This window comes from Methylobacterium sp. A54F, from assembly GCF_053346035.1.
Map to the genome: position 1 here is coordinate 543,646 of NZ_JBKFBF010000001.1, position 52,945 is coordinate 596,590.

The window sequence follows — 52,945 nt, forward strand, 5'->3', positions numbered from 1 at the left end:
CGATGCCGATCACCGTGGCGGCCGCGGGCGAAAGGCCGAACAGCACGCCCGCGCCCCCGAGGACCAGGGCGCAGACGAGGAGCTGGGCGGTGCCGAGGCCGAAGATGTCCCGCCGCATCGACACGAGCTGCGACAGGTGCAGCTCCAGCCCGACGATGAACAGCAGCAGCACCACCCCGATCTCGGCGACGCTCGTCGCCGTCTCCGGCTCGGCGATCAGCGAGAGGCCGAACGGACCGATCAGAACCCCGGCCACGAGGTAGCCGAGCACCGCGCTCTGCCCGGCGAGGCGGAAGATCGGGACTCCGATCACCGCCGCCGACAGGAACGTCAGGACCGGGGGCAGGAAGCTCGCGTGCTCGGCAGGGCTCGCCATCACGTGTCCGGGCTTGAGGGGACCGTCCGGCCGGGCCGGGACCCGCCGGAAACGGCCCCTCTTAGCCCAGGCGGACGCGCCCCGCCACGCGGGCCGCCTGCCGTTCGGTGCGCCGGGACACCAGGAGGTGCGAGGCATCGACCGCCGGATGGAGCGCGAGGGCGTCGCAGAGGTCCTGTCGGGCGAGGCCGATGTCGCGCAATTCCCGCTCCGACATGCGCGACAGGAGCCCAAGCACCCGCCGGTTGTCGGCGCGCCGCGCCAGGGCCTCGCCGGCCCGCGCCAGCAGCCGCAGCACCGTCCGCACCGGGCCCGCGCGCCCGCTCTCCCTCAGGTTTGCCGGTGTGATCGCGTCCATGCCTCGCCCCTGTTTCGATGAGGCCGCAGGATGCGAGGAAGACGCCGGGCCTGACAGGCACGGTGCAGTACGGTCTAACGGAAGTGTCCGGGACTGTAGGCGGTACGGTCCCGCCCCAATCAGGCGACGGCAGCCGACCCGTCTGGTGCAGCGTCATCCTCGAAATCCTCGATCACCGCGCCGCCGATCGATGTGACGAGCTTCGTCAGTTCCGGATCGACCTTCAGATGCGTCGCATGTCGGGCGCCGTACCAGAACAGGCTGACGTCGAAGGTCAGGTCCGCTCCCCTGATCAGAGACTGCAACGCCTTCGGCAGCGACGGAGCCCGGTCGGCTCTGTCGGGTCCACCGTTGACGAGGAGATGACGCACGAAGGCAACGTGCTGGCGGAGGTCACGGCTCTCGACCGCATCTTCCGTGTCCAGCATCCAGAGACTCGTCCTTCGCGTCAGTACGCGGGCATCCGACCCGGATCGATACGTCTCGCCCACCCGGTAAGAGCGGGTTGGCGCGATGCCGAGGAGAGCCGTGACGGTGGCGGGCTGGAGCAGGCTGCCGACGAACCGCACGGTCGCGAAGGTCCGGAGCGCCACCTGGTCAGATCTCATCATGGAGGTTCCCAATCCAGTAGCCGGATGCGTCGTAGACATGGCCGCGTTCCGTTATCGAAACACCATCGCTCGGTGACAAGCCGGCGGCGCGCTTGATCTTATGGAGAGCAGCACCGACGTCGTGAGCCGGGAGGCCGAGACTGCGACCGACTGCGCGCGATGTGCTGCGGGCTTCCCCTGAACTCCAGATCCGACGATCGGGTACGTCAGACTCGGGCATGACGCGGGTGCAAGATCCAGCTCGGCGCGGGGTGTCGAGATTAGGAAAATTCGTGTGCGCGAAGCTAGACCGTGCGGGACAGTCATGGGTTGAGGCCGCGGATCGCGGTCTTGGATCGCGGTCTTGGATCGTGTTCCTTTGGCCGTGTTCTCGGAGCGAGCAGTCCCGCTTTCTCCGTGATCGGGAGTCACCAAGCGGTGCAAATCTGCTATGCAGCGGCCCGGAGCAGGCGGGTTTCGGGCCGCCGGACTGTTGACAGGGGTGGCTCCGCCTCGCCACATCCCGGACCATGACCGCCGATCCGACGAATCCCTCCGCCCCGGTGACCGCCGGCAAGCCGCCCCTCGAGATCCTGCTCGCCGCGCCCCGCGGCTTCTGCGCCGGCGTCGTGCGCGCCATCGACGTGGTGGAGCGGGCCCTGGCGATCTACGGGCCGCCGGTCTACGTCCGCCACGAGATCGTCCACAACAAGTACGTGGTCGAGAGTCTGAAGCGGAAGGGCGCGGTGTTCGTGCGCGAGCTCGATGAGGTGCCGGACGGCAACGCCCCGGTGATCTTCTCCGCCCACGGCGTCGCCAAGACCGTGCCGGCCAACGCCGATCAGCGGGGCCTCACCACCATCGACGCCACCTGCCCGCTGGTGACCAAGGTCCACCGCGAGGCCGAGATCCACCACAAGCGCGGGCGCCACGTCCTCCTCGTCGGCCATTCGGGCCATCCGGAGGTGGTGGGCACCATGGGCCAGCTGCCCAAGGGCTCGATCACCCTCGTCGAGGACCTCGACCAGATCGCGGCCCTGACGCCGCAGGACCCGAACAACCTCGCCTGGGTGACGCAGACCACCCTCTCGGTGGACGACACCCGCCACATCGTCGAGGCGCTGAAGCGGAAGTTCCCGAACATCACCGGGCCGCACAAGGACGACATCTGCTACGCCACCACCAACCGGCAGGAATCGGTGAAGCAGATCGCGCCGCTCGTCGACGCGCTGATCGTCGTGGGCTCCTCGAACTCCTCGAACTCCCAGCGCCTGCGCGAGGTCGCCGAGCGGGTCGGCTGCCCGATCACCCGCCTGGTGCTGCGCGCCGAGGAGATCGACTGGCCGGCCTTCGAGGGCGTGCGCAAGCTCGGCCTGACCGCCGGCGCCTCCGCCCCCGAGGTGCTGGTGGAGGAGATCATCGACGCCTTCGCGGCCCGCTACGACGTCACCGTCGACACGGTCTCGACCGTGGTCGAGGACATGTCCTTCCCGCTGCCGCGCGAGCTGCGCAGCGAGGCCGCGGAGTAGGCGGCCATCCGGCCCAAGGCCCGGTTTCCCCTTTCGCGAAGACAGTCTAAAGGGGCGCCGTGCGGCGCCCCTCGCCGTTTTCCGGCAACCAACGAGCGCGCGACCCGTGGCCGTCTACACCGAGGTATCCGACGCGGCGCTCACCGCCTTCCTGAGCGCCTACGAGATCGGCACGCTGCTCTCCTACAAGGGCATCGCCGAGGGCGTCGAGAACACCAACTTCTTCCTGCACACCACGGCGGGCTCCTACATCCTGACGCTCTACGAGAAGCGGGTCCGGGAGGCGGACCTGCCGTTCTTCCTCAACCTGATGGAGCACCTGGCCGCCCGCGGCCTCGCCTGCCCGCAGCCGATCCGCAACCGCGGCGGCACGGCCCTCGGGCGCCTGTGCGACCGGCCGGCGGTGATCGTGAGCTTCCTGGAGGGCGTCTCGGTCAGGCAGCCGGGCGTCGACCATTGCGCGGCCCTGGGGCGCGCCCTCGCGCAGCTCCACGCGGCGGGTGCCGATTTCGGGATGCGGCGGGCGAACGCCCTCTCGGTCGGCGCCTGGCGCCCGCTCTTCGCGCAGGCCGAGGCTCAGGCGGACGGCGTCTCGGCGGGGCTCGCGGCGCGCACCCGTGAGGACCTCGCGGTGCTGGAGGCGGGCTGGCCCAGGGACCTGCCGGGGGGCGTCATCCACGCCGACCTCTTCACCGACAACGTGTTCTTCATCGGCGACGCGCTCTCCGGCCTGATCGACTTCTACTTCGCCTGCACGGACGCCTTCGCGTACGACCTCGCGATCTGCCTCAACGCCTGGTGCTTCGAGGCGGACGGCACCTATCACCGGGACATGGGGGCGGCTCTCATCGCGGGCTACGAGGCGGTGCGCCCGCTGACCGGGCCCGAGGTCGCGGCCCTGCCGATCCTCGCCCGCGGCGCGGCGCTCCGCTTCATGCTGACCCGCCTCGTCGACTGGCTGAACGTGCCGCCCGGCGCCCTGGTGCAGCCGAAGGACCCGCGCGAGTACGACCGGCGGCTCGCCTTCCACCGGGCGGCGCGCGACGCCGGGGATTACGGCCGGGGGCCATAAGCCCCCGGCGTGGGGGGCCATAAGCCCCCGGCGTGGGGGGCCATAAGCCCCCGGCGTGGGGGGCCATAAGCCCCCGGCGTGGGGGGCCATAAGCCCCCGGCGTGGGGTGCACTGAGCCCCCGCCGTCAGATCACCTTGAGAAGCGCCTCGGCCCCGGAGACCTCGGCCTTCGAGGGGGATTCCTCGACATTGAGCACCCGCACCACGCCGTCGTCGACGAGGGCGGCGTAGCGCTTCGAGCGCGTGCCGAGGCCGAAGCCCGTGCCGTCCATCTCCAGGCCGATCGCCTTGGCGAAATCGGCGTTGCCGTCGGCGAGGAACTCGATGCCCTCGGCGCCGCTGGCCTTGGCCCAGGCGTCGAGCACGAAGACGTCGTTGACGGAGGTGACCGCGATGGCATCGACCCCGCGGGCCAGGATCGCCTCGCGCTGGGCGACGAAGCCCGGGAGGTGGTTGCGGTGGCAGCTCGGCGTGAAGGCGCCGGGCACGCCGACGAGGACGACGCGGCGCCCCTTGAACACGTCGTCGGTGGTCCTGGCCTGCGGCCCCTCGGGGCCGTTCACCCGGAAGGTCGCCTGGGGCAGGTGGTCGCCAACCTGGATGGTCATCCGCTCTCTCCTCGCTCGGCGGGTCCCGGAGGCCCGCATCACCCCCTCAAGGTGGAGCCCTCTAGCGTGGCCGCAAGGTGATTGTCCAAGGCGAATGTCCTTCGCGAGGGGCCGGACGGGGCGCCGGACACGACGCTTTGTCCGCTGGACAACACTTGGGTTGCGCGTAGCATGGCCCGATGCAGAGCGAAGACGCCGGCGCCTATCCGTATCTCGACGGACAATTCCTGGTTGCGATGCCGGGCATGGCCGACCAGCGCTTCGCGCGCTCCGTGATCTACGTCTGCGCCCATTCGGCGGACGGCGCGATGGGCATCATCGTCAACAAGCCGGTCACCGACCTCTCGATGCCCGACCTCCTGGTGCAGCTCGACGTGGTGCCCCCCACCGACGCGATCCGCCTCCGCGAGCGGGTCGGCCACATGCCGGTGCTGATGGGCGGCCCCGTCGAGGGCAAGCGCGGCTTCGTGCTGCACACCGACGACTTCCACATCGACCAGTCGACCCTGATCATCGACGACGGCATCTGCCTCACCGCCACGGTGGAGATCCTGCGCGCCATCGCCACGGGCGACGGGCCGACCAGCGCGGTGCTGGCGCTCGGCTACGCGGGGTGGCAGGCCGGCCAGCTCGAGAGCGAGATCATGGCCAACGGCTGGCTCAACTGCCCGGCCGACCCGGACCTGATCTTCCACCCGACCCTCGAGACCAAGTACGAGCAGGCGCTGCGCCGCAACGGCATCGATCCGGCCATGCTCTCGGTGAGCGCCGGCCGGGCCTGAGGGCGATGATCCGCCCGATGCAGGACGGCGACGCCGCCGCGGTGATCGCCCTGTGGCACGCCGCGGGCGTGGCGCGGCCCTGGAACGACCCCGGGCGGGACCTCGCCTTCGCGCGCCGGGACGCGCACGCCGCCGTGCTGGTGGCCGAGGCGGACGGGCGGATCGTGGCGACCTGCATGGTCGGCGAGGACGGGCACCGGGGTTGGGTCTACTACCTCGCGGTCGATCCGGGCCGCCGGGGCGAGGGCCACGGCCGGGCCATGATGGCTGCCGCCGAGCGCTGGCTCGCCGAGCGGGGCGCCTGGAAGATGCAACTCCTCGTGCGCGCCGACAACGCGGCGGTCGTGGACTTCTACGAGCACCTCGGCTTCCGCGACACCCGCACCGTCTGCCTGCAGAAGGTGATCGGCGAGGCTTGAGCCCTACTCGGCGATCGGCGGCGGTGCGACCGTGTCGGGGTTCATGCCCTCGACGGCCGCGGGCTTGCGCCGGGCCGGGCGGGGCGCCGCGGCCGCGGTGGCCGGGCTCGCCGCGACGTTGACGCCGAGGCGGGTTGCCAGCGCCAGGGCCCGCGCCTCGGTGAAGCGCAGGTGGCAGAAGCCGTGTGCGCCCTCGCGCGCGTAGGTGCGGCAGGCCTGCTCGCGGTCCGACGAGAAGGCGGCCTGCTCGGTGACGATCGGCCGGACGTCCTCGCGCCGGGCGCGCTGGGTCATCACCTTGTAATTGTCCCGCACCGCCTTGTCGGCGACGCCGCGGGCGGTATCGAACTCGGCCGAGCGGGGAACCAGCGTGGCGGCGGCAGGCCCCCACAGGCCGCCCGGCGTGGTGGCGCAATCGGCCGCCGAGAAGGTGCAGGTCGGGTTCGCGCCGAGCGGGGTCGCCAGCACGGCCCCCTCCACCACATCGAAGCGGAGCGGGCACTCGGCACCGGCGGCCTCGTAGCGAGGGATGCCCTCGGGCCGGCCCTCGCTCGTCAGGCTGATCGGCGCGCCCCCGGCGAGCGGCACCGCGCAGGACTCGGTCGGCTGCGAGACCTTCGTGCCCGGCAGGGTGACCCGCGCCGTCATGGCGGCGCCGCTGCGCTCGAGCTTCAGGCTGCCGCCGAGGCCGTTGAGCTGCAGGTCCTGGCCGGTCACGCTCTCCTCGCCGGGCGCCTTCAGCACCACCGGCCGGGCCGGAGCCGGAGCGGCGGGCCGTGCCGCCTCGGTGCCCGGCTCGGCACCCTCCGGCGGCAGCGGCGTGCCGGGCAGGGGGGCGTTCGGCGGCGGCACGGCGCTCGGCACGTTGCGGGGCGGGGTCGGGGGCTTTGCCGCGCGGCCGATCCCGAAAAGCTCCTCGAAGAAGTTCTGCGCCTTCGCCTCACCGCAGGGGCCCGAGAGCGCCGCCGCGGCGAGCGGGATCAGGAGGAAGCGGGCTGGACGCATCGAGGCTTTCGGTAGCGCGAGGTCAGGTGCGACGCGGGCCGCGGCCTCCGGGCCCGGCAGGCGTGGGCTCGGCAATCGGGCGTGTCCGGAACAGGTTAACATGCCATCGATGGCGCGGGCGTGGCAGCGCGGCAACAATTTTGCCGGGCGGCCCACCCGGCCGGGACCCCGCCCCGGGTCGGATCCGCGTGGCGTCTCAGGGAGATAGTGGCACCCGCACGGGTCCGTGCGGCTTCGCCTTGCGAGCCCGCATCGACCTTCTTATATGCGGCGAAGCACGGGATGACGCACCGGGTTTCGGCCGTTCGCGGCCCCTGATCCGGCCGGTCCCGGACTCGCATTTCCTGTTCGCACCGCCATGGGCCGAGCTGCTTCGGGGCTCGGCGGTCTGCTTCATCACGAACACCTGAGGGATCCCACCATGGGTAAAGTCATCGGTATCGACCTGGGCACCACCAATTCCTGCGTGGCCGTCATGGAAGGCACGCAGCCCAAGGTCATCGAGAATGCGGAGGGCGCCCGCACCACCCCGTCCATCGTCGCCTTCACGGACGACGGGGAGCGCCTCGTCGGCCAGCCCGCCAAGCGGCAGGCCGTCACCAACCCTGAGCGCACCTTCTTCGCCATCAAGCGCCTCATCGGCCGCACCTACGACGACCCGATGACGCAGAAGGACAAGGGCCTCGTGCCCTACAAGATCGTCAAGGGCGACAACGGCGACGCCTGGGTCGAGGCCGACGGCAAGAAGTACTCGCCGTCCCAGATCTCGGCCTTCACCCTTCAGAAGATGAAGGAGACCGCCGAGTCGCATCTCGGCCAGCCGGTCACGCAGGCCGTGATCACGGTCCCGGCCTACTTCAACGACGCCCAGCGTCAGGCCACCAAGGACGCCGGCAAGATCGCCGGCCTCGAGGTGCTGCGCATCATCAACGAGCCGACCGCGGCGGCCCTCGCCTACGGCCTCGACAAGAAGAAGGCCGGCACCATCGCGGTCTACGACCTCGGCGGCGGCACCTTCGACGTCTCGATCCTCGAGATCGGCGACGGCGTCTTCGAGGTGAAGTCGACGAACGGCGACACGTTCCTGGGCGGTGAGGACTTCGACAACCGCGTGGTCGAGTACCTGACGGCGGAGTTCAAGCGCGAGCAGGGCATCGACCTGACGAAGGACAAGCTCGCCCTCCAGCGCCTCAAGGAGGCGGCCGAGAAGGCCAAGATCGAGCTGTCCTCGGCCACCCAGACCGAGATCAACCTGCCCTACATCACGGCCGACGCCACCGGCCCGAAGCACCTCGCGCTGAAGCTCAGCCGCGCCAAGTTCGAGAGCCTCGTGGACGACCTCGTGCAGCGCACGATGGAGCCCTGCCGCAAGGCGCTCAAGGATGCGGGCGTCTCGGCCTCCGAGGTGGACGAGGTGGTGCTGGTCGGCGGCATGACCCGCATGCCGAAGGTCCAGGAGGTCGTGAAGGCCTTCTTCGGGAAGGAGCCCCACAAGGGCGTCAACCCCGATGAGGTCGTGGCGATCGGCGCCGCCGTCCAGGCGGGCGTGCTCCAGGGCGACGTGAAGGACGTGCTCCTCCTCGACGTCACCCCGCTCTCCCTCGGCATCGAGACGCTGGGCGGCGTGTTCACCCGGCTCATCGACCGCAACACCACCATTCCGACGAAGAAGTCGCAGACTTTCTCGACGGCCGAGGACAACCAGAACGCGGTCACCATCCGGGTCTTCCAGGGTGAGCGCGAGATGGCGGCCGACAACAAGCTGCTCGGCCAGTTCGATCTCGTCGGCATCCCGCCGGCGCCCCGCGGCATGCCGCAGATCGAGGTGACCTTCGACATCGACGCCAACGGCATCGTCAACGTGACGGCCAAGGACAAGGCGACGAACAAGGAGCACCAGATCCGCATCCAGGCCTCGGGCGGCCTGTCCGACGCCGACATCGAGAAGATGGTCAAGGACGCCGAGGCCAACGCCGAGGCCGACAAGAAGCGCCGCGAACTCGTCGAGGTGAAGAACCAGGGCGAGAGCCTGATCCACGCCACCGAGAAGTCGGTTGCGGAGTACGGCGACAAGGTCTCGGCGGCCGACAAGGGCGGCATCGAGACGGCGATCACCGCGCTCAAGACCGCGCTCGAGGGCGAGGACGTCGAGACCATCAAGGCCCGCACCACGGACCTGATGCAGGCCTCGATGAAGCTCGGCGAGGCCATGTACGCCGCGAGCCAGGCGGCCGGTCCCGAGGGTGCCGCCGAGGCGGCCGCGGGCGCCGAGAAGAAGGACGACGTCATCGACGCCGACTTCCAGGAGGTCGACGAGAAGGACCAGAAGAAGCGGGCCTGATCGGGCCCGTACCCTATGCCGAAACGCGGGGCCGGAGCGATCCGGCCCCGCCTTTGCTTGGGCGGCCGGCCTCGCATCGGCGGAGCCGGCGCCCGGGCCGCCCAGGCGCGCAACGGCGGGGGCGCCCGGCCCAGGGGCGGATGTCCGGGATGAGGATTTTGACCAACCGGCACGGGTGCGTGATAGAGCCCCTGATCCGGATCGTTGCACGAATCGGCCGACCGCCCCGCCGCGCGCAGGCAGGGCGCACGTGAAGGACCCTCGAGGGCAGGTATGTCGAAGCGGGACTATTACGAGATCCTGGGGGTCGTGAAGACCGCCACGGACGGCGAGATGAAGACCGCCTTCCGCAAGCTCGCCATGACCTATCATCCGGACCGCAATCCCGGCGACAAGGAAGCCGAGATCAAGTTCAAGGAGATCAACGAGGCCTATCAGTGCCTCTCCGACGGCCAGAAGCGCGCCGCCTACGACCGCTTCGGCCACGCGGCCTTCAGCCAGGGCGCGGGCGGGGCCGGCCCCGGATTCGGCAACGAGTTCGGCGACTTCATGTCGGACATCTTCGACAACTTCTTCGGGGACGGCCGCGGCCAGACCCGCGGGCGCGGCGGCCAGCCGGGCCGCGAGCGCGGCGCGGACCTGCGCTACAACCTCGAGATCACCCTGGAGGAGGCGTTCGCGGGCAAGGCCGAGACCATCCGCATCCCGACCTCCGTCACCTGCGACGTCTGCGCGGGCTCGGGCGCCAAGGCCGGCTCGAAGCCCCGGACATGCCCGACCTGCGCGGGATACGGGCGCGTGCGGGCCGCTCAGGGCTTCTTCGCCATCGAGCGCACCTGCCCGAACTGCCACGGCCGCGGCGAGGTGATCGACGATCCCTGCCCGAACTGCGCCGGCGCCGGCCGGGTCAACCGCGAGCGCACCCTCTCGATCAACGTGCCGGCGGGCGTCGACGACGGCCTGCGCATCCGCCTCGCGGGCGAGGGCGAGAGCGGCCTGCGCGGAGGCCCGTCCGGCGACCTCTACGTCTTCCTCTCGATCAAGCCGCACGAGTTCTTCCAGCGGGACGGGGCGGACCTGTTCTGCCGCGTGCCGATCTCGATGGTGACGGCGGCGCTCGCCGGCGAGATCACCGTGCCGGTGATCGACGGCTCGCAGACGGAGGTGCGCATCCCCGCCGGCACCCAGACGGCCAAGCAGTTCCGCATCAAGGGCAAGGGCATGCCGGTGCTGCGCTCGCGCGAGGTGGGGGACCTCTACATCCAGGTCTTCGTCGAGACGCCCCAGAACCTCACCAAGCGCCAGCGCGAACTCCTTCAGGAGTTCGACCAGACCGCCTCGGACGAGAACCACCCGGAGAGCGCCGGCTTCTTCTCCAAGGTGCGTGACTTCTTCGACGGCTTCGGCGGCTCGGCGCGCCAGTGAGTTCGAGCCCCCGGATCCAATCGGGGCCTGTCCGGTTATGGAGAGGCCGGCTTTCCGTGGCCGCGCAGGCACGCCAAGGTGCTATGCGCGCGCCTCGCCTTGACTGTAAGAAGCCTTTCGTCGTCTAGCCTGCAAAGACGCCACCCCAGAACGAGGGACTACGGTCTTGCCGCCGTTACGCCGTTCCAGCGCGAAAGCCTTGGCCGCAACCGGGAACCTGCGGGCGCAGCGACGCGACGGGCTCGACGACGAGGCGCGCTTCCTGCGTTCCTGGTTCGAGCGGCCCCTCGTCACCGGCGCGGTCACGCCCTCGGGGCGGCTCCTCGCCCGCACCATGGCGGCCTTCGTCGACCCGGCCCTCGACGGCCCGGTCGTGGAACTCGGACCCGGCACCGGCCCGGTGACCGAGGCGCTGATCCGGCGCGGCGTCTCGGCCGAGCGACTGATCCTCGTGGAGTTCAACCCCGATTTCTGCGAGCTGCTGCGCCGCCGCTTTCCCGGCGTGACGGTGCTGCGGGGCGATGCCTACAACATCCGCGAGACGGTGGGCGCCCTGCTCGACCGGCCGGCTGCCGCGACCGTGTCGAGCCTGCCGCTGTTCACCAAGCCCCTGGAGCAGCGCCTCGATCTTCTCAACACCGCCCACGACCTGATGCATCCGGGCGCCCCCTTCGTGCAGTTCACCTACGCCGTGGTACCGCCGATCCCGGCCCGCTGCGCCGCGGGCAGCTACACGGCGAGCGGGTCCAACCGGGTCTGGCTCAACCTGCCGCCGGCCCGGGTCTGGGCCTACCGCCGGCCCTGAGCTGCGCGCCTCGCGCTTTTCGTTAATTTGCGTTGAATTCCTCGGGTCGATAGCCGGCGCTTCATCCGGCTGTCGCACGCCGCCGCAATACCGTTTCCGGATGTTTCCGGCCCGGATCCCCCGGCGCCCGATCCACCTCGCGAATCAGGGTTGCGGCGACCGGGAGCCCTCACGGGATCCGGAACGGGAGCGTGCGCCCGCATTAGGAAGCGCTCGATCCCATGGCCACCGCCGGTCCCGTCCGCAACGTCATCGTCATGATCGCCGACGGCGCGGGCTTTAACACGCTCGAAGCCACGCGCCTCTACCTCCAGGGCCTCGCCTCGGGCGACCCGCGCGCCGGCATCGCCGGCCGCTCGCTGGTGGCGGACGGCCCCGGTTTCACGGCGACCGCCCAGTCGGTCTACCCCCTCGACAACCGCACGACGCCGGTCCCGGGTGACCTCGGCCTCGCCCAGAACCCCGCTGTGGTCTACGACCCCGCTCGCAACTACGACTTCGCGCCGGCCGCCGGCACCGACCCGAACGGCCAGCCCCGGGCGTTTGCCGGCTACGAGTGGAACCGCAACACCTATCCGGACTCGGGCAACACCGCCTCGTCCATCGCCACCGGCGACAAGACCTACAACAACGCCATCGACGTCGACGGCAACGGCGCCGAGCTCTACTCGATCGCCGAGCTCGCCCACCAGCGGGGCCTCGCCACCGGCGTCGTCACCACCGTGCAGTTCTCCGACGCGACCCCCTCCGCCCTCGGCGGCGCCCACAACATCTCACGCGCCAACGCCAACCAGATCGCGCTGGAGATGTTCGCGACCGGGACCCTCGACGTGATCGGGGGGACCGGCAACCCGGACTACGACGACAACGGCCGCCTGCGCGCCACCGCCAACTACCAGTGGATCAGCCCGGAGCTGTGGGGCGCGCTGAAGAGCGACACCTTCCGCTCGCAGGACGGCCAGAGCTGGCAGCTCCTGCAGGACCGCGCGTCGATCCGGGCGGCCGGCACCGGCACGCCCACCACCGAGCGCCTCGCGATGATCACGCAGGCCTTCACGTCGAGCAACTTCAACCGCGACGGCGCGGCGGCGGCCAACGCCACCGAGGTGCCCTTCAGCGTGCCGCGCCTCGAGACCTCGCCGACGCTCTCCGAGCTGTCCCGCGCCGCGCTGAACCGCCTCGGCCAGGACCCGGACGGCATGTACCTGATGATCGAGGGCGGCGCCGTCGACCGTGCCATGCACGCGAACAACCGCGGCCGCATGATCGAGGAGTACATCGACTTCAACGACGCGGTGCGCACGGTGGTCGACTACATCAACGCCCCCGAGAGCGCCGCGACCTTCGACGACACGCTCCTCATCGTCACCGCCGACCACGACCACCTGTTCTTCGGGCCCGAGGGCGCCACCATCCCCTACCAGCCCGTTCAGCCGGACCGGAACGGCGATGGCGTGCCGGAGGGCCTGTTCTTCTCCACCAACCACTCGAACCAGGTGATCCCGCTCTTCGCCGCGGGCGCCGGCTCGGCGCAGCTCACCCAGCTCGCCGACCAGCGCGACAGCTTCGTCAACGCCCAGGGGCAGACGGTCGGCAGCGGCCGCGCCTTCACGGACGAGGCCGAGCTCGGCGACTACCTCCTGGCGCAGCTCCGCCTCGGCGTGACGCAGGTCTCCGAGGGCAACGACAACCTGATCGGCACCGACGCGGGCGATCGCCTCGACGGCCGCGGCGGCAACGACGTCATGGACGGGCGCGCCGGCAGCGACACGCTGGCCGGCGGCGGCGGCAACGACCTCATCGTCGGCGCGGCCGGGGCCGACCTGATCACCGGCAACCAGGGCACCGACGCCCTCTACGGCAACCAGGGGGCCGACACGCTGTTCGGCGGGCAGGGCGCCGACACCCTCTACGGCGGCCAGGACGGCGACTACCTCTCGGGCGATCTCGGCGCCGACCGCCTCTCGGGGGATCTCGGCAACGACACGCTGCTCGGCGGCGCCGACGCGGACCTCGCCTTCGGCGGCCTCGGCAACGACCTCCTGCTCGGCGACGACGGGGCCGACAGCCTGTTCGGCGGCCAGGGCGCCGACACGCTGCTGGGCGGCCAGGGCGACGACGTGCTGTCCGGCGACCGGGGCGACGATCTCCTGACCGGCGGCGCGGGCGCCGACCGCTACGTCTTCGCCGCCGGCTCCGGGGCCGACACGGTGACGGGCTTCAGCCAGGCCGAGGGCGACCGCCTCGCGCTGAACGGCCAGACCTACACCTTCGGCACGGCGGGGAGCGGCGACACCCGCCTCCTGCTCTCCGGCGGCGGCTCGGTGCTGCTGACGGGCGTGACGCAGGCGCAGGCGACCGCCGCCCTCGCCTGAACGACCCTCTCAGGGCGCGTTCATGCGCGGCTCTCTACCCCTGATCGGCAATCGACGCGGCCCGGCGGGCCGCGTCGAGATCAGTGAGGAGCCCGCATCATGTCCGCATCGATCGACCGTGGCCGTCCCTTCCGCGGCCGCATCCTGGCCGCCGCCTTCGCGCTCGCCGGCGGCCTCGCCCTGGCGGCGCCCGCCGCCCAGGCCGCTCCGTTCGCGCCCGGTCCCATCGCCGAGCCGGCGGCCGGCATCGAGCAGGTCCAGTACGGCTACGGCCGCCATCACCATCACCACCATGGCTTCGGCCATCACCGGGGCTGGGGCCATCGCCACCACGGCTGGGGACACCGGCACCATGGCTGGGGCCATCGCCATCACCATCGCGGCTGGGGCCACCGCCACCATCACCACCACGGCCGCTGGTAGGCGGCGCGCCGGCAAGTCAGTTCCCGGGCCGAGGCTCTTCCCTCCGGCCTGGGCCTACGCCACCCGCTCCAGCACCGCCGGCCGCGAGGCCGGCGGCCCACCCATCCGGTAGGCTGCGCGGAGCGCGGCCTCGGCCCGGTCCGCGGCGGCCTCGTCCGCGGCGTGGACCATCCCGATGAGCCCGCCCCCATCGCCCGGCCGGGCGAGCCGGCTGAAACCGACGCGCGGGTCGATGCCGTCCTGCGGCCGGCTGCGGCCGCCCCCGAGCCCGATCACCGCAAGGCCGACGTCCCGGGTCGCCACGGCCGCGACCGTGCCGGCGGCCTCGATCGGCCGCATCACCGGCGCCGCCGGCAGGTGCCGCCCGGGTCGCTCCACGAGGTCCCCCGGGCCACCGAGGGCCGCCGCCATCTCGCCGAAGATCTCCGCGGCGCGGCCCGAGGCCAGCGCCGCCTCGAGGCGCTCCGACCCCTCCGCCGCGCTCCCCGCCAGGCCGCCCAGCACCAGCATCTCGGTCCCGAGCGCCAGCGTGACCGCGTGGAAGCGCGGCTCGCGCACGCGCCCCGTCAGGTAGTCGATCGCGTAGGCGACCTCCACGGCGTTGCCCGCCGCCGAGGCGAGCGGCGCATCCATGTCGGTGACGAGCGCAACGGTCGGCAGGCCGGCCCCTTTCGCCACGCCGACGATGCTGTCTGCGAGCGCCCGGGCGGCGTCCGGCTCCGCCATGAAGGCGCCGGAGCCCGTCTTCACGTCCATGACGAGGCCGCCGAGGCCCGCCGCGAGCTTCTTCGAGAGGATCGAGGCGGTGATCAGGTCGAGGGATTCCACGGTGCCCGTCACGTCCCGGATGGCGTAGAGGCGCCGATCGGCCGGCGCGAGGTCGGCGGTCTGGCCGATGATGGCGCAGCCGGTCCGGGCCACCACGGACCGGAAGCGGGCGGCGTCCGGCGCCACGTCGTAGCCCGGGATGCTGGCGAGCTTGTCGAGGGTGCCTCCCGTATGCCCGAGGCCGCGCCCCGAGATCATCGGGACGAAGCCGCCGCAGGCCGCGATCATGGGCGCGAGGGGCAGGCTCACCGCGTCGCCGACGCCGCCCGTGGAGTGCTTGTCGAGGACGGGGCCCGGCAGGTCCCAGGCCAGCACGGTGCCCGAATGGGTCATCGCCCGCGTGAGCGCGACCCGCTCCGGCAGGCTCAAGCCCCGGAAGAACACCGCCATCGCGAAGGCGGCGGCCTGCCCCTCCGTGACGCGGCCGTCCGTGAGCCCGTCGACGAAGCCGGCGATGTCGCTGGCGGCGAGGCTGAGCCCGTCGCGCTTGTCGCGGATGATCTCCTGGGGAAGCCGCATCGCTCAGCTCCGCGCGGCCTGGAGCACCCCGTAGAGGCTGCTCGCCCCCAGACGGAAGGTGGCAGGCGTCGCCCAGCCCGCGCCCATGGCCCGGTCGGCGAGGTCGAGATAGGTGGCGGCGTCCGCGACCGTGCGCAGGCCCCCCGAGACCTTGAGGCCGCCGCGGCCGTGCGCGCGGATCGCGCCGAGCATCGCCTCGGCGGCCTCGGGCGTCGCCGAGACCGGGCTCTTGCCCGTGGACGTCTTGATGAAGTCGGCCCCCGCTCCCAGGGCCAGCCGGCTCGCCTCGCCGATGAGCGCGGGGTCCGCGAGCGTGCCGGATTCCAGGATCACCTTGAGGCAGGTCCTGGCGCACACGTCGCGCACCGCCTCGACCATCGCGAGGGCGAGCTTCGTCTCGCCCCGCATCAGGGCGCGGTAGGGGAGCACGAGGTCGATCTCGTGAGCCCCGTCCCGGATCGCCCCCGCCGTGTCCTCCGCGGCGCGGTCGACGTCCTCGCCGCCGGCCGGAAAGTTCACCACCGTCGCGATCCGGACGGAGGAGCCCTTGAGCGCCCGCGCGCCCTGGCTGACGAAGTGCGGCCAGACGCAGATCGCCGCGACGCCCCCGGTCCGGGCATCCCGGCAGAGGGCGTCGATGCGGCTCTCCGTGCACGCGTCACCGAGGTCGGTCAGGTCGAGGAGCGGCAGGGCGCGGGCGGCGATCGCGGCGGGGTCCGTCATGGCAAATCTCTCGGCATGTCCCTCGGCAAATCTCTCGGCATGTCCCTCGGCAAATCTCTCGGCAAATCTCTCGGCGTGTCCCTCGGCGTTTCGGTCGCCGTGCCGTCCGGGAGGGGCAGGCGGGCGAGGTAGGCGTGGGCGAGGCGGGCGAGATCCGCGGCGGCACGGGCCGCTACCGCCTTGGTCTCGGCATGGTGGGGCGCGCCGCCGCCGATCCCGGCCGCCTGGTTGGTCACCACCGAGACCGCGGCCACCGGCAGGCCGAAGAAGCGGGCGAGGATCACCTCGGGCACCGTCGACATGCCGACGAGGTCGGCGCCGAGGCGGCCGGCCATCCGGACCTCGGCCGGCGTCTCGAAGCTCGGGCCCGAGAACCAGGCATAGGTACCGGCGCGCAGGGTGACGCCGCACGCCTTCGCGGCCGCCGACAGGATGGCGCGCAGGCGCGGGTCGTAGGCGTCGACCATCGGCACGAAGCGGGCCTCGGCGGTCTCGCCGATCAGCGGGTTGAGCCCCGACAGGTTCAGGTGGTCCTCGATCATCACGAGGCTGCCGGGCCCGGCTTCCGGCATCAGCGAACCGGAGGCGTTGGTGAGGAGGAGGCTTCCGGCGCCGAGCGCCGCGGCGGTCCCGATCGCCGTGCGCATCACGGCGGCGTCCCCTCGCTCGTAGGCGTGCGCCCGGCCCTCGAAGACCAGCACGGGACGGCCGGCGAGGCGGCCCCGGTGCAGCGTGCCGCCATGCCCGCTGACGCCCGGCGCGGGCAGGCCGGGCACGGCCGCGTAGGGCAGCGAGACCCGCCCATCGAGAGCCTCCGCGACGAGGCCGAGGCCGGTGCCCGTGACGATGGCGCAAGCGTAGGGGCCGCCGAAGCCGGCCTCGTCGAGGATGCGGGCGGCCCGCGCGACCGCCGGATCGGCGCTGGTCTCAGGCATCGGCACCGAGGGTCTCCGGCCCGAAGGAGTGGGGGAGCAGCGCCTCCAGCGTGAAGCTGCGGCGCACGCCCGCGAGGTCCGCCACGTGGATCGGCGTTGCGCCGTCCGCGAACTCGCGGATGCGCTGCCGGCAGGCGCCGCAGGGCGTCACCAGCCCGCTGCCGTCCCCGATCACCAGGATCGCCCGGATGCGCCGCCCGCCTGCCGCCGCCATGGCGGCGATGGCCCCGGCCTCGGCGCAGGTCCCGACCGGATAGGCCGCGTTCTCGACGTTGCAGCCGGCATGGACCGCGCCCCGCTCGTCGACGAGCGCCGCGCCGACCCGGAAGCCCGAGTAGGGCGCGTGGGCGCGGGCGCGCGCGGCTTCAGCGGCCGCGAACAGGGCGTCGATGTCCGCGGGCGGGGAGGACGGATCCGGCATCCCCGATCATTGGCACCGCCCCAGCCGGCCTGTCGAGGCCCGGACCGGATGACGGAGCGCGAGGATGACAAGGAAGATGGGGCCTCCTATGACGCGGGAGATTTCGCGAGCCGGGAGAGCGGGATGCTGGGCCGATACGAGCGGGGGGCGAGCGGCGAGGCGGTCGTCGAGTACGGCGACGGCACCATGCGGGTGGTCAAGCCCGGCAGCTACGTGCGCTGCGCGGTGACGGGTGAGTCGATCCCCCTCGACGCGCTGCGCTACTGGAGCGCCGTGCGCCAGGAGGCCTACGCGAGTCCCGAAGCCGCCATGCAACGCCTGCGAGAAACGGGTAGGCCGTAGGGAACGGCCGCAGCGCAAATCCTCCGATTCCGGCCGAAATCGACGGTCGTGAATTGGAATCGCCAGCGATCGGATTTATATCTGGAGGCGAGGACCCGCGGGGGGCCAACCCGCGAGCCCTCTCGTTAGACGATCCTGGTTAGATCATCGCGAGATGGATGGCGAAGTGCCATCCATCTCGTGTTTTCGTCGCGGTGAACGTCACCACGATCGGAAACCCGATCACATCCCTCACCTCCTCCCGACCGCCTGCTCGATGATGGTGGCCGGCAAGCGCCACCATAAGTTCTGTTCGCCCCAGAACTCTCGCGCGGGAAGAGTATCGTCCAACCCGGCAAGTCTAGACCGTGGCCTTTGCTGTCGTCTAGGAATTCTTGCTTGGTGCGGAGGTCTGCCGAAACCTTTCGCGAACGCCACAGGCACCGAGCCTCCGCCATGACCCTGCACACCTGGTGGCTGTTCTTCACGGCGGTGTTCCTGCTCAGCGGGACGCCCGGTCCCAATATGCTGCACGTGATGACGCGCAGCGTGCGGTTCGGCCTGCGCCGCAGCGTGGCCGCGATGGCGGGGTGCCTGTCGGCGGTCCTGCTCGTCCTGGCGGCCTCCGCCATGGGCCTCGGCGCGGTGCTGACCGCCTCGCCCCTGCTGTTCGAGGTCATCCGCTACGTCGGCGTCGCCTACCTCGTCTATCTGGGCGTACAGGCCTGGCGGGGCGGCGACGGCCCGGTGGTGACCGATGCCGAGGGGCGCGGCGTGGCGCCTAACCTGTCGGTCCCGCGGCTCGTGCGCGACGGCTTCCTGATCGGCGTGAGCAACCCGAAGCTCCTGCTCTTCGCGGGCGCCTTCTTCCCGCAATTCATCGATCCGGGCCGGCCGCAGGGCCCGCAGCTCGCAATCCTCGTCGCCACCTTCGCGGGGGCGGAGCTGTTCTGGTACGGCGTCTACGCGCTGGGCGGCCGGCGTCTCGCCCGGTCCCTCGCCCGCCCCGGCCTGCGGCGGTGGTTCGACCGGGTGACGGGCGGTCTGTTCGTCGGCTTCGGCGCGGCGCTGCTCGGCTACCGCGCCTGAGGCTCAGGGGCGCAGGAGCGCCCGGAGCTGACCCGCGAACGCGTCCGGATCCGCGAACACCAGGCGCACCGCCAGCACCGCCACCCGAGCCCGCTCGGCGGGGCCGAGGCGCACCGCATCCTTCTCGGTGGTGACGAGGCTCGCACCGAGGCGCCCGGCCGCCTCCGCGAGCGCCGCGAGATCGGCGGGCCGGTAGGGATGGTGGTCCGGGAAGGTCCGCGTGCCCGCCAACTCGGCGCCGGCCTCGCGCAGGCTCGCGAAGAACTTCTCGGGACGCCCGATCCCCGCGAAGGCCAGGACGCGCCGGCCCGCGAGCGCAGCGCCCTCGGGCACGAGGCGGGCGCGGTGCACGGGCAGCCCCCGCGCGGCCGCCTGCGCGGCGACGGGCTCGCCGGGCTCGCCGTCGCCGACCAGCACGAGGCCGCCGACGTGGCGCCACTGCCGCGCGAGCGGCGCTCGCAGGGGGCCGGCCGGGACGGTGCGGCCGTTGCCGACCCCGAAGCCCGCATCGACCACCGCGAGGCTCAGGGTCTTGGCAAGGCTCGGGTTCTGCAGCCCGTCATCCATCACGATGAGGTCGGCGCCCGCCGCGACGCAGGCGCGGGCGCCGGCCGGCCGGTCGCGGGCGATGATCGCCGGGCCGTGGCGCGCGAGGAGCAGGGGCTCGTCGCCGACGTCGGCGGCCGCGTGGGCGGCAGGGTCCACCCGGACGGGGCCGGACAGCCGGCCGCCATAGCCCCGGCTCAGGAAGGCGGGCCGAGCGCCCATGTGTTCGAGGATCCGCGCCGCCGCGAGCGCGGTGGGCGTCTTGCCGGCGCCCCCGAGGGTGAAGTTGCCGAGGCAGAGCACCGGACAGGGAGCGGCGGCGCCCGCCCGGTCCATGCGGTCGGCGGCGAGCCGGCCGTAGGCCGCCCCGAGCGGCGCCAGCAGCCGCGCGGCGGGATGGTCCGGTGCCGCGGCCCAGAAGGCGGGCGGGCGCATCAGGAGGCGTGGAGCGCGGCGAGCTTCATCTGCGCGATGAAGGGGTCGAGCACCGCGAGCGTCCGCTCCACCGCGCCCTCGAAGGGGCGCAGCGCCCGCTGCCCGGCTGCCGCCATGGCCGCGATGCCGGCCGGGTCGGACAGCAATTCGCCGAGACTCGCAGCGAGTTCGGCGGCGTCTGCGACCGGACGCGCGCCGCCCTCGGCGTCGAGGGCCGCGTAGACCTGCGCGAAATTGTGCGTGTGCGGCCCGTGCAGCACCGCCGCCCCGAGGCGCACGGGCTCGATGGGGTTCTGCCCGCCATGCGGCACCAGGGATCCGCCCAGGAACACGAGGGGCGCGAGGCGGTAGAACAGGCCGAGCTCGCCGACCGTGTCGGCCACGTAGACATCGACCGCGGAGTGCGGACGCCCGCCCGCCGCGCGGCGGGCGCTGCGCAGGCCGGCCGCCGCGGCCGACTGCGCGGCCTCCTCGCCCCGGCGCGGGTGGCGGGGCGCCACGATCGTGAGGAGCCGCGGGATCCGGTCACGCAGGGCCGCGTGCGCCTGCGCCACCGCGGCGTCCTCCCCCGCATGGGTGCTCGCCGCCACCCAGACGGGGCGGTCGCCGATCATGTCGCCGAGGTAGGCGAGCTGCTGCCGGTCGGCCGGGGGCACGGCGGCATCGTACTTGAGGTTGCCGGCGACGCTGACCCGCGGCGCGCCGAGGCGGGCGAAGCGGCCCGCATCGTCGTTCGTCTGCGCGAGGCACACGGCGATGCGCGCGAGCAGCGCCTTCGCGGTGGCCGGCGAGCGCTCCCAGCCCTTGAAGGAGCGCTCGGACATGCGCCCGTTCACGAGGATCAGCGGGATCTCCCGCGCGTGCAGCGACAGGATGGTGTTCGGCCAGATCTCGGATTCGGCGACCAGCGCGAGGTCCGGCTGCCAATGGTCGAGGAAGCGCTCGACCCAGCGCGGGGCGTCGAGGGGCACGTACTGGTGCACGGCGCCGGCCGGGAGGCGCGTGCCGACGAGCTCCGCCGCGGTGCGGGTTCCCGTGGTGACGAGGACCGAGAAGCCCCGCGCGATCATGCCCTCCACGAGGCCGATCAGCGAGAGCGCCTCCCCGATGCTCGCCCCATGCATCCAGGCGAGCGAGCCCACCGGGCGGGCCCGGCCCGGCAGCCCGCGCCGCTCGGGCAGGCGCATCGGGTCCTCCTTGCCGCGGCGCGCCCGCCAGGCGAGGAGGCCCGCCACCGCGGGCTCGCCGAGGTAGAGCGCCCCCCGGTAGGCCCGAAGCGCCAGGGTGACGGGCGGCGTCCTCATGCGGGCTCCCCCGCGGGGGTCGGGGCTTGCGCGGCGCCGAACCAGGCGGCGCCCACCCGGTCGGGTCGGCCGACCAGGGTGTAGGCCCGGTCGTGGACGCGGTTCATCTCCGCCTCGACCCGCTCGCGCAGGGCTTCGAACGCGGCGGGCTCCGCCTCGCGCGGCACGAAGATCGGCTCGCCGAACACGATCGCGCCGCGGCCGAAGGGCAGGCCGAGGCAGGCCCGGTCCCAGGAGTTGAAGCGCAGGTGCCGGCTCGTCACCACCGCGACCGGCACGATCGGCCGGCCCGAGAAGCGGGCAAGCATGACGATGCCCGCATCCGCCCGCCGCGAGACCTTCGGGACGTCGGCGCTGAAGGCGACCGATTCGCCGGCCTTGAGGGCCTTCAGCATGGCCCGCAGGCCCTCGGCGCCGCCCTTCGCCCGGGCGTCGCGCACCGCCCGGCCCCGGGCGCCGGACGCCCGGATCACCCGGACCCCGAGGCGGGTCAGGGCGAGGGTGTTGATGTTCCCGTCCGGGTTCCGGGAGATGATCGTCGCCACGCGGTCCTGCGGCCGCCGGGCGAAGCCCACCATGATGTGCTGCCCGTGCCACATGCCCATGATGGCGGGCAGCCGCGCGTCGAGCCACGCGTCGGTGTCGCCGGGCTCGACGACGAACCGGTTCGTCGCCCGCACCAGTCGCAGATAATCGGCGGCGAGGCGGCCGAGGACGGCCTGAACGGCGGGCCGGCGACCGAGGCGCTTGAGAAGGCTCATCTCTCGCTTCCGAAATCCTGGGAGGCCCGGCGGGCAGCCGGGCTGGTCGGGACGGGCCAGATGGACGGGCCAGCTCGATGGGTTCGGTGAACGCGGGCGGCGCGGGGCGGTCCGCGGCCGCGCCGGCTGTCTAGCGTCGATGCCGTTGCGGGCGCAACCGAGCCGTCCGGTCCGGAGCGCGCGCGGAGGCCCGCGCTCCAGGCTCGTCTGGGCCGCGGAGGCGGCGAAAACGGGGCGGCGTGCTTGTTTTGATTGATTCCAATGTATAGATTGGAATCAATCAAAATAGGAGCCCGCAGGATGCAGGCAGAGTCACTCCACACGCTTCATTCCGACCCGGCGGACGCGCGCCGGAGCTTCGTGCTGCGCGTCATCCAGCCGGGCCTCGCCGGGCTCATCGACGGCTCGGTCTCGACGCTCGCGCCGATCTTCGCGGCCGCGTTCGCGACGCACAGCAACGGCGCGACGCTGCTCGTCGGGCTCGCGGCCTCGGTGGGGGCGGGCATCAGCATGGGGTTCACGGAGGCGCTCTCGGACGACGGCAGCGTCACGGGGCGGGGCGACCCCACGCTGCGGGGCGTGGTCTGCGGCCTCGCGACGGCGCTCGGCGGCCTCGGGCACACGCTGCCCTACGCGATTCCGGACAGCTGGCCGAACGCCTTCGCGACGGCGACCCTGCTCGCGGTCTTGGTGGTGGTGGTCGAACTCCTCGTGATCGCAGGGATCCGCACCCGCTACATGGCGACGCCGTTCTGGCGGGCGGCGCTCCAGGTGGTGATCGGGGGTGCCCTGGTGCTGGCGGCGGGCGTGCTCATCGGCAGCGCTTGACGCCCGCCCCGCGAGGCGGCAGGCCGGGGCACCAGTCCGCGCGCGTACCGGCCCGATGTATCGTCTCGCCCACCTCACCGACCCCCATGTCGGTCCGCTGGCCCGGCCCCGCCTGCGCCAGCTCCTCGGCAAGCGGGCGACGGGCTATGCCAACTGGCGCCGGGGCCGGTCGCGCAGCCACGACATGGCGGTCCTAGCGGCCCTCGTCGCCGACTTGAAGGAGCAGGGGCCCGACCACGTCGCCTGCACGGGCGACCTCTGCAACATCGGCCTGCCGAGCGAGTGGGAGACCGCCCGCACCTTCCTGGAGGAACTGGGGCCGCCGGACCGCGTCAGCTTCGTGCCCGGCAATCACGACGCCTACGTGCGCGGCTCGCTGGAGGGCCTCCTCGCCGCCTGCGGCCCCTGGACCGCGGGTGACGACGGCCGCAGCGGCCTGTTCCCCTACCTGCGCCGCCGCGGCCCCGTCGCCCTGGTGGGACTCTCGACCGCGATCCCGACCAAGCCCTTCGTGGCGAGCGGGCGCCTCGGGCCCGAGCAGATAGCCGCCGCCGAGGCCCTGCTGCGGGCGCTCGCCGGCGAGGGAGAGCCGCCCTGCCGCGTGGTGATGATCCACCATCCGCCCCAGCCGGGCGGCGCGGCGCCCGGGCGCGAGCTCAAGGATGCGGAGGCGTTCACGGAGATGCTCGGGCGGGTGGGGGCGGAGCTCGTCCTCCACGGGCACAACCACGTGGCGAGCCTCGGCCACGTGCCGGGCCCCGCGGACAGCTGGGTGCCGGTGGTCGGCGCCGCCTCGGCCTCGGCCCGGCCGGGGGGGCACGGGGGCGCCCTCAAGCGGCGGGCGGCCTACATCCTCTACACGATCGCGCAGGAGGGCGGTCGCTACGCCATCACGGCGCATCAGCGCGGCCTCGACCCGGACGGTCGCGTCGCGGATTTCGGCAGCCTCGCGCTGGCGGCCCCTCAGGGTTAAGGCTCCGCCATTCAAAACGAAACCGGCCGGGAGGCCCGGCCGGCGAAGGAGGTGGAACCGGCGATCGGGCGTCGTCAGACGCCCGCGCTGAGAAGTCCGACGCGCTGCTGGTGGGCGATGCTGGCCTCGTAGCGCTCGGCCTGCAGGCGGGTCAGCCCGGAGATCAAGGCGATGGTCCCGCGATAGACCGTATAGGTGCCGTCCTGAGTCGGCTTCACACGAATCATCTCGGACATGGGCGCTCCCCTGTCTTGGAGGTTGATCGTCGAACGCTGTTGACAGGCGGGAGGGTAACCGTTTGGACGGGGCTGGCAAGGGGGTCCTACGCCGTATTGCGTAAGTATCTCCGCTGCGGTGCGGCGGGGAGATGCTTAAAATTGAGGCGCCTGTACCCGCGGCCGGCCCGCCGCGGCGCTATGTGATTGTAATCATGGGCGCCGCAACTTCCTGTCCGGATGCTGCGGCGCCCGCCGGCTCAGGCGGCCGTGGCCTGGCGCTTCGGCACGATATCGTTGGCCATCACCTCGCCGAAGGGTCCGTCGTTGCGGGCATGGGCGGGCGCGTTGCCGGTGGTCGCCCGAAGCGGCAGCTTCGGGAAGACCAGCTCGGCGAATCGGTAGGCCTCCTCGAGGTGCGGGTAGCCCGAGAGGATGAACCGGTCGATGCCGAGGTCGATGTACTCCTTCATCCGGTCGGCGACCTGGTCGGCGGAGCCGACCAGCGCGGTCCCGGCCCCGCCGCGCACCAGGCCGACGCCGGCCCAGAGGTTCGGCGACACCACGAGCTTATCCCGGCGCCCGCCGTGGAGGGCCATCATCCGGCTCTGGCCCACGGAATCCTGGCGCTGCAGGGTGGCCTGCGCGCGGGCGATGGTCTCGTCGTCGAGGCGGGAGATCAGGCCCTCGGCGGCCTCCCAGGCGGCGGCCTCGGTCTCGCGCACGATCACGTGCAGGCGGATGCCGTAGGAGAAGGTCTTGCCGCGGGCCTCCGCGGCGGCGCGGGCGGTGGCGATCTTCTCCGCGACGCCGGCCGGCGGCTCGCCCCAGGTGAGGTAGACGTCGCAGTGCTCGGCCGCGACCGCGATGCCCGCCGGCGAGGAGCCTCCGAAGTAGAGGGGCGGATAGGGCTTCTGGGCGGGCGGGAAGATCAGGCGCCCGTTCTCCGCCCGCAGGTGCTGGCCCTCGAACGTCACGGTCTCGCCGGCCATCAGCCCGCGCCAGACGTGCAGGAACTCGTCCGTGACGACGTAGCGCTCGTCGTGGTCGAGGAAGACGCCGTCGCCGCGCAGCTCCACCGGGTCCCCGCCGGTGACCACGTTGATGAGGAGGCGCCCCTCCGAGAGGCGGTCGAGGGTCGCGGCCATGCGGGCGGCCATCGAGGGTTCCTGCAGGCCGGGCCGCACGGCGACGAGGAAGCGCAGGCGGCGCGTGAGCGGGGCGAGCGCCGAGGCCACCACCCAGGAATCCTCGCAGGAGCGACCGGTGGGCAGCAGCACGCCGAAGTAGCCGAGATCGTCGGCCGCCTGCGCGATCTGGCGGAGGTAGGGCAGCGTGACGGCCCGGGCGCCCTCGGCGGCGCCGAGGTAGCGGCCGTCGCCGTGGGTCGGCAGGAACCAGAGGACGTCCGCGCGGCCGTCGGCCTGCGGGGAGTTGGCGACTGTCATGCTGTACGATCCTGCATTCGGATTCCGCCGGCCCTTGCTTTCAGGCTCAGCGGGCGGCTGCGACGGCCTGCGGGCGGGCGGCGGCCTGGTCGCGGGCCGTGAGGGCGGCGAGCTGGCCGGCCGCCTCCGCGACGCGGGCCTGGATGCCGGGCTCCACCAGCGCCCCGTCGTGGAAATCGGGGTCGGAGGCGTAGACGGCGGTCGGCAGGGCGAGCGCCCCGAAGAAGCCGAACAACGGCCGGAAGGCGTGCTCCACCACAAGGGCGTGGCGGTGGCCGCCGCCGGTGGCGGCGATGGCCACCGGCTTGTTGAGGAGCGCGCTCGGGTCGACGAAGTCGAACAGGTGCTTGAACAGGCCCGTGTAGGCGCCCTTGTAGACGGGCGAGCCCACGACCAGCGCATCCGCCTCCTCGATCGCCTCGACGATCCGGCGCGCCGGCAGGGAGAGCTGCTGGCGCGACAGGGCCGCGCCGAGACCGGTGCCGGCATCGACCACGTCGAAGATGCGCACGTCGAGGGCCGTGCGGGAGGCGGCCTCCGCGGCGATGGCCTCGACCAGGGTGCGGGTCTTCGAGGGCCGCTGCACGTTCGCGCTGAAGCCGACGAGTCTGGGGCGGGTCATGTCGGGCCTGTCCGAAGTTGAGCGAGTGTCGACCGGCCCGTGCGGACGGGCTCGGCTGCTGGCCCCGAAGGTGCGCGGGGCACCCGCCGCGGTCAATGAAACGTTCTTTCAAATGAACGGCGCGTGGGAGGTGGTTGGGCTCCACCCGAGCGGTGGCGGAGAAGGACGGGGCGGTTCGCGCGCCCGTTCCGCGCCGTAGACGATAAATGGTCAAGGAAGGCCGGACGCGGAGGCCCCGGCCCGTCGCGCACCTGCGACGACGCGCGCGGCGATCGCGTGCCCGCGCGACGCCATGAACCGCGCCCGCGTTCCGCATAGCGGACGCCGCTGCTTCGGATGCGCGGTCCGGCGCCCGTACAGGATCCTTCTCCCATGCCCGCCCGGCGGAGGCGGTCGTTCCCGGACATCCCCGAAAAAGGCCGTTTCTTTCCCTGGACCGGAACAGTCCGGCCATGGATGCTTGGTGTTGTCTTCGCAAGCGTTTCGAGCGCACGGCACAGGACTTCCCCTGAAGCCTGCACGCCGCCGGACTGAACAACAAACGCATCATGAATACAGTCTCACACGCCGAGACTGCGCAACGACCTGAGGAGAGCCCCATGAGCACCCGCCCGAACGCCGCCGCGGAGCCGATCCGCTTCGCCTACTGGGTTCCGAACGTCTCCGGCGGCCTGGTGATCAGCAAGATCCCGCAGCGCACGAGCTGGGATGCCGAGTACAACCGCCAGCTCGCCCGGATCGCAGAGGAGGCCGGGTTCGACTACGCGCTGACGCAGATCCGCTTCACCGCGGGCTACGGCGCCGAGTACCAGCACGAGTCGGTGGCCTTCAGCCACGCGCTCGCGGCCGCGACGAGCCGGCTCAAGGTCATCGCCGCCATCCTGCCCGGGCCCTGGAACCCGACGCTGGCCGCCAAGCAGATCGCCACCATCGCGGACCTGACGGGCGGGCGCATCGCGGTCAACATCGTCTCGGGCTGGTTCTCGGGCGAGTTCCGGGCCATCGGCGAGCCGTGGCTCGACCACGACGAGCGCTACCGCCGCTCCGAGGAGTTCATCCGCTCGCTCAAGGGCATCTGGACCCAGGACAGCTTCACCTTCCGGGGCGACTTCTACCGCTACACCGACTACTCCCTGAAGCCGAAGCCGCCGGGGGCCCTCCCCGAGATCTTCCAGGGCGGCTCGTCGCGCGCCGCCCGCGACATGGCGGCCCGCGTCTCGGACTGGTACTTCACCAACGGCAACAGCCCGGAGAACATCCGGACCCAGGTCGAGGACCTCAAGGCCAAGGCGCGGCAGAACGGCCACGCCGTGAAGGTCGGCGTCAACGCCTTCGTGATCGCCCGGGACACCGAGGAGGAGGCGCGCGCCGTCCTCCAGGAGATCATCGACCACGCCGACCCCGAGGCCGTGAAGGCCTTCGGGCACGAGGTGAAGAACGCCGGCAAGGCCTCCCCCGAGGGCGAGGGCAACTGGGCGAAGTCGAGCTTCGAGGACCTCGTCCAGTACAACGACGGCTTCAAGACGAACCTGATCGGGACGCCGGACCAGATCGCCGAGCGCATCGTGGCGCTGAAGGACGTCGGCGTCGACCTCGCGTTGCTGGCCTTCCTGCACTTCCAGGAGGAGGTCGCGTATTTCGGCCAGCACATCATCCCGCGGGTCCGGGCGCTGGAGGCCGCCCGCGCCGGGCAGCCCGCGGCCGAGGCGGCCTGAGCCCGGAGGCACCCATGAACATCGCCCTGAACCCCGACACGCTCGACCCGCCGCAGGGCGTGCCCGGCCGCCCGCGCCTCTCTGAGCCCGCCCACGTGATCCGCGACGACGCGGAGGCGATCCGCGTCGCCGAGCGCCTCGCGGCGGCCTTCCGCGAGGGGGCCTCGGAGCGCGACCGGACGGGGCGCCGCCCGGCGGAGGAGCTCGACGCCTTCTCGCAGAGCGGCCTCTGGTCGATCAACGTGCCGCGCAGCTTCGGGGGGCCGGGCGTCTCCTACCGGACGCTCGCGCGGGTGATCGCCATCATCTCGGCCGCCGACCCGTCGATCGGGCAGATCGCGCAGAACCACCTCGGCATCGTCGCGGCGATCGACACGGTGTCGGACCCCGGGCAGAAGGCGCTGCTGTTCGGGGAGGTGCTGCGCGGCACCCGCTTCGGCAACGCCTTCTCGGAGCGCGGCACCCGGCGGGCCGCGGAGTTCGAGACCCGCTTCACCGAGGACGGCGACCACGTCGTGGTCCGGGGCGAGAAGTTCTACGCCACGGGCGCGCTCCTCGCCCACCTCGTGCCGATCGTCGCCACCGACGCGGAGGGCCGGGCCTGGTACGCCATTGCCGAGCGCGACGCGCCGGGCCTCACCGTGATCGACGACTGGTCGGCTTTCGGCCAGCGCGGCACCGCGAGCGGCACGGTTCTGATCCGCGACGTGCGGGTGCCGAAGACCCACCTCGTGCCGGCCTGGAAGGGCTACGCGCAGCCCAGCGCCGACGGGGCGATCTTCCAGATCATCCAGGCGGCGGTCGATGCCGGCATCGCGCGGGCGGCGCTCGACGACACGGTGGCCTTCGTGCGCGAGCGCTCGCGCCCCTGGATCGACAGCGGCCTGGAGCGGGCCTCCGACGACCCCTACACGATCCAGGCGGTGGGCGACCTGACGATCCGCCTGCACGCGGCCGAGGCGCTCCTCGACCGGGCGGGCCTCGCCATCGACGCGGCGGTGGCGGCACCGGAGGCCGAGAGCGTGGCGGCGGCGCAGGTCGCCGTCGCGGAGGCGAAGGTGCTCACCACCGAGGTGTCCCTGGCGGCGGCCAACAAGCTGTTCGAGCTTGCCGGCACCCGCGCCACCCTCGCCGAGCACAACCTCGACCGGCACTGGCGCAACGCCCGCACCCATACCCTGCACGATCCGGTCCGCTGGAAGGTCGCCATCGTCGGCAACCACGCCCTGAACGGGGTGAACCCGCCGTTCCACGCCTGGAGCTGAGCGCCCCTCAGGCGATACCGAGGCCGCGGATCAGGAGTCTGATGGCGAGCAGCAAGGCGAGGGAGGCGGTGACCGCGAGCGTCACCCGTCCCCCGACCCGGGCGAGCACCCGCACGTCGACGCCGAGGCCGAGGGCCGCCATCGACACCGCGGTGAGGAAGCCCGCGGCCTGCGTCACCGGCCGGGCGGCTGCCTCCGAGATCAGCCCGAGCGAGCACAGCCCCGCGAGTGCCAGGAAGCCGAGGATGAACCACGGCACCAGCTTGAAGAAGCCGAGCCGTCCCGGGCGGGGGGGCGGTGGCGCCCGCCGCGGGCAGGCGCGGGGCGATCAGCGAGAAGGCCACCACCGCCGTGAGCTATCGCCCGCCCTCACCATAGGGCGGCCGCGTACGATCATATCAGGCCGCCGCATTCCGGCGGCGCGCTCACCCGCTGACAGCTCTCCGGAAGCGGCACGTCCCCGACCGAGCAGAGACTGCCATGCCGTCCCAGCGATCAGCGTCCAGCCCCACGCCCAGCGACCGCGCGTTCACGCATGGACGCATCCCTTCCCCATCCGGCGAGACGGGGGGCATCGATGCTTGCGCACCCTGCCTCTTCGCGGTCGAGCACGGCGGCACCGTCGTCCGGATCACGGACGACTGGGACGGCCACGTCCTCATCGAGAAGCTGTACGCCGGTCTTCGGGAAGCTCGCCGGGCTCGCGACAAGCAGCCCCGCTGAGGAGGGCAGGTCGGCTTCGCGGAGACTCGCGATCGGAGCGTCCGGCAACACAGCGCAATGGTCCTCCCGGATTCGAAAGCAGCTCAGGCGTGCCCTGGAGATTGCGGTCAGCAGTCGTGGTCTGCAATAATTCTCGGAGGTAGAGTATGCGGGATAGACAAATGTGTTGACGATGTTCCTCAGACGTAGGACAGTCTGTCTTGCTCCACATAGTTTTGGGTGCCGATGCCGATGCTCTTTAATCATGCAACGATCCCGGTCGTTCGGCTCGGCGCCGTACTCGGAGCATTCCTCCTCGTAGCGAGTGCGGCACATGCCGCATCTCGCGCCAAGGACGACGGGATGGAGGCTCAGCGCTGCATCTGGCGCTGCGGGAATGCGACAAATCTCGAACAGCCCGCCTACGATCGTTGCATCGCCCGCCAATGCGACGCCGGCAAGCGGCGCCGACGTCGGTGATTGCGGTAACGGCGGAAGCGCAACCTGGATCTTCGTGGCCTTCGTGGGGCCGTCCATCCGGCGGGCGGATGCCTTTCCGGGACCCGCCAGGTGTCAAAGGAACGGGGCCAATGGGCGCGTCACCGCCGAGTACGTCTCCGAGGCTTGCCCATGCACATCCTCTCACTGCAGCGATGATAGGCCGGATCACCGGCTCCCTTCGAGTTCGCGAGGCAGCGCCACACACACCTCTGTGCCTCCCACTGGGCTTCGGTCTGCGCCTCGGCCGGGGTGGCCAGGCCAAGGATCCCAGCAGTCAAAATCGGGACCCGCAGCAAATGCTTCATAGTCTTATCGCCCTCGCGTGATGGGATCCCGGAACGTCGGTCTTTCAATTTGACGTGTCGCACACGAGGCGACCTTGGCCGTCCTTGATGTCGATGGTGGCGGATTGATCCGCACCGGTTTCCCCTGCCCGGACTCGTTGCCTGAGAAGCCGCTTGGCGCGCGCAACGTCGCGGCCGATGACTTTGACGACCTCCGACCTGGAGGTTGCGAAGCGCACGCTCGCCATGTTGATTCCGTTCTCGTTGCCGAACACGAAATCAACGGCGCTGACCGGCAAGGATCGCAATGTCCCAGACAGAGGTACGTTGACCTCCGTGTACTCGCCCTTGTTGACCGAGGTGATCGGGCCCATGGCCGATTTGATCTCGGCCGAAGCCATGATCGGGGCGTTGGGATCTAAGCGCTTTCCGCTCGCGTCATGCCCGTGCCGCGCGGCGATCGACCTTCTGAACTGATCGAACGATTTCGATCCGTCGCAATCTGACAGAAGCTTTCCGAGCAGGGGGTCGAGGACAACGGACGCCGCGGCATTCCCAGGTATGGAGCCGAGTGCGCAGATCAGCGCGGCGCCGGGAAGAAGGATCTGTCGTGCCGGGAAGCGCCAGCACGGCCTCCGTCTCCGGCGCGCGCTATCCAGTTCCAGCTCTGCCATCTTCTGCACCTCATACGAACTTTCCCTCGCGCCATCCTTGGCGGGTAAGGGGAGTGCGGACTGAGCATACTTGTCATGACAGATATTCCGGTCGGCAGCCGAACCGTAAAGCTAGCCAAAAGAATGATCTCTAAAATATAATTCCGGCCTGCGCGTTGAATGTAGTTCCCGAGTTCAATGGGAGCCCTATCCCGTCAGCCTGCACAGATGCTGCGGGAGCCCGAATACAGCATTGAGGTTGAGGGGAACTCAGCGCCACCGATCCCGGCCGTCCGGCTGCGGTGCGGCTTGGCGACCGGCACCGCGACCGCGCCGGACCATGCCACCGGGGCCCGCATCGCTGCGGGGCGCCGGATGACGCCTCGTCTATCGAAACCTTGCCGTGCGGATCGGCATCAACCCCGCCCGATCCTGCTTCGGATGCGCGAGGGGGCCGCCGGAGCGAGAGAGGCTCGAATCGGCGCAGGCTGACGGCGCCGGAACGGCGCGTCTGACGGGGCTGTCGGTGATCAGGCTGAGATATTGAAAACGTGGCGCGGGCGACGGGGCTCGAACCCGCGACCTCCGGCGTGACAGGCCCGATGAAAAGCCAACTTCGGCAACGGCTGTTCCGAATTCTCATGGCACCGATCCTACTCGGGAACTTGGAGAATTCGGAACGCCCGGGAGTGGCTGCAAGCCCCCTGGAAACGAGAACGCCGTCGCGGGGGTCGGAGCCCGCAACGGCGCTATTCGCATTGGTTCAAGCCAAAGAACCGTGAAAAGAGATAGGTCGGCCACGGGGTCGCTGACAAGGCTGACAAACCTAGCCGAGGTTGCCCGCGCACTCCGCGGACAGGTTCAGGGGCGGCAGGTACTCGCCCCAGGGCCGGCCCATAGCCACAAGGATCGCTCTCTCTCGGTTCGCCTGTCCGATGCCTCGCCCGATGGGTTCGTCGTATTCAGCCACGCGGGCGACGACTGGCGTGCGTGTCGAGACCATGTTGCCTCAGCTCTCGGCCTGCCCCCAGATCGATGGCGTCAGGACCGCGAGGAGGATCCGGCTGAAATCTACCGCCGGCGGGAAGCTCAGCGCCGCGCCGACGAGCGCTATCGGGCCGAAACCCTACGCCGTCAGCGCCACGCGCTCGCCATGTGGGAAGACGCCCGCGACCCGCGCGGCACCATCGTTGAGGCGTACCTGCGCAGCCGGTGCCTTAACCTCCCCGACAACATCGCGAGCGAAGTCCTGCGCTTTCACCCCGCTTGCCCGTGGGAGGCCGGCGCCGCCCCGGCCATGGTGGCACCGCTCCGGTGCATCCGCACAGGAGACGTGATTGGGGTCCACCGAACAGCCCTGACCCCGGACGGCACGAAGCTCGGACGCAAGATGTTCGGTACCGCGACCGGCGCCGCCATCATGCTCGACAGCGAGGACGCGATCACCAGCGGCCTCGCGATCGGCGAGGGCATCGAGAGCTGCTTGGCAGCACGGCAACTCGGCATCCTGCCTGTGTGGGCACTTGGCAGCGCCAGCGCCATGGCCGCGTTCCCGCTGCTGCCCGGCATTCAAAGCCTGACGCTCCTCGAAGAGCGTGACGGCGGGGCGAGCAACCGCGCTTGCACAGAGGTTGGCACCCGTTGGCACCGAGCTGGTCGGGTGGTCGACGTGGTGCTTCCGCGTGTCGGCAAGGACATCAACGACCAGATCCGGGAGGGGGCGACGGCATGGCACTGAACGGGAGCCACTTCCCCCCTGATCCGATCGATCGCCGCGCCTTCGTCCCACCTTTCACCGACGAGGACGTGGGCCGGTTTCCTCCCTTTCAAGGTGAGGCTGGGCCGCGCGCTGAGGCGACGCGCCCTCGCTTTCCGATCCTGCACATTGACGACATCGAGATCGGAGACGACCCGACGTGGCTGATTGAGGGGTTGCTTCCGGCTAGCGGGTTCGGCGTCGTGTTCGGCGCTCCCAAAAGCGGCAAGTCGTTCCTGCTCGCCGATGCACTGTTCCACGTCGCTATGGGGCGTTCGTGGGCCGGGCGGGAGGTGATGCAAGGCGTTGTCGTCTACATCACAGGCGAAGGCGTTGAGGGCTTTAAACGGCGCCTCGTCGCCATGCGGCGCCACTACCACGTTGAAGGGCACCGTATCCCCTTCCTGATGGTGCCCGTTGCGCCGGACCTTGGGCACGCGAGCGGCGACGACCTCGCCTTGGTCGAGGACGTTAGGGCCTATCTTGCGACGATGGGCAGCCCGCCTGTCAGGGCCATCGCGATCGACACGCTCGCCCGCACCATGAAGGGCGCCGACGAGAACGCTGCGAAGGACATGACGACGTTCGTGGACAACTGCGAGCGCATCGGCACAGCGTTTGGGTGCATCGTCCTCGGGGTTCATCACGCGGGCAAGGACGTGGCCAAGGGCTCCCGCGGCTCCAACGCCCTCGACGGAGCCGTAGACGTGATGTGGAGCGTCGAAAAAGGCGAGGCAGGTAGCATCGCCACCATCCACCACATGAAGGACGCAGAGGCCGGTGCGACCTGGCAATTCCGGCTGCTGCCGATGGTCCTTCGGGAGGGGGGCGCAGAGCATCAGGAAGTTGCGGCTGCGGTGGTCGAAATCACGGAGTTGCCGGGCGGTGCGCAGAGGTGCGCAGAGAGGCGCAACACCAAGCCTCTGCCCGATCGTCCGAAGCTGCTTCTCGATATCCTAAGGCACGCCGTGGAGGAGATGGGCGAAACCGTTTTGGGTAACCCGAACATCCCCCTTGACGTGCGAGCCCTTCGCCGTGAGAACCTGAAAAGGTATTTGACACTAAAGGGTTACTGGGACGACCTCGTAACCGACTCCAACAATCGAGCTCGTCTCAGCACCGACACGAAGACACTGATCGCCCGAGGCTTCGTCAGCACCACACCCTCCTGGTACTGGCTGGTTAGGGGCTGATCCGATGAGGCCGCAGAGCAGCGCAGAGGTGCGCAGAGTTTCAAATCTCTGCGCCCTAACCCCCCCCCGCAGGGGGCCATGCGCAGAGCCGCAGAGGGCGCAGAGAGTGTCTATAGACACTCTGCGCCTCTGCGCTCCCCGCACCAGGGTCGAAGCCGAGGTGCTGGAATGATCCTAGCGGCCGACCGTTGGAGGCCGTTCGCGGATGAAATAGACTCCGCGGAACGCCTCGATCGACTGCGCACCTTCCGCGCGCTCGACTTCTCACGCACGCAAAGCGGCTGCGCTCGGTGCGGCTCCGGGCAACTCGCTTCGACGAGCGTAGGCCAGACCCGACAGCACGATCAGCAGCACGAAGGCAGGAACGGGCATCAGCGCGGGATCGCCAGCCCGGAGATGGCTGGCGACCGCGCCCACCATGATCGCCGCGAGCAGCAAGGCGCCGTGAGCGACATGGCGGCGGCTCAGGAGCAGGATGGCACCTACGAGTTGTGCGATGCCGACCGCGTACATGAACCAGAGCGGATAGCCGAAGCGAGCGAAGCCCGACACCTCGAACTCGACCGCGGCGAACTTCATCCCGGCTGCGATCAGGAAGAAGACTGTGAGCAGGCCCCGCAGCACCCAGCTGCCGATCTGCCGTCCATTGCGCGTGCTCGTCATCGATCTCGTCCCCTTGCTGGCGCGGCCGTGGATCGGCCGTCGACGCGCCGCTCTCTAAGGGCGCGAGATCTCACACTGATTGCGCCCTCTGTTGCGTCGGCCTCGCTGGCCGGCGCTCGTGCAGCCTGAGGATCCCGTCATGCCCGCATTGGATCGAGACCGCTTCGCCAAGTGCCAAACCATGTGGAAGCGCGGCGCCACTAAGGGCGAGCGTGCCGCCGGCAAGGCCGCGGCCACCCGTGTCGCCGCCTCAGCCCGCATGAGCCTGCAGGACGCCGTGAAAGCCACGAAGATCAGAGCATCAGCGCCGCGCTACCCGGCGTCGGCTGCTGCCTGGGCGTACTGGTCCCCGCCCTCAAATCCAGGCCCGACCACCGTCGCGGAGATGATGGCGCGGAAGGCCGACGACCTGGCCGTGAAGAAGCGGGCTGCCCGCCGGGCCGAGCGCGAGATGCGCAAGTTCTACGCTCAGCAGGAGGCTGAGCTTGCCGTGATCCGCGAGCAGCAAGCCGTTCGAGACCGAGAGTGGGCAGCGAGCCGCACTGCCGCGTGAGGAGCGCACCCATGAACCTCTACACCTCCCGCCCTACGCATCCCGGCCGCACGGCGGCCGAGCGCAAGATCCTCGACGCCATCGGCTGCGGAGACTTCAACCCAAGAATGCATCCGAAGGTCCGCGACCGCCTCCTCGAGGCTGGCCTCGTCGTCCAGTGCAGCGAGCGCCTGATTGGGCAGGGATGGTCCGCCGTCCGTCTGCCGGAGTACGCAATGCCGATCCCAGTGCACATGCAGTGGTGCTCGGCCGTCGCCGCGACAGACGAGGAAATGGCTGAGTTCGTGAAGAGTTATAAGACCAGGTGATGTTCGTTGGAGCCCACGGACTCACTGTCGGTGCCAACCAGGTCTGCAAATCCAATGACGGCGATCAAATCTTTTCTGAGAGCATGATGGAACCCATAAAACGTCCACACCCACGTCGTGGCCCAACGCTTGCCGACCCGACCCGTATTGCAAATCCGTATCGGACTGCCTTCCGGCTGGCATGGCGCAACGCCATGGTGGCGACGATCAACGTCGGCCTGGAGCGAAGCCTATTTGGCTTGTCAGCCGGAGAGAACCATTGGCCAGAGGCTGAAGCTGACGCTGGAAAGCCTCGGCCGCAACAGTCGGGTGCTCTCTACCGCTACACCGTCCTGAGCGATGTCGAAGCCGTTGCCTGGATCTATGACGGCGGCTTCGACGAGATCGCGGTTCACGTCGTGCTGTGGCCGACCATCGGCGCCGAGCAGACGATCAGGGATCCGGAAGCGTGGCCTCGTGCAGGCAAGGTCGTAGCGTTCGGCCGTCTGGAGCGCCGCGTCGGAACCTTCCTGCAGTCTGCGCCGGTCCTGTACGTCGAAACACCGGCTCACACAGAGATGGTGGCGAGCATCGGGATCGATCCGCTGGACGGCCGCTATCTCGACCGTGGCCGTGTCCAGCCATGAGGCGATCCTCGCCTGGCCCGCGCTGTTCCACCGCTCATCCCGAGGTGTAGCATGAGCACGAAGCCCACCACCCAGCTCCTCCCCGAGGAGGATCCTGTTGCGATCGAGGCCGCAATGCTGGCGCTCGCCCGCGCCATTGCCCGGGAGGACGAGGAGACGCCCCCGGTCCCGCTCGTTGCTCCGCATCCCCGCCCGAGGACCAATCTCGGCTGGGCGATGAGAGACCCGGTACGGCAGGCCCTCAAGCAGGGCCTCTGCAACCTGCTCGTCACCCTGACCAAGCTGGTGGGCCAGACCGCCGCGTCAGACATCAACGAGCGCGTCGACGCCCAGGTGCGGAAGGAGCGAGCCGAAAGGTGGGGCGCCCTACCGGAGCGGGTTCACTGAGAGGCCGCCCCGATGAAGCGCCCTCGCACCTCCCGCCAGGCCAAATCTGAGCCGCAGCCCGTCCACATCGTTCATCAGCGCCGCCACGACGACTGCATGATCGCGGCCCTCGCGACGGCCCTGAGCTGGTCCTACGAGCGCGTGGCAGAGGCTCTTGGCTACCCGTGCAATCCGACCACCGGCCTGCCGAACCTGCCTCTCAACGTCGGGTTCGCGCCTCAGCAAGCCATTGGCCCGCTGTTCGCTGCCGGTACGTCCGCCAGCTACGTGATGACTCGCGAGCATCCGGAGGTCGCCACGGACGAGCGCCCGAACGTGACGCAGGCTCGGCTGTCCCTGTTCCCCTCCGACCGCCTCAAGCGGCTGATCCGCGGCCAGCGCGCCGTGCTCTACGGTGCGTGGGCGCCCGGGCAGGCAGCCGGCTCCGTGATGAAGGGCCATTTCCTCGCGTGGGATGGCAGCCGGCTCCTAGGCGACGGGGCGCCGGCCGAGCTCTCCGACGTGACCCTCTGGGGCGCGCTGATCCTCAGCCCCCTCGCGGAAGCCGAGACCGCGCCAACGCCCGCACCGATCGCTGGAACGGAGCTGTCCGATGTATTCGGCCGGCATGATCGCGTGTTCCTCGCCTTCTCAGGCGGCAAGGAGGCCGTGACCCTCGCCCACATGTGCGAGCCTTGGCGCGAGAAGGTCACGCTCCTCTGGGTGCGCGTCTCGCACGCCGCTCCGCACATGGCCGAGTTCATTCGCGGGTACGCGGCGAAGGGCTGGCGCCTTGAGGAGATCCAGGCCCCGCACATCACCCAGCACTGGCGAGCTGCGGGCCTGCCGGCCGAGGTCGTGCCCGTCGACAACGTGACGGGTCGCCAGGAGCCGCGCCTGCAGCCGTGGCCGTCCTGCTGCTACGCCCTGCGTCAGGTGCCGTTGAACAGCTACATCATCGCCCAGGGCGAGCGATGCGCGCTGATCCACGGCCAGCGAGACGACGACAAGGGCGCCACTACAGGCGGGTTGCAGGGACAGCTCCCGCCACACGTCGAAGTCGTCCTTCCTCTCAAGGATTGGTCTGAGGCCGACGTCTACGCCTACATCACGGAGCACGGCCTCAGCCTGCCGGAGCAGTATGCCCAGGGCTACCGGGACAGTCTCGAATGCCTGCCGTGCCCCGCCAGCGTGAACCCCGAGCGCCTCGCCTACCTGACCAAGCGCTATCCGATCGCGGCCAGCATCGCGCGCAAGCAAGCGGCCGCCACCATCGGCGTGACCGGACGCGCCTTGGGCAGCATCTACGACACCATCATGGCATCCGCCGCAAGCCTCACAGAGGAACCGAGCTGACCTAGAACATCAGGCCCTTGGCGATACCAGCTACGCCTCCGATTACCTGGCCAACCAGATTGCCGATCGCCGCGTTACCCGCCGTTTTGCCTGCCCCTCTCGCGGCGCCGACGATCTGTTTCCCCAAGGTCTCGCCGGGCTTGTCCGGAGTGAGGCCCGCGGGCGTAGAGCTCATGATGGCGAGTGCCTTGCTCGTTAGAACTGGCTCGACCGTGGCCATTTCTCCCCCGGCCCTAATGAAGCCCTCGTCCCGCAGCCACTCTCGGGAAGCGCTTAGGATCAGATGGAAGGAGTCGCCTGAGGGTAGCAAGCCAAATTCGTAAACCCCCTCGCTTGCATCAAACCCTTTGGGCACCTTTTTCTCGATGCCCATGGCATCGGCTATTGCCTCTTCATCGAGGTCAGTTGGGATCGGGAAGTTCTCGTAAAGCTGTGCGAAAATCAGCCCTACGATGGTGTTGAAATAGTCGATACGAGCGGCCTTTTCCTCGGACATGAACCGACCCTCTTCCCGTTTCCCATGGACCCGACCGGGCAGGGTGTTAGCTTCCAGAGCGCTCAACACGACTAAGGTGACGACGTAGCTCAGGCACGTTTTGCTCGCGCTTCGCCCGCAACAACGGTAGGCTCGGCACAGAGACAGGAGCGAACCGGATGAGTGACGTCAACAAGATGGTCGCCGCGATCCTGGCCGCGTCGAAGGTTTCAGCGATGGGGCCCAACCGCCTGGCTGAGGACTACCTCGCCGAATATGACGCCATCCGCCAAGCTCTTGATGCTCGCGATAAAGCGGCTGCAAACCAGCACGCTCAAGGATGGGCGGAAGCCGCGAGGCGTGCGGTTGAGGAGTCCTAGCACTCAGAGAATGGCATTTGGGGGCGGTTGTATGTTCGGCCATTGATCCGCGATCGAGGCGCAGGCCGCTGCCATCTCTTTGAACATGTACGTGCTTTTTGTTGGCGCCTCAGTTGCCTTGCCGCTGTAAGCGCAAACTGTCAGGCAAAGCTTGCGCTCGGGCTCGCAATCAGCCTCGGGAGGCATTCCAGCCAGAAAGCCGTAGGCGAAAGCGCTCTGCCATTCCGCTGCAGCGGGGTTCAGTTCTTTGCCCTTTGCGTAGCGTAGGTACAGAGCGCCAGACTTGACCGTGTTCTTGCGCGTCACGCGACGCAGCAAGAGGTCGGGATTGTGGATTACGCTTGTCCCATTGAGTGTCACCGCCTGCTTGCCGTTGGACGGACGCATCTCGCAGGCCGGGATGTTGAGCTTGGAGCAGATGTCAGCGAAGGCGTCCACGTAATCAGCGTTGTGCTGGTTCTGATACGCCTCGAACTCGCCGGTAGTCATCCGCGTGCGGAACCACTCGGCCTTGTCTCTTAGGGTCTCTATGTCGCCATCGCCCTCGCGGAGCCAAGCGGCTATCGTGACCCGCGCGTCGGAATGGTTCAGAACGCGTGCGACGGGTCGATATTTTGCATCGCGGAGCACCGTGCGCTTTCGCTGTGCCGAAGCGGCCATGTAGTCGGCCAACTCTCGAGCCCGCAGTTCGCAGCGCGGGCGCATAACGTGAGTGGCTTGTTCAGGCATGCGGAGGAAGCTCGGATGGACGCCCTATATCTCAGCACAGAGTCCCAAGAGGACACAAGGTTGTGCATAGCCCCTTTGACACGCCAGATCATCGCCGCAACTGGCGAGGATGCTGCCGACTCGACGGGGTATTTCCTCTTCGAGCGGTGTGGCACCAATCCGGATGATGTGCAGATCCTCGCGCGAATTGCATCGGAAGAAGCCGCTCTAAAGCTCGGCCGTCTGCTCAATCTCGCCTGAAAGTACCTCATCAGCCTCAACATCTCTCAACAAGCCGGCTCAGATGAGGTGGCGGTAATCCCTAAGCGCCCGGATCGCCTCGCGGAGAGTCTGACGGGCCGCCCGTCTCTCAGCCACCGCCTCCTTAGTGTAGTGCCCGTGCCGCCAACCCGAGAGCCGAGAGCGCTCTTTCCCCGCAGCCGTCACCGGGCCCGTGCTCTTGCCTCCGTGCAAGCGGCAGCGGCCGTTCGGCATCGCAGGCTGCAGGCAGCTTCCGCCGCCCCGCCGCCGTGCCCCACATCGAGGCGCAGCGAAGGCGCCACGCAGCCGTTCGCATCCACACGGGGCATGGGGTTCGCCGCCTGAGATCACGGGGTGCCCCCACGCCTCTGCCGACGCCGGGGCTGCCCCCCTCCCTTGGCCTGTCCGGCTACGACAGCCTGCCCGCCGTCACCCACGTAGGTGTGCTGCACGATCACGGTCTGTCGGCCTCCGGAGCGGACCCGCTGCAGCGTGGTCATCCCGCCCTGATAGGCGCCAGCGAGGCGTGTCATGGCTCCCGCGAGGCGACAGGCTTCCGTGGGCAGGTTCTTCCAGCCGTAGGGTTCGAGCTTCGCCATGCTGTCGAGCAGGCGGTTCATTTGCGCGGCCATCTTGAGGTGCGCGGCGTGGGTGGTGCCCATCTGGTGGAGCAAGGCTTTCTCCAGGCTGTTTTGCGCCTGGGCGCTGTCCGCGAGGTCAAGGCCGAGGGCGAGCGCGTCGGCTTCGTTGAGGAGGTTGAGGCGTTCGCGGCTGGCATCGGCTGCGACGGCATCGGGCTTGGCGAGGGTGTCGTACGGCGACGCATCCCGGGAACTGGTGAAGTCGTCGCTCGGCAGCAGCTCGCGCCCGGCGGTGAGCACCACCAACTCGTCTGGCAGCTTCTCGCGCGCCTCAGCCTCCCACCGATCCGAGAAGGAGGAGGACTCGCCTCGCATCTCGGCCTTGCAGTGCGCTGCGTGAAGAAGCTTCTCCGTTTTGCCTGATCGCCGAGCCATCTATGACCTCCCTTTGGACTCAGCATCTCTGTCGTTAAGGTGCCAAACATGCTGCTCTTCCAAGTCAACCCGGGCCCGGTTCTCCGCGCATTTCGTCACCTTGATATGCCACGTCATGCCGTTCTCTGGGTAATACGCAAAACTGTCGTCTTTGGGATCCTCGCTGCGCTCAAGTTCGGTCACTTGGTCAGATGGATGCTTGATATAGATGGTCGTCCCGGGAACCCAAGCATCAGGCACGAGGCGATCAAATACAATTTCTAGCTTGTCTTCCATTCGGGCCTTGTCTGTGGTCCCATGAAACGATGGGGGGAGCGTCAAATCCATGGCATCCTCACAATATCTAACGGTCTAAAGGCTCTTTGAACGCGTTCACCGAGCATATTCCGTCACAGTCAAATACTCGCTCGGCCTCGTCACAAGGCCCGCACCATAGCGGTTGAGGCTTCCCTGTAGCCGGTCAGCGCCCGCAGCCATCCCCGCCGCCCCGTGACGCAGACCAGATCACAGCTCTGCGCCTTCGCCCAGGTGCGGATGTCCGCCTCCACCTGCAGGATCTCCTCAAGCCGCCCGCCCGAGAGCCAGACCATCAGCATCCGCTTGCGCGGGAACGTCTCCATGACCGAGACAGTGGCCGAGTTGGGTGTGACCCAGAGCTGCGCCGTCCCGGCCCGGATCATGGCCCAGACGTCATCGAGGTCGTGGGTGCCAATGTCCCGATCCAGCGCCGCCTGCAGGTAGGGCTGGCAATGGGCATAGAGCCAGGCGCTGAGCGGCCCGTCAGGCACTATCGTCGGACCTGTGAAGGCGCCGCGCAGTGGCTCGCAGCAGCGCGGGACATCGGGTGCAACTTCGGTTTTGATGGGCTCCCCCCTACCCCGAGACGCAGCTTGCTCCAGCATCACGCTATCCATTCGAGATCAAACCTCGTTCACCCCTGGATAACGTCTCAGCCCGGATCAGAGGCACGCTGCGCACCATGTGGCGGTGCAGCAACAGAGCGGGTGAATTCACATGGTCCTAGGAACAAAGCAGCCGATCGCACGGAACGGTGATCGGGAACGTTTCTGGCAGAAATACAAGGACTTGTCTCTCGGCCGGGCGAGCAACTTAGAAACCATATAAACTACTGCAGGGCTTGCATAAATTGCTCCTGAGCGGCTCCTATTAACTCATCGATCAGGCGATGGTGCGAATGATCGGAGAGTTTCCGGGAATGGTGTCATGCGGGGAGTATCAATCGATGCTCTGCATCGAAGCGAGGGGGTAAACCTCCAACGCTATCTGCTGCGCGTCCTCGGCGATCCCTCCGACGCCGCCGATGCTGCACAGGAGACCTATTTGCGCCTTCTCAAGGCGCTGGCCATTACCGATCTCGAACAGCCTCGCCTCTTCCTGTTCCACCTCGCGCGGAACGTTGCTGTCACCCTTGGCCAGCGTCGCCGGTACGAGGCGGGCTTGTTCCGGTCCATGACTGACATGGACGTGACCGAGATCGCCGACGCACGGGTGCGGATCGAGGCGCAGGTCATCGCCCGCCAACAACTGCGCCTAGTCGCGGCAGCCATCGACGCGCTGTCCCCACGCTGCCGCGAGGTGTTCTTGCTCAGCGTGTTCGACGGCCTCAACAACGGCGAGATCGCCGCCCGCCTCAGGATAAGTCAGCGCATGGTCGAGAAGCACGTCGCGAAGGCCGTGCTCGATACGCACCGCCGCTGCCGCGACTTTTTCTGATCCGCCACGTTCGGTTTCTGCGGCCTCGTTTGTCGTTATCAGTAGGGCAAGCGTGGCGGGCAGCTGATCGGCATGGGCGAGCGCAGGGATCCCGAGGCGTCGGACGAAGCCCAGGACGACCCGATCTACGAGGAGGCGGCCATCTGGGTGGCCCGCCTGTCGTCCTCCGACGCGACAGAGGCGGACCGGAAGGCGTTCGATGTCTGGCGCTCGGCCGATCCGGCCCACGCCGAAGCCTATGCTGAGCTGGACGAGTGGCACCGCACGTTGGGTCGCGTGCCCGATCCGCGCGAGCGCAAGCGTGGGAAGCCGAAGGGTCTCGCTGTCCTCGCCGCTGCGCTCGGCCTGTCCGGGCTCGTCGCCTACGAGACCGGGCTGATCGACCGCCTGCGCGCGGACGCCTGGACCGGGGTCGGCGGCTTCGAGACCAAAATGCTCGCGGACGGCAGCCGAGTCGATCTTAATACCGACACGGCGCTGGCTCTGCGCTACACGCTCGGCGAGCGCGGGGTTGAGCTGCTGCGCGGCGAAGCGGTGTTCGATGTCGTGCCCGACCACGACCGACCGTTCGTGGTGCGCGGCAGCGGCTTGAGCGTGCGCGCGGTGGGGACGCGCTTCTATGTGCGCGCCGATGGTGCGCCCGAGCCGGTTGGAGTGGCCGAAGGTCGGGTGGATGCCGCGACGGAGGCCGGGCGTGCAACGATCGGGGCGGGCGAGATCGCGCGCCGCGGTGCGGACGACCGGCTGGTTGCCGCACGCGGGGACGTGGAGAAGACCATCGCTTGGCGCGAGGCCAAGCTCGTCGCCTCGGGGCAGCCGCTCTCGGCAGTCCTGGCCGACCTCAACCGCTATCGGCACGGGCGGATCGTGCTGCTCGACGCCGCGCTCGGCGCCCGGCCGTTCAGCGGCACTCTCGACCTGCGGGACACCGACGACGCCCTGGACGTGCTGGCTACGAGCATGCGGCTTAGGATCATTCGGCTGACCCCGGTCCTCGTTTTCGTCCGAGCCGCGTCATGAAGGCCCGAAGAAAGTTCGAAAAAAATCGTCCGGCGACGTTCGCTTGTTCGAGGCTCGTTTGTCTTTCTAAATGAGGGACGAGAAGGCGCGAAGCGCACCACCCTCGCGGAAGACGGGGGCACGAGATGGTGGTGTGGGTTCGGGGTGCCGCATGGCAGCGGATGGCGATGGCGGGCGTGTCGCTGATCGCGATGAGCCAAGCCCTCGCGGCGCAGGAGAACATCGCGCGATCGGCGCTCGTCGGGACGGGGGATCGGGTCAGCATCGTCCCCGTGACCGGGGGGAGATCGACGCTTTCCCGTGAGATCTCGACCGCGCGCGTCCGCGTGTCGATCGAGCCGGGGCCACTCGAACCGGCGCTGGCGGCGCTCGGCGAGCAGGCGGCCCTGAAGCTCGCCTACGAGACGACGTTGACCGCGGGCATCACGACCTCGGGCATCGAGGGCGAGTTCCGCCCGCTCGACGCACTGGCCAAGCTGCTCGACGGCACGGGCCTGACCTACCGTTCAGCCGGAAGCTCGACGATTACGCTTGTGAACCCGCGCTATGTCCAACTCGGATCACTAGGTCCAGCGAATGCCGTGAGCCTAGAAGAACTTTCGGTTGAGGCGCAGCGTGAGAGAGGCGCCAGCCAACTCCCGCCGACTGGTACGATTGGCCAGCTGCCGGCTCCATATGCTGGTGGCCAAGTGGCGAGTGGCGGCAGGCTCGGCCTGTTCGGAAACGTCAGTGTGTTCGACACGCCCTTCAACACAACCAATTTTACAAATCGGTTTATACAAGATCAGCAAGCTTTTTTCCCAGAGCAAGTTTTGACGAATGATCCATCGGTTATCTTGAACGCAAGTCCGTTTTCCTATGGTACAACGCTTAACATACGCGGTCTCTATCTCTTCGGTAACGATGCAGCCTTCGACGGATTATTCGGTGTCGTCGACACCAATAAGCAGCCGATCTACGGCATCGAACGGATCGAGGTGCTGAAGGGCAGCAATGCGCTGCTGAATGGCATCCCCCCGACAGGCTCGGTCGCCGGATATATCAACTACGTGCCCAAACGCGCCACCGATCTGCCGATCACCACCTATACGCAAAGCTTCATATCACGCGGGCTATTCGAGGAGCATGTGGACATCGGCCGGCGCTATGGGGAGCAGAAGGAGTTCGGCATTCGTTTTAACGGCGCATTTCTTAATGGACAAACCCCGTTCGACAACAACACAAAGGATCTTGGTGCGGCTACGCTCGGCCTTGACTATAGAGGCAATGGCTTCCGCATGACAGCGGACTTGGGCTACCAGCAACAAGCGAGTAGAGGTGAGCTTCCGTTCTACCTGATCGATACCGGCGTCACCCGCATTCCAGGAGCACCAAAGCCGGGCGGCAACACCGCCGAGCGTTGGCAGAGATACGCCTCGGATCACTATTACGGTGCAACCCGCGCTGAGCTTGATCTCGGCCCGAGCGCCACGGCATTCTTAGCGTATGGTTTTAGCCGCAACGCGTCGGACTCGACGCTCGCGAACCAGACGCTCTCAGACAACTTCGGATCAGTGACGCGTCCCTACACCTATACCAATAAATTCCGAGAGGACACCGATACATTCGAGGGCGGTATCCGTTCGACCTTCCTAACCGGCCCGATCAGCCACAAGGCCTCGATCTCGGCGACCCACACCTATGCGGATGCGCGGTACGGTGAGGCACAGCTCGACAATCCGCCCGATACGAACCTGTATACCCCCACCTACGCACCGGCACCGGGTAGGCTACCAGTCGTCGATGTACCGAACCGTCATAACGAGTTCACCGGCGTTGCCATAGGCGACACCTTAGGTTTCCTCGAAGACCGCGTGTTGGTCACGCTTGGGGGTCGGCTGCAGCGGGTTGCCTCTGTCAACGTCGGTTCGGCCGGTTACGATGAAACCGCGTTGACCCCAACTTACGCGGTGTTGATCAAGCCGTTGAGCAACGTCTCGCTCTACGCCAACTACATCGAGGGCCTGCAGCAAGGACCCATTGCGCCGCTCGGGACTGCCAACGCCAATCAGGTGTTCCCACCTTTTGTCGCGAAGCAGATGGAGGCAGGCATCAAGCTAGACTGGTTCGGGCATTTCGGTACCAGTTTCTCGGCCTTTGAAATCGCTGTTCCATCCGCTTTGACCAACAGCGCCAATGTTTTTGTGGTCAACGGGCAGCAGGTCAATCGCGGCCTAGAATTCAACGTGTTCGGCGAGGTGGCTCCCGGTGCGCGACTGATTGGCGGCTTCACCTTGCTCGACGCCCGCCTCTCCAGAACGCAGGATGGCATATACGACGGGAACCATGCGCCTGGCACTCCCTCCTCACGTGTCACGCTCAACGGCGAGTACGACGTGCCGTTCGCTCCGGGACTGACGCTGACCGGCCGTGTCATCTATACCGATAAGGCCTTCTTCGATCAGGCCAATACCCTGTTCATCCCGGCATGGACTAGGCTGGACACCGGCTTCCGTTACGCTTTCACCGCATTCGATATACCGACGATTTTCCGCTTCAACATCGAGAACATTGCGAACGCCCGCTACTGGGAGTCGGCCCAGCGCGGCTATCTCTATCAAGGCGCTCCCCGGACGTTCTATGCTTCGCTGCAGTTTAAATTCTGAGGCCCTGCACCGACGAGTCGTGCCATGCGGAAATTCTGGACCGCCGTGCATCGTTGGACCGGTCTATCGATCACCGCATTCCTCTTTGTCGCCGGCCTGACGGGTTCGCTTCTGGCATTCTACTCCGAACTTGACACATGGCTGAACGCCGACCTGATGACCGTCGTGCCACGAAAGGTCGAACGGCTAGACCTCGACATACTCGCCGAGCGGATCGAAGCCGGTCTACCCGGTTACATCGTCACCGGTCTCACCGTCTCCGAACAGTTGGATCGTGCGGTGACGGCCAGCGTCCTCCCGGCCGGTACAGAGGGATCTACGCTGGAGGCGATGACGGAGGCCTTCATCGATCCCTACGATGGCCGTTTCCTCGGTGCACGGGATGCCAGCACGGCAGGGCTCGATGCGCGACGCTTGATGCCGTTTCTCTACAGCTTGCACACCTCTCTTCACCTACCGGGTGTTTGGGGTGTCTGGCTGATGGGCGGAGCCGCCCTGCTATGGTTCTTCGATAATTTCGTCGGAGCCTACCTTACCTTCCCGATGCGCCCGACCAACACACGGGGCGGCAGGCGAGATCACCCAAAGGGTTGGTGGATACGCTGGAGACCAGCATGGCAAATCAGGACGCGCGCCAGCGCGTACCGGCTAAATTTCGACGTCCACCGCGCTTTTGGACTATGGTTCTGGGCCGTGCTTGCGATGCTGGCGCTGTCGAGCGTCTATCTCAACTTGCCCCGTGAAGTGTTTAATCCTGTCCTCGGCCTCTTCCTTCGGGTGACACCTTTCCCAACTAATTTTCCAAAGCACTTCACCGAACAGAGACCAATGACTTTCACGCAAGCCTCGACGGCGGCCCGCGACGGTCTGCCCCCGTCCAACAGCGACTTACGACTCTCGTTCATCGGCTATGACCGTGAGACGGACGTTTTTCGCGTCGGCTTCGGCTATCCCGACGCCAAAACCGAATGGTTCGATTTGCGTCAGGAGAACGTGTTTCTTGAGGGTAGAACCGGCAAGGTTGTCGGTCGTTTCGGCAGCGCATCTGCCACCGGCGCAGGCGATATATTTAGCAACACGCTGTTTCCCCTCCACTCGGGCCAGCTTTTCGGCTTGCCGGGCCGCATCGTGATCGCGTTGACCGGCCTCACGGTCACGATGCTCGGCATGACGGGGTTGGTGATCTGGTGGCGCAAGCGCGTGGCGCGAGTGTCGGTACGGCGCAAGGCCATGTTGGCTCGGAGCGCAGGAACACCAGTCGAGTAGTAGCACGGCTCCATTCGCGTCAGCTGGGGTGCGTTCTGCGCTCGCGCGCTACCTTGCTGGTGCGGGGTGGATACGAGCCACGGATCCGGGCGCCGACGTTCTGCTGCTACTGATTGCAGTGCGTTGCTTGCGGGCCGACCTCCTGGCTCAACGTGGCGTGGGACAGAATATGGTCGACGAGATTGAGGTGTGGCTCGACATTCACGGCAAGCGGCTGCGGGCGGGACCTGCCTCGCTGCGGACGATGCTGGCGCAGGCGCTCGACCATATCGAAGCGATGCTAGAGGCCAAAGGCGATAGCCCGTTCCTAGCAGCCTTTGTCTCATTATTTGAGCTGCAACGGGCGATGGCTTTACACGGTGGTGCCAACCCCAGCGTTATAGAAATCCGCTGCCCGAGTGCCCTTTGAACGCGTTCGCCCGGCGGATGTAGCCGACGACTGCCCGCGGATCCCGATGGCCCGACTGATCCATGATCCGGGCGAGATCCGCGCCCCGCTCAGCCGCCGTCGTGACGTAGCCGGCCCGCAGCGAGTGCGCCCCGAAGGTTGAGGCATCGAGCCCAGCCGCCGTCGCGTAGTGCTTCAGGATCGCGGCGACGGATTGCGTGGTCAGGCGCGGGGGAATTTTGGCGCAACTTGCGACAAAATCTTCGCTCGCTTCATTCTGGGCAACTTGCCCAGATTGACCCCGCACCCTGCCCGATCGCGAGATCGGCCGAAACACCGGGCCCTCCGTGATCTCCGCTGCCTCTAGCCACTCGCGGACGAGCGCCACCGGCCGGATGAACCTGCCGGTCGGTATGGCCTTCTCGAAGCCCCTACCCTCTTGGTCGACCTTGCTCTTGCGGACGATGACCCGCAGGCCCTCAGGATCCTCACGGAGGTCCGCGACGTCGAGCGCCACCAGCTCGGAGCGTCGGAATGCCCCTGCGAACCCGAGCGCCAGCAGCGCCCGATCCCTTTTACCCGTAAGGTTGTCGGGCGTGCGGGCGAGCATCATCATCACGAGGTCGGCGGTTGCGGCAGCCTTCTGGTTCGGGGCCGTGCCGACGCGGCGCCGGATCCCCTTTACGGTCGCGTGCACGCCTTCGTTGTTGGTTGGGTCCGGCAGGCCGGCGAGCTTGTGGGCATACCGTATCGCGGCAAGGCGCCGGCCGATGGTCGACGCGGCCCGCCCCTCCTCCGCCTCGGCGACGAGGAAGGCAGCCACGGCCTCGGGGCTCGCGGGCAACGAGCGGAAGCCGTACCGAGCGCACCACGCCTCGAATAGGCGGGCATCGGTCTGGTAGGCCCGCACCGTGGCGTCGGCTTTGCTGGCGCGCTGGTAGGTGCGGACGAGGGCCGCGGCCTCAGCGGGCAACGTTGGCGAAATGTTTTCGGCAACGTCGACGGTAAGCACCTCAGGCATCGGCGGCTCCGTACGCTTCAGGATACTTGGCAGCCATGAGGCGCCGGAGGCCGGCTTCCAGTTCGACGCGCAGACGCTCCACCTCGGCTAAGTCTCCTGTCTTCCGAGCCTTCGCCATCTCAACGTGGATCCAGTAGGCCCCGCCGGGCTGCATCCGATCCCATTGAGACCAATGGCGCCGCGGATCGCCGAACCGCGGCTCCTCCAAAAGGCTTTCGAGGCGGTCTAGGGGCTCCGCTCCTGCGACATGATCCGCGCGCAGCCGGCCGAGGGTGTACGAACGTACGTCAAGCAGGTTGCAGTAGATGATCGGGCCGCCAGGGCGCTCGCTTCTGAGACCGCTCCACCAAAGGCGCTTCCCCACCTTGTCGGCCGCGCGCAGGATCGCAACGCGGTGCCGCTTCTCCACCTGGTTGAGCCCCGGATAGGCGATAGGGCCGAGGTCCGCGATTGAGAACGTCGCGCTCGGCTGCGCTATGAACGCCGCCTCAATCGCACGCTCCACTCTGCCGGGCCCTCTGCTCACTGCGCACCTCTAAGTGTTGCCATCGTGCAGGGCCTTCTTGAAGGAAACACTTAATCTTTAGCGTCGGCCCGTCTCGCCAAGTTGGCAGCACGGGCACACGGGCGAACCTCATTTATAGCCCTGGCTTGGTTGTATCACGGACCTTGCGACTCGCCCTGAGCCAAACCATCGAGAATGTCTCTTATCGCAAGTTGCAACCCTGCTCGAACGCGGGCAAGGGGCAGAGCGGTCGGTATCACAGCCCCACGAGGTAGAGACCGAGGCGGCCGGCGGCCGTGAGGACGTTGCCCCGGCCGACTTCATGCCCGGCACGGTCAAGGAGCGAACAGCACCAGCGCCGACCTCGGCCGATGCTACGAGCCACGGGCGCGAGACCAAGCGCCAGGGCGGCGCGCATGGTGAGACGAGCTTTCACGAGCGGAGATCCTGCTGGGGGAGTTCAAGGTCGCGGTCGGATCCGCGCAGCCAGACGACCTGGTTCTCATGGCCATCGGGGGCGCCGAGGGAAGGTTCAGCGTCGCCGCCCTCCTCCCTGTCTGGGTCCCCGTCGATCCGGTCGAGGATGGCGATGAGCTGATCGGCGGTGTCGAGGGCGGCTTGCGCCGCCTCCTCGATCTGTGTCCGCATCTCGGCTCGGCTGAGCGCGCCACGGTGGCGCGCAGGGAAAGTGTGAACGGTGCCCACAGTCAGGCCCCCGCCTCGCGCACAACATCCGCGGGATGACCGACGACGCTCAGCACGTCCGGCAGCAGGTTCCAGAGCATGGACTCGCTGTCCATGATGTCTCGGCCGGGCGCTTCCTTCTCGATATCGGCCCACTCGTCGCCCACCAGCTTCGCAGCGATCGTCGCCTTGACGAGCAGCCCCGCCATGGTCGAGGCTCGGAAGGAGCGTGCGCGCCGGATCATGTCCTCTAGAACGTCGTTGGCGGTCAGTGCCGCGGCCTTAACCGCAGCCACGTTGTGCTCCGCCTCCCAAGCGGCAATTTCGGCCTGATAGCGGTCCCAAGCCGCGATGATGGTCTCGGCACGCTTCTGAGCGTGCTGGTTCACTTTGACGAAAGAGCCATCCTCTCGGATGTATCCCTCCCGTGGTCCGCCAAGATAGACGGACACGCGAGGGGCAGCGCGCAGCTCCTCAACGTGCTCCTGCTCGTACCAGCCAAAGTGGTTGCAGATCGTCTTGGGCCTGGGGAAGTCGTTCATGACGTCGAAGCTGAGCACGTTCAGCTCCCTCGGCCGTTTCGGCTCGAAATCCATCACCTTGGCGAACGCAACGTCCGCCTCCTCGAACGTCCTGACTGCCTGCTGCCAGCACCGGCCAATCTCAATCAGTTCGGCATCCGCATCGGCGCCAACCGCAAGGATGGAACGGGCCCGGTCGCGCAGGGCAATGTCGCCATTTAGAAGCGGGTCGATGGGCTCCTCGCCGAAGAAGGCCACGACCATCTGCGCAAGGCCGAACTCCCGGAGGCTGTCGTGAGCCTCGTCCACCTTGGCATGTTCGGGGATCGGGTAGCCCTCAGCATCAGCTAGGGCCTGCAGTGCCCCGACCTTCGCACGGACGGCCATAGCTTCGATCCGCAACTCTCGCTCGGCTGCCATCTGGTAGAGCGGGGCTACCTGAGCGGCAGACATGTCGCCGGCCTCAAGAGCCTGCCACAGGGTGTCCTTGGTCCACCATTCCAGGGTGGTGCGCTTCAGGTCCGGGTAGCCGAGCCGAGCCGCTTGGTCGACGCGATCAGCCTCGGCGCGGGCGGCGGCCGCCATGGCCTTGGCCTCGTCCGAGCCCGGCGCCGGCCACACCATCGGCTTGCGACGGATCACACGGGCGGCCGAGACCTTGAGGGCCGCAGCGCGCTCGCGCAGGGTAGGCTTGGCTTCGTCTCTGCTGGCGAGGCGGGCGAGGGGATTGCGCATCACGGATACTCCTATGGATCGCGAGCCGTCCGGCCCGCCGTGAGGGAGGGGGACGGGCTCAGATCAGCGAGGCGAACCCCGTGAGGGCGATGCCGCCGACGATGAGGACAAGGGCAGCGACCGCCTCGCCCGCGCCGCTCAGGGCGCGCAGGACAGGCGCGAGGCGCGAGCGCGGCACGTCGACCGGCGGGAAGTCGAGGTTCAGGTACAGGGCGGTATCAGCCGCCCGCTGATGCACGGCCTGATCCGTGATGCCGTCGTGCTCGATGTGCCAGCGCAGATGGCGGAGGAGGGCAACGGCTCCGAACCGGGTGGCGTAGGGGGTGGCCAGCAGGCGAGCGAGCGCCTGCTCCATGGCAGCATGGGCCGGCAGCAGGTTGGCCTCAGACGCCACCTGCCAGACCGACCACGCCTCGTCGTGGGCGTCGATCGCGGCGAGGACTGGATCACAGTGGAATGGGACATGCTCAATCACGCGAGGGGCGGCGGCAACGGTACGGATCAGGGCGTGCGACATCGTTCGGGCTCCGGCATGGGCTCGTGAGGGCAGGTTCGGTGGGATCAGAAGGTATGCGAACGCAGAGTCTGCGCTTGCATCTGACGATGGCTCAGGCCGGTGGTGGGCGAGCCTCAGGCGCGAAGGGGGATGCCATCCGGTATGCCCCTCAGGTCGGCCGTGAGAGGTCGGAGAACCGTCCGCGTAGCGCCTTGCAGTGGGCCAGCGCCCAAGCGTGCTGCTCGGTCAGGCCGCGCTCGCCGCGGGCGAGACGCTGGCGGTAGGACGCCGCGAGACGCAGACAGACAGCGTGATCCTCGCGAGCGTGGCGGAGGCGATCAGCTGGCGCGCGGAGCGGAAGAGGGAGCATCGGCATGGCTCCTCAGTGCGCAGCGACGCGGCGGGCGGCATGGGCGGCCTGCCAAGTGGCCTTGAGCGCCACCGACATCGAGGCAGCCCAGGTGGCGCCCGTGCGCTCCTGATGAGCCTTCGCGGCGAGGACGGCGCAGGCCATCACGGCGCGGCGGTCGAACCGGCCGGCGACGACGAGGGGGAGGTTGCGAGTGCGGCTGTAGGTCTGCGCCAGGGTGCGGGCGCCAGCGAGGCCGGCGGGGACCACGGCGCGATCAGCCTTGAGATTGCGAAGAGCAGCGGACCATGACAGGGAGCGGGTGGCGGACATCGGTGCGACCTTGTGTTTCGCGGCCTGATGTCTGATATTAAATACAAGGTTGGATCCAAGTCAACTCTGAGATACAACGTTGGGCGAAAAATGTGTAACTCCGGCTCAGTGCCGGGCTGGCCGTGCGCTTCTCGGATGGACCCGTGAGGAGTTGGCTGCCGCGGCTCAGGTCTCAAAAATGACGCTGGCCGATTTTGAAACCGGCAAGCGCAACCCCTACGAACGAACTTTGCGTGACATCGCGGACGCCTTCGAAGCTGCAGGGGTTCTCGTGTTTCGTGCCACCGATGAAGTAGGCTCAGGGGTTCGCTTCAAAGACCCTTCTACCTGAACGGGGAGTCGGTCGACTTGCAGGCAGCGCCATGACGCTGACGACGCTCTATCCGCCGAT

Annotated in this window: 58 protein-coding genes and 2 pseudogenes (1 of these 60 cut by a window edge); 30 read left to right on the forward strand and 30 right to left on the reverse strand. The window is 68.7% G+C overall.

Features of this window, described 5'->3' with window-relative positions:
• From ACLBXP_RS02700 to ACLBXP_RS02710, 3 genes are all read right to left on the reverse strand, one after another.
• On the reverse strand, positions 1-376 hold the 5' end (the start) of the coding sequence (locus ACLBXP_RS02700; protein WP_447666009.1) for a monovalent cation:proton antiporter-2 (CPA2) family protein. Its footprint begins 1,598 nt before the window's first position; 376 of the gene's 1,974 nt are visible here — the first part of the coding sequence; the start codon lies at positions 374-376; its stop codon lies beyond the left edge, outside the window.
• A gap of 61 nt (positions 377-437) precedes the next feature.
• The gene (locus ACLBXP_RS02705; protein WP_447666010.1) at positions 438-734 is read right to left on the reverse strand and encodes a DUF1127 domain-containing protein; all 297 of its coding nucleotides are present in this window, start codon (positions 732-734) and stop codon (positions 438-440) included.
• Between the two features lie 119 nt (positions 735-853).
• Positions 854-1,327, reverse strand: a complete 474-nt coding sequence (locus ACLBXP_RS02710) for a DUF4279 domain-containing protein (RefSeq protein ID WP_447666011.1) — start codon at positions 1,325-1,327, stop codon at positions 854-856.
• 527 nt (positions 1,328-1,854) lie between these two features.
• On the opposite strand from ACLBXP_RS02710, the gene ispH reads away from it, so the two are divergent.
• Positions 1,855-2,853, forward strand: a complete 999-nt coding sequence (gene ispH / locus ACLBXP_RS02715; protein ID WP_447666012.1) for a 4-hydroxy-3-methylbut-2-enyl diphosphate reductase — start codon at positions 1,855-1,857, stop codon at positions 2,851-2,853.
• A gap of 106 nt (positions 2,854-2,959) precedes the next feature.
• A complete protein-coding gene (gene thrB, locus ACLBXP_RS02720) occupies positions 2,960-3,925 on the forward strand; it encodes a homoserine kinase (RefSeq protein ID WP_447666013.1) in 966 nt (321 codons plus the stop codon).
• A 125-nt stretch (positions 3,926-4,050) separates the two neighbouring features.
• Here the strand turns inward: thrB and ACLBXP_RS02725 are convergent, their stop codons facing one another.
• Positions 4,051-4,533, reverse strand: coding sequence for a redoxin family protein (locus ACLBXP_RS02725; RefSeq protein ID WP_447666014.1), 483 nt, complete (start codon positions 4,531-4,533; stop codon positions 4,051-4,053).
• Between the two features lie 179 nt (positions 4,534-4,712).
• Between ACLBXP_RS02725 and ACLBXP_RS02730 the strand changes: the two genes are divergently transcribed.
• The gene (locus tag ACLBXP_RS02730) at positions 4,713-5,315 is read left to right on the forward strand and encodes a YqgE/AlgH family protein (protein ID WP_447666015.1); all 603 of its coding nucleotides are present in this window, start codon (positions 4,713-4,715) and stop codon (positions 5,313-5,315) included.
• A 5-nt stretch (positions 5,316-5,320) separates the two neighbouring features.
• A complete protein-coding gene (locus tag ACLBXP_RS02735) occupies positions 5,321-5,734 on the forward strand; it encodes a GNAT family acetyltransferase (protein ID WP_447666016.1) in 414 nt (137 codons plus the stop codon).
• A 3-nt stretch (positions 5,735-5,737) separates the two neighbouring features.
• On the opposite strand, the gene ACLBXP_RS02740 is transcribed toward ACLBXP_RS02735, so the two are convergent.
• Positions 5,738-6,739 carry a hypothetical protein gene (locus ACLBXP_RS02740; RefSeq protein WP_447666017.1) on the reverse strand — a complete coding sequence of 334 codons (1,002 nt, stop codon included), beginning with the start codon at positions 6,737-6,739 and terminating at the stop codon, positions 5,738-5,740.
• 421 nt (positions 6,740-7,160) lie between these two features.
• On the opposite strand from ACLBXP_RS02740, the gene dnaK reads away from it, so the two are divergent.
• From dnaK to ACLBXP_RS02765, 5 genes are all read left to right on the forward strand, one after another.
• Complete coding sequence (dnaK, locus tag ACLBXP_RS02745) at positions 7,161-9,080, forward strand: molecular chaperone DnaK (protein ID WP_447666018.1); 1,920 nt, start codon at positions 7,161-7,163, stop codon at positions 9,078-9,080.
• Positions 9,081-9,353: 273 nt separating this feature from the next.
• Positions 9,354-10,505: a molecular chaperone DnaJ gene (dnaJ, locus tag ACLBXP_RS02750; protein WP_447666019.1), complete on the forward strand. Its 1,152-nt coding sequence runs from the start codon at positions 9,354-9,356 to the stop codon at positions 10,503-10,505.
• 166 nt (positions 10,506-10,671) lie between these two features.
• Positions 10,672-11,310 (forward strand): class I SAM-dependent methyltransferase, encoded by a 639-nt coding sequence (locus ACLBXP_RS02755; RefSeq protein WP_447666020.1) that lies wholly within the window; start codon positions 10,672-10,674, stop codon positions 11,308-11,310.
• Positions 11,311-11,531: 221 nt separating this feature from the next.
• A complete protein-coding gene (locus ACLBXP_RS02760) occupies positions 11,532-13,685 on the forward strand; it encodes an alkaline phosphatase (RefSeq protein ID WP_447666021.1) in 2,154 nt (717 codons plus the stop codon).
• Between the two features lie 99 nt (positions 13,686-13,784).
• A complete protein-coding gene (locus ACLBXP_RS02765; protein ID WP_447666022.1) occupies positions 13,785-14,108 on the forward strand; it encodes a hypothetical protein in 324 nt (107 codons plus the stop codon).
• A 54-nt stretch (positions 14,109-14,162) separates the two neighbouring features.
• Here ACLBXP_RS02765 and deoA read toward each other — a convergent pair whose 3' ends face one another.
• The 4 genes from deoA to cdd are packed head-to-tail and all read right to left on the reverse strand — an operon-like array spanning position 14,163 to position 17,534.
• Positions 14,163-15,455 carry a thymidine phosphorylase gene (gene deoA / locus ACLBXP_RS02770; protein WP_447666023.1) on the reverse strand — a complete coding sequence of 431 codons (1,293 nt, stop codon included), beginning with the start codon at positions 15,453-15,455 and terminating at the stop codon, positions 14,163-14,165.
• A gap of 3 nt (positions 15,456-15,458) precedes the next feature.
• Positions 15,459-16,178, reverse strand: coding sequence for a deoxyribose-phosphate aldolase (gene deoC / locus ACLBXP_RS02775; RefSeq protein ID WP_447666024.1), 720 nt, complete (start codon positions 16,176-16,178; stop codon positions 15,459-15,461).
• Positions 16,175-17,113 carry a purine-nucleoside phosphorylase gene (locus ACLBXP_RS02780; RefSeq protein ID WP_447666025.1) on the reverse strand — a complete coding sequence of 313 codons (939 nt, stop codon included), beginning with the start codon at positions 17,111-17,113 and terminating at the stop codon, positions 16,175-16,177. The genes deoC and ACLBXP_RS02780 overlap by 4 nt, the downstream gene beginning before the upstream one ends.
• Positions 17,106-17,534: a cytidine deaminase gene (gene cdd, locus ACLBXP_RS02785; RefSeq protein WP_447666026.1), complete on the reverse strand. Its 429-nt coding sequence runs from the start codon at positions 17,532-17,534 to the stop codon at positions 17,106-17,108. Before cdd ends, ACLBXP_RS02780 begins: the two co-directional genes overlap by 8 nt.
• A 123-nt stretch (positions 17,535-17,657) precedes the next feature.
• On the opposite strand from cdd, the gene ACLBXP_RS02790 reads away from it, so the two are divergent.
• Together ACLBXP_RS02790 and ACLBXP_RS02795 are read left to right on the forward strand one after the other, a co-directional pair.
• A complete protein-coding gene (locus ACLBXP_RS02790; protein ID WP_447666027.1) occupies positions 17,658-17,876 on the forward strand; it encodes a DUF2093 domain-containing protein in 219 nt (72 codons plus the stop codon).
• A gap of 435 nt (positions 17,877-18,311) precedes the next feature.
• Complete coding sequence (locus ACLBXP_RS02795; protein WP_447666028.1) at positions 18,312-18,944, forward strand: LysE family translocator; 633 nt, start codon at positions 18,312-18,314, stop codon at positions 18,942-18,944.
• Positions 18,945-18,947: 3 nt separating this feature from the next.
• On the opposite strand, the gene lpxK is transcribed toward ACLBXP_RS02795, so the two are convergent.
• The 3 genes from lpxK to ACLBXP_RS02810 are packed head-to-tail and all read right to left on the reverse strand — an operon-like array spanning position 18,948 to position 21,990.
• Positions 18,948-19,925: a tetraacyldisaccharide 4'-kinase gene (lpxK, locus tag ACLBXP_RS02800; RefSeq protein ID WP_447666029.1), complete on the reverse strand. Its 978-nt coding sequence runs from the start codon at positions 19,923-19,925 to the stop codon at positions 18,948-18,950.
• Positions 19,925-21,229, reverse strand: a complete 1,305-nt coding sequence (locus ACLBXP_RS02805; RefSeq protein WP_447666030.1) for a 3-deoxy-D-manno-octulosonic acid transferase — start codon at positions 21,227-21,229, stop codon at positions 19,925-19,927. The genes lpxK and ACLBXP_RS02805 overlap by 1 nt, the downstream gene beginning before the upstream one ends.
• Positions 21,226-21,990 carry a lysophospholipid acyltransferase family protein gene (locus tag ACLBXP_RS02810; protein ID WP_447666031.1) on the reverse strand — a complete coding sequence of 255 codons (765 nt, stop codon included), beginning with the start codon at positions 21,988-21,990 and terminating at the stop codon, positions 21,226-21,228. The genes ACLBXP_RS02805 and ACLBXP_RS02810 overlap by 4 nt, the downstream gene beginning before the upstream one ends.
• Positions 21,991-22,338: 348 nt before the next feature.
• On the opposite strand from ACLBXP_RS02810, the pseudogene ACLBXP_RS02815 reads away from it, so the two are divergent.
• A pseudogene (locus ACLBXP_RS02815) lies at positions 22,339-22,818 on the forward strand (VIT1/CCC1 transporter family protein); the annotation flags it as partial.
• Positions 22,819-22,873: 55 nt separating this feature from the next.
• Positions 22,874-23,791: a metallophosphoesterase family protein gene (locus ACLBXP_RS02820; protein ID WP_447666032.1), complete on the forward strand. Its 918-nt coding sequence runs from the start codon at positions 22,874-22,876 to the stop codon at positions 23,789-23,791.
• Between the two features lie 74 nt (positions 23,792-23,865).
• On the opposite strand, the gene ACLBXP_RS02825 is transcribed toward ACLBXP_RS02820, so the two are convergent.
• From ACLBXP_RS02825 to msuE, 3 genes are all read right to left on the reverse strand, one after another.
• Complete coding sequence (locus ACLBXP_RS02825; protein ID WP_447666033.1) at positions 23,866-24,027, reverse strand: hypothetical protein; 162 nt, start codon at positions 24,025-24,027, stop codon at positions 23,866-23,868.
• Positions 24,028-24,266: 239 nt separating this feature from the next.
• A complete protein-coding gene (ssuD, locus tag ACLBXP_RS02830) occupies positions 24,267-25,454 on the reverse strand; it encodes an FMNH2-dependent alkanesulfonate monooxygenase (protein WP_447666034.1) in 1,188 nt (395 codons plus the stop codon).
• Between the two features lie 46 nt (positions 25,455-25,500).
• A complete protein-coding gene (gene msuE, locus ACLBXP_RS02835; protein WP_447666035.1) occupies positions 25,501-26,076 on the reverse strand; it encodes an FMN reductase in 576 nt (191 codons plus the stop codon).
• Positions 26,077-26,675: 599 nt separating this feature from the next.
• Here msuE and sfnG point away from each other — a divergent pair.
• Both sfnG and ACLBXP_RS02845 read left to right on the forward strand, forming a co-directional pair.
• Entirely contained in the window at positions 26,676-27,791 is a 1,116-nt protein-coding gene (gene sfnG / locus ACLBXP_RS02840) for a dimethylsulfone monooxygenase SfnG (protein WP_447666036.1), read from the forward strand.
• 14 nt (positions 27,792-27,805) lie between these two features.
• On the forward strand, positions 27,806-29,056 hold the full coding sequence (locus ACLBXP_RS02845) for an SfnB family sulfur acquisition oxidoreductase (protein WP_447666037.1): 1,251 nt from the start codon (positions 27,806-27,808) through the stop codon (positions 29,054-29,056).
• 7 nt (positions 29,057-29,063) lie between these two features.
• Here the strand turns inward: ACLBXP_RS02845 and ACLBXP_RS02850 are convergent.
• Positions 29,064-29,403, reverse strand: a pseudogene (locus ACLBXP_RS02850) (putative sulfate exporter family transporter); the annotation flags it as partial.
• Positions 29,404-30,608: 1,205 nt separating this feature from the next.
• The gene (locus ACLBXP_RS02855; protein ID WP_447666038.1) at positions 30,609-31,217 is read right to left on the reverse strand and encodes a hypothetical protein; all 609 of its coding nucleotides are present in this window, start codon (positions 31,215-31,217) and stop codon (positions 30,609-30,611) included.
• Between the two features lie 757 nt (positions 31,218-31,974).
• Here ACLBXP_RS02855 and ACLBXP_RS02860 point away from each other — a divergent pair.
• Positions 31,975-32,934 (forward strand): DUF7146 domain-containing protein, encoded by a 960-nt coding sequence (locus ACLBXP_RS02860; protein ID WP_447666039.1) that lies wholly within the window; start codon positions 31,975-31,977, stop codon positions 32,932-32,934.
• On the forward strand, positions 32,925-34,145 hold the full coding sequence (locus tag ACLBXP_RS02865; RefSeq protein WP_447666040.1) for an AAA family ATPase: 1,221 nt from the start codon (positions 32,925-32,927) through the stop codon (positions 34,143-34,145). The genes ACLBXP_RS02860 and ACLBXP_RS02865 overlap by 10 nt, the downstream gene beginning before the upstream one ends.
• 264 nt (positions 34,146-34,409) lie before the next feature.
• Here the strand turns inward: ACLBXP_RS02865 and ACLBXP_RS02870 are convergent, their stop codons facing one another.
• Positions 34,410-34,808, reverse strand: a complete 399-nt coding sequence (locus tag ACLBXP_RS02870; protein WP_447666041.1) for a DoxX family protein — start codon at positions 34,806-34,808, stop codon at positions 34,410-34,412.
• 139 nt (positions 34,809-34,947) lie between these two features.
• Here ACLBXP_RS02870 and ACLBXP_RS02875 point away from each other — a divergent pair, with 139 nt between their 5' ends.
• The 5 genes from ACLBXP_RS02875 (at position 34,948) to ACLBXP_RS02895 (ending at position 38,017) form a co-directional block, all read left to right on the forward strand.
• Positions 34,948-35,361, forward strand: a complete 414-nt coding sequence (locus ACLBXP_RS02875) for a hypothetical protein (RefSeq protein WP_447666042.1) — start codon at positions 34,948-34,950, stop codon at positions 35,359-35,361.
• An 11-nt stretch (positions 35,362-35,372) separates the two neighbouring features.
• A complete protein-coding gene (locus ACLBXP_RS02880) occupies positions 35,373-35,669 on the forward strand; it encodes a hypothetical protein (protein WP_447666043.1) in 297 nt (98 codons plus the stop codon).
• Entirely contained in the window at positions 35,669-36,295 is a 627-nt protein-coding gene (locus ACLBXP_RS02885; RefSeq protein WP_447666044.1) for a hypothetical protein, read from the forward strand. Before ACLBXP_RS02880 ends, ACLBXP_RS02885 begins: the two co-directional genes overlap by 1 nt.
• A 51-nt stretch (positions 36,296-36,346) precedes the next feature.
• A complete protein-coding gene (locus tag ACLBXP_RS02890) occupies positions 36,347-36,682 on the forward strand; it encodes a hypothetical protein (RefSeq protein WP_447666045.1) in 336 nt (111 codons plus the stop codon).
• A gap of 96 nt (positions 36,683-36,778) precedes the next feature.
• Positions 36,779-38,017 carry a phosphoadenosine phosphosulfate reductase domain-containing protein gene (locus tag ACLBXP_RS02895; protein ID WP_447666046.1) on the forward strand — a complete coding sequence of 413 codons (1,239 nt, stop codon included), beginning with the start codon at positions 36,779-36,781 and terminating at the stop codon, positions 38,015-38,017.
• Position 38,018: 1 nt separating this feature from the next.
• On the opposite strand, the gene ACLBXP_RS02900 is transcribed toward ACLBXP_RS02895, so the two are convergent.
• The gene (locus ACLBXP_RS02900) at positions 38,019-38,513 is read right to left on the reverse strand and encodes a hypothetical protein (protein WP_447666047.1); all 495 of its coding nucleotides are present in this window, start codon (positions 38,511-38,513) and stop codon (positions 38,019-38,021) included.
• 158 nt (positions 38,514-38,671) lie between these two features.
• On the opposite strand from ACLBXP_RS02900, the gene ACLBXP_RS02905 reads away from it, so the two are divergent.
• Positions 38,672-38,872, forward strand: coding sequence for a hypothetical protein (locus ACLBXP_RS02905; protein ID WP_447666048.1), 201 nt, complete (start codon positions 38,672-38,674; stop codon positions 38,870-38,872).
• A gap of 3 nt (positions 38,873-38,875) precedes the next feature.
• On the opposite strand, the gene ACLBXP_RS02910 is transcribed toward ACLBXP_RS02905, so the two are convergent.
• On the reverse strand, positions 38,876-39,601 hold the full coding sequence (locus ACLBXP_RS02910) for a hypothetical protein (RefSeq protein WP_447666049.1): 726 nt from the start codon (positions 39,599-39,601) through the stop codon (positions 38,876-38,878).
• A gap of 75 nt (positions 39,602-39,676) precedes the next feature.
• Between ACLBXP_RS02910 and ACLBXP_RS02915 the strand changes: the two genes are divergently transcribed.
• A complete protein-coding gene (locus tag ACLBXP_RS02915) occupies positions 39,677-39,841 on the forward strand; it encodes a hypothetical protein (RefSeq protein ID WP_447666050.1) in 165 nt (54 codons plus the stop codon).
• 39 nt (positions 39,842-39,880) lie between these two features.
• Here the strand turns inward: ACLBXP_RS02915 and ACLBXP_RS02920 are convergent, their stop codons facing one another.
• The 4 genes from ACLBXP_RS02920 to ACLBXP_RS02935 all read right to left on the reverse strand — a co-directional run bounded on the left by ACLBXP_RS02920 (position 39,881) and on the right by ACLBXP_RS02935 (position 41,759).
• On the reverse strand, positions 39,881-40,192 hold the full coding sequence (locus ACLBXP_RS02920) for an HGGxSTG domain-containing protein (RefSeq protein ID WP_447666051.1): 312 nt from the start codon (positions 40,190-40,192) through the stop codon (positions 39,881-39,883).
• Positions 40,189-40,857: a hypothetical protein gene (locus ACLBXP_RS02925; RefSeq protein ID WP_447666052.1), complete on the reverse strand. Its 669-nt coding sequence runs from the start codon at positions 40,855-40,857 to the stop codon at positions 40,189-40,191. The genes ACLBXP_RS02920 and ACLBXP_RS02925 overlap by 4 nt, the downstream gene beginning before the upstream one ends.
• Positions 40,858-41,184 (reverse strand): hypothetical protein, encoded by a 327-nt coding sequence (locus ACLBXP_RS02930; protein WP_447666053.1) that lies wholly within the window; start codon positions 41,182-41,184, stop codon positions 40,858-40,860. It abuts the gene before it with no gap.
• 89 nt (positions 41,185-41,273) lie between these two features.
• Positions 41,274-41,759, reverse strand: coding sequence for a hypothetical protein (locus ACLBXP_RS02935; protein ID WP_447666054.1), 486 nt, complete (start codon positions 41,757-41,759; stop codon positions 41,274-41,276).
• Between the two features lie 322 nt (positions 41,760-42,081).
• Between ACLBXP_RS02935 and ACLBXP_RS02940 the strand changes: the two genes are divergently transcribed.
• From ACLBXP_RS02940 to ACLBXP_RS02960, 5 genes are all read left to right on the forward strand, one after another.
• The gene (locus tag ACLBXP_RS02940) at positions 42,082-42,591 is read left to right on the forward strand and encodes an RNA polymerase sigma factor (RefSeq protein ID WP_447666055.1); all 510 of its coding nucleotides are present in this window, start codon (positions 42,082-42,084) and stop codon (positions 42,589-42,591) included.
• 72 nt (positions 42,592-42,663) lie between these two features.
• A complete protein-coding gene (locus ACLBXP_RS02945) occupies positions 42,664-43,611 on the forward strand; it encodes a FecR family protein (RefSeq protein WP_447666056.1) in 948 nt (315 codons plus the stop codon).
• A gap of 125 nt (positions 43,612-43,736) precedes the next feature.
• Positions 43,737-46,256 (forward strand): TonB-dependent siderophore receptor, encoded by a 2,520-nt coding sequence (locus ACLBXP_RS02950; protein ID WP_447666057.1) that lies wholly within the window; start codon positions 43,737-43,739, stop codon positions 46,254-46,256.
• Positions 46,257-46,280: 24 nt separating this feature from the next.
• Positions 46,281-47,522 carry a PepSY-associated TM helix domain-containing protein gene (locus tag ACLBXP_RS02955; protein WP_447666058.1) on the forward strand — a complete coding sequence of 414 codons (1,242 nt, stop codon included), beginning with the start codon at positions 46,281-46,283 and terminating at the stop codon, positions 47,520-47,522.
• A 169-nt stretch (positions 47,523-47,691) separates the two neighbouring features.
• On the forward strand, positions 47,692-47,931 hold the full coding sequence (locus ACLBXP_RS02960; protein ID WP_447666059.1) for a hypothetical protein: 240 nt from the start codon (positions 47,692-47,694) through the stop codon (positions 47,929-47,931).
• Here ACLBXP_RS02960 and ACLBXP_RS02965 read toward each other — a convergent pair.
• The 6 genes from ACLBXP_RS02965 to ACLBXP_RS02990 form a co-directional block, all read right to left on the reverse strand.
• Complete coding sequence (locus tag ACLBXP_RS02965) at positions 47,900-48,931, reverse strand: site-specific integrase (protein ID WP_447666060.1); 1,032 nt, start codon at positions 48,929-48,931, stop codon at positions 47,900-47,902. The genes ACLBXP_RS02960 and ACLBXP_RS02965 overlap by 32 nt on opposite strands.
• On the reverse strand, positions 48,924-49,436 hold the full coding sequence (locus ACLBXP_RS02970; protein WP_447666061.1) for a hypothetical protein: 513 nt from the start codon (positions 49,434-49,436) through the stop codon (positions 48,924-48,926). The genes ACLBXP_RS02965 and ACLBXP_RS02970 overlap by 8 nt, the downstream gene beginning before the upstream one ends.
• 432 nt (positions 49,437-49,868) lie before the next feature.
• Positions 49,869-50,084 carry a hypothetical protein gene (locus tag ACLBXP_RS02975; RefSeq protein ID WP_447666062.1) on the reverse strand — a complete coding sequence of 72 codons (216 nt, stop codon included), beginning with the start codon at positions 50,082-50,084 and terminating at the stop codon, positions 49,869-49,871.
• 59 nt (positions 50,085-50,143) lie between these two features.
• Positions 50,144-51,376: a hypothetical protein gene (locus tag ACLBXP_RS02980; protein ID WP_447666063.1), complete on the reverse strand. Its 1,233-nt coding sequence runs from the start codon at positions 51,374-51,376 to the stop codon at positions 50,144-50,146.
• Between the two features lie 58 nt (positions 51,377-51,434).
• The gene (locus ACLBXP_RS02985) at positions 51,435-51,893 is read right to left on the reverse strand and encodes a hypothetical protein (protein WP_447666064.1); all 459 of its coding nucleotides are present in this window, start codon (positions 51,891-51,893) and stop codon (positions 51,435-51,437) included.
• A gap of 361 nt (positions 51,894-52,254) precedes the next feature.
• A complete protein-coding gene (locus tag ACLBXP_RS02990) occupies positions 52,255-52,491 on the reverse strand; it encodes a hypothetical protein (protein ID WP_447666065.1) in 237 nt (78 codons plus the stop codon).
• Positions 52,492-52,633: 142 nt separating this feature from the next.
• Between ACLBXP_RS02990 and ACLBXP_RS02995 the strand changes: the two genes are divergently transcribed.
• Positions 52,634-52,885: a helix-turn-helix transcriptional regulator gene (locus ACLBXP_RS02995; RefSeq protein WP_447666066.1), complete on the forward strand. Its 252-nt coding sequence runs from the start codon at positions 52,634-52,636 to the stop codon at positions 52,883-52,885.
• Positions 52,886-52,945: the final 60 nt, after the last annotated feature.

Coding starts and splice junctions, on each gene's coding strand:
- ACLBXP_RS02705 (WP_447666010.1), bottom strand. CDS start 734: ATGGACGCGATCACACCGGCAAACCTGAGGGAGAGCGGGCGCGCGGGC.
- ispH (WP_447666012.1), top strand. CDS start 1,855: ATGACCGCCGATCCGACGAATCCCTCCGCCCCGGTGACCGCCGGCAAG.
- ACLBXP_RS02725 (WP_447666014.1), bottom strand. CDS start 4,533: ATGACCATCCAGGTTGGCGACCACCTGCCCCAGGCGACCTTCCGGGTG.
- ACLBXP_RS02730 (WP_447666015.1), top strand. CDS start 4,713: ATGCAGAGCGAAGACGCCGGCGCCTATCCGTATCTCGACGGACAATTC.
- ACLBXP_RS02735 (WP_447666016.1), top strand. CDS start 5,321: ATGATCCGCCCGATGCAGGACGGCGACGCCGCCGCGGTGATCGCCCTG.
- ACLBXP_RS02740 (WP_447666017.1), bottom strand. CDS start 6,739: ATGCGTCCAGCCCGCTTCCTCCTGATCCCGCTCGCCGCGGCGGCGCTC.
- dnaK (WP_447666018.1), top strand. CDS start 7,161: ATGGGTAAAGTCATCGGTATCGACCTGGGCACCACCAATTCCTGCGTG.
- dnaJ (WP_447666019.1), top strand. CDS start 9,354: ATGTCGAAGCGGGACTATTACGAGATCCTGGGGGTCGTGAAGACCGCC.
- ACLBXP_RS02760 (WP_447666021.1), top strand. CDS start 11,532: ATGGCCACCGCCGGTCCCGTCCGCAACGTCATCGTCATGATCGCCGAC.
- ACLBXP_RS02765 (WP_447666022.1), top strand. CDS start 13,785: ATGTCCGCATCGATCGACCGTGGCCGTCCCTTCCGCGGCCGCATCCTG.
- deoA (WP_447666023.1), bottom strand. CDS start 15,455: ATGCGGCTTCCCCAGGAGATCATCCGCGACAAGCGCGACGGGCTCAGC.
- deoC (WP_447666024.1), bottom strand. CDS start 16,178: ATGACGGACCCCGCCGCGATCGCCGCCCGCGCCCTGCCGCTCCTCGAC.
- ACLBXP_RS02780 (WP_447666025.1), bottom strand. CDS start 17,113: ATGCCTGAGACCAGCGCCGATCCGGCGGTCGCGCGGGCCGCCCGCATC.
- cdd (WP_447666026.1), bottom strand. CDS start 17,534: ATGCCGGATCCGTCCTCCCCGCCCGCGGACATCGACGCCCTGTTCGCG.
- ACLBXP_RS02790 (WP_447666027.1), top strand. CDS start 17,658: ATGCTGGGCCGATACGAGCGGGGGGCGAGCGGCGAGGCGGTCGTCGAG.
- ACLBXP_RS02795 (WP_447666028.1), top strand. CDS start 18,312: ATGACCCTGCACACCTGGTGGCTGTTCTTCACGGCGGTGTTCCTGCTC.
- lpxK (WP_447666029.1), bottom strand. CDS start 19,925: ATGCGCCCGCCCGCCTTCTGGGCCGCGGCACCGGACCATCCCGCCGCG.
- ACLBXP_RS02805 (WP_447666030.1), bottom strand. CDS start 21,229: ATGAGGACGCCGCCCGTCACCCTGGCGCTTCGGGCCTACCGGGGGGCG.
- ACLBXP_RS02810 (WP_447666031.1), bottom strand. CDS start 21,990: ATGAGCCTTCTCAAGCGCCTCGGTCGCCGGCCCGCCGTTCAGGCCGTC.
- ACLBXP_RS02820 (WP_447666032.1), top strand. CDS start 22,874: ATGTATCGTCTCGCCCACCTCACCGACCCCCATGTCGGTCCGCTGGCC.
- ACLBXP_RS02825 (WP_447666033.1), bottom strand. CDS start 24,027: ATGTCCGAGATGATTCGTGTGAAGCCGACTCAGGACGGCACCTATACG.
- ssuD (WP_447666034.1), bottom strand. CDS start 25,454: ATGACAGTCGCCAACTCCCCGCAGGCCGACGGCCGCGCGGACGTCCTC.
- msuE (WP_447666035.1), bottom strand. CDS start 26,076: ATGACCCGCCCCAGACTCGTCGGCTTCAGCGCGAACGTGCAGCGGCCC.
- sfnG (WP_447666036.1), top strand. CDS start 26,676: ATGAGCACCCGCCCGAACGCCGCCGCGGAGCCGATCCGCTTCGCCTAC.
- ACLBXP_RS02845 (WP_447666037.1), top strand. CDS start 27,806: ATGAACATCGCCCTGAACCCCGACACGCTCGACCCGCCGCAGGGCGTG.
- ACLBXP_RS02855 (WP_447666038.1), bottom strand. CDS start 31,217: ATGGCAGAGCTGGAACTGGATAGCGCGCGCCGGAGACGGAGGCCGTGC.
- ACLBXP_RS02865 (WP_447666040.1), top strand. CDS start 32,925: ATGGCACTGAACGGGAGCCACTTCCCCCCTGATCCGATCGATCGCCGC.
- ACLBXP_RS02870 (WP_447666041.1), bottom strand. CDS start 34,808: ATGACGAGCACGCGCAATGGACGGCAGATCGGCAGCTGGGTGCTGCGG.
- ACLBXP_RS02875 (WP_447666042.1), top strand. CDS start 34,948: ATGCCCGCATTGGATCGAGACCGCTTCGCCAAGTGCCAAACCATGTGG.
- ACLBXP_RS02880 (WP_447666043.1), top strand. CDS start 35,373: ATGAACCTCTACACCTCCCGCCCTACGCATCCCGGCCGCACGGCGGCC.
- ACLBXP_RS02885 (WP_447666044.1), top strand. CDS start 35,669: ATGTTCGTTGGAGCCCACGGACTCACTGTCGGTGCCAACCAGGTCTGC.
- ACLBXP_RS02890 (WP_447666045.1), top strand. CDS start 36,347: ATGAGCACGAAGCCCACCACCCAGCTCCTCCCCGAGGAGGATCCTGTT.
- ACLBXP_RS02895 (WP_447666046.1), top strand. CDS start 36,779: ATGATCGCGGCCCTCGCGACGGCCCTGAGCTGGTCCTACGAGCGCGTG.
- ACLBXP_RS02900 (WP_447666047.1), bottom strand. CDS start 38,513: ATGTCCGAGGAAAAGGCCGCTCGTATCGACTATTTCAACACCATCGTA.
- ACLBXP_RS02905 (WP_447666048.1), top strand. CDS start 38,672: ATGAGTGACGTCAACAAGATGGTCGCCGCGATCCTGGCCGCGTCGAAG.
- ACLBXP_RS02910 (WP_447666049.1), bottom strand. CDS start 39,601: ATGCCTGAACAAGCCACTCACGTTATGCGCCCGCGCTGCGAACTGCGG.
- ACLBXP_RS02925 (WP_447666052.1), bottom strand. CDS start 40,857: ATGGCTCGGCGATCAGGCAAAACGGAGAAGCTTCTTCACGCAGCGCAC.
- ACLBXP_RS02930 (WP_447666053.1), bottom strand. CDS start 41,184: ATGGATTTGACGCTCCCCCCATCGTTTCATGGGACCACAGACAAGGCC.
- ACLBXP_RS02935 (WP_447666054.1), bottom strand. CDS start 41,759: ATGCTGGAGCAAGCTGCGTCTCGGGGTAGGGGGGAGCCCATCAAAACC.
- ACLBXP_RS02940 (WP_447666055.1), top strand. CDS start 42,082: ATGCGGGGAGTATCAATCGATGCTCTGCATCGAAGCGAGGGGGTAAAC.
- ACLBXP_RS02945 (WP_447666056.1), top strand. CDS start 42,664: ATGGGCGAGCGCAGGGATCCCGAGGCGTCGGACGAAGCCCAGGACGAC.
- ACLBXP_RS02950 (WP_447666057.1), top strand. CDS start 43,737: ATGGTGGTGTGGGTTCGGGGTGCCGCATGGCAGCGGATGGCGATGGCG.
- ACLBXP_RS02955 (WP_447666058.1), top strand. CDS start 46,281: ATGCGGAAATTCTGGACCGCCGTGCATCGTTGGACCGGTCTATCGATC.
- ACLBXP_RS02960 (WP_447666059.1), top strand. CDS start 47,692: ATGGTCGACGAGATTGAGGTGTGGCTCGACATTCACGGCAAGCGGCTG.
- ACLBXP_RS02965 (WP_447666060.1), bottom strand. CDS start 48,931: ATGCCTGAGGTGCTTACCGTCGACGTTGCCGAAAACATTTCGCCAACG.
- ACLBXP_RS02975 (WP_447666062.1), bottom strand. CDS start 50,084: ATGCGGACACAGATCGAGGAGGCGGCGCAAGCCGCCCTCGACACCGCC.
- ACLBXP_RS02980 (WP_447666063.1), bottom strand. CDS start 51,376: ATGCGCAATCCCCTCGCCCGCCTCGCCAGCAGAGACGAAGCCAAGCCT.
- ACLBXP_RS02985 (WP_447666064.1), bottom strand. CDS start 51,893: ATGTCGCACGCCCTGATCCGTACCGTTGCCGCCGCCCCTCGCGTGATT.